The sequence below is a fragment of the Ponticoccus sp. (in: a-proteobacteria) genome, from assembly GCF_048381735.1.
The window spans coordinates 110,309-157,110 of record NZ_JBLXGL010000011.1; the positions used below are offsets into that span (position 1 = coordinate 110,309).

Genomic DNA, 46,802 nt, shown 5'->3' on the forward strand with positions numbered 1-46,802 from the left:
TTTCGAAACCGCCCCACGAGCTTCCGATGGAAAAGAGCGCAAGCCGGTCGACAAAGCCCTCGGCGTCGAAGCCCGCCTTGAATTCCACGGTCAAAAGCCCGTTCGAGCCGCTGGCATCACGCTGCCAGACCGCATGGCCCGGATGGCCGGGAAGCCCCGGGTGATGGACCTTCGCCACCTCCGGCTGATCCAGGAACCACTGCGCCAGCGCCAGCCCGTTCTCGCCGTGCCGTTCCAGACGCAGCCCCAGGGTGCGCAGCCCGCGCAGGCAGGCATAGGCCTCGTCGGGGCCCAGCGTCTGCCCGCTCATCGCGGTATGGGCGCGCAGCGGGCCGACGGCGCGGCCCTTGGCGATCACCGCGCCCATCATCGCATCCGCATGGCCGCCGATGTATTTCGTGCCCGCGACAACCGACAGGTCGCAGCCCAGCTCCAGCGGGCGATACAGCCAGCCCGAGCCATAGGTGTTGTCCGCCGCCACCAGAAGGTCGTGCGCATGGGCCGAGGCGCAAAGCGCGGGCAGGTCCATGACCTCATAGGTCTGCGAGGCGGGGCTTTCGACCATCACGAGCTTTGTCTCGGGTTTGACGTAGGGGGTCAGGTCGGTGGTGTCCCACGGGATGTAATCGACGGTGACGCCGTTGCGCTTCAGGCTCTTCTCGCAATAGCTGCGCGTCGCGGGAAAGATCGTATCGACGACCAGCAGGTGATCGCCCGCGCCCAGATAGGGCGTCAGCGCACCGGCCACCGCCGCCACCCCCGTGGGAAAGAGGAAACAGGCCTCTCCGCCTTCGAGATCGGCAAGCGCCGCGGCCAGCTGATGCGCGGTCGTCGTGCCGCGCCGCCCGTAGGACAGCACCGCGTCGTCGGTCTCCCGCGCGGCCTTGGTGGCTTTGTAGGATGCCACCGTGTCGTGCAGGATCGTCGAGGCCTTCACGATGGGCGGGTTGGCCGGACCCGGCGTCGCCATGCGGCCGTAATGGGCGAGTTTCGTTTCGCGCTTCATGTCTGTTGGTCCTCTTTCTTGGCGCGACCGCGCTCTCGCAGCCCGAGAAGGGCGGGCAGGATCCACAGGAGGGCGGAGGCGAACATCATTCCCGCGCTGATCGGGTGTTCCGCGACGTCGAAGAAAACGCCCCAGTTGCCCTGCGAGATCGTCAACGAATTGTGCAGCGAGGTTTCAAGCTGCGGCCCAAGCACCAGCCCAAGGATGGCCGGTCCCAGCGGGATGTTGGCAAGGCGCATGACATAGGCCACAAGCCCTGCCCCCACGGCGACCCACATGTTGAACAGGTTGCCGCCGTCCGAATAGGCCCCCATCAGGCACAGCAGCGCGATGACGCCGACCATGGCCTCCTTGCGGATCGAGAAGACATATTGCGACACCGTGCGCAGCACCACCCAGGCCACCGGCCAGAGCACGATATTGGCGGCCAGGAAGGCGACGATGATCATCCAGGCGATATTGCCGTGCTGGGTGAACAGAAGCGGCCCGGGCACCATGCCGTGCAGCGCCAGCGCACCGATGAACAGCGCCGAGGTCGAGTTGCCGGGAATGCCCAGCGACAGAAGCGGCACCATGGAACTGGCGGTGACGGCGTTGTTGGCGGCCTCCGGTGCGGCGATGCCTTCGGGCGCGCCCTCGCCCCATTCGGGTTCGCCGGGTTTGCCCGCAAAGAGCCTGCGGAAGCGCCCCGCCGCCTGGTTGTAGGCGAGGAAGATCGCCATCAGCATGCCCGCGCCGGGCAGCATCCCGATCATGTTGCCGATCGCCGCACTTGCCCCCCAGACCGGGGCCAGCCGCCGGACCAGCCCGCGCGGCAGCTTGAGCGAGCCGATCGTCGGCAGGGCGTCGGGCGCGGCATTCTCGGCGCGCGACTTCAGCAGTTCCGCCTTGAGATCCAGCATCGCCGCGATGCCGAAGAGCCCCACCAGCAGCGGCACGAAGGGAATGCCCTCGATCAGGTTGACGCTGTCAAAGGTGTACCGGGCCGCACCGGTCATCGGGCTGAAACCGATCGTGGCGACCAGCAGGCCGATCAGGGCGGCAATCGCGCCCTTGATGATATTGCCGCGCAACAGGCCGACCACGCTGGACAGACCCAGAATGGCGAGGGCGAAATTCTCGACGTAGCCGAACTTCAGCGCCACCTTGGCCAGCGAGGGCGCAAAGAGCAGCAGCACGATAGAGCTCAGCACACCGCCGACCACCGAAGAGGTGATGGCAATGGAAAGCGCCCGACCCGCCAGACCCTTGCGGGCCATGGCATTGCCGTCCTCGGCGGTCAGAAGCGAAGAGGCGGTTCCGGGCACCTTGATCACGATGGCGGGGATCGCGCCCCCCGTCGCCGCCGCGCAATAGACCCCGACCATCAGCGCCAGCGCCTGTTCGGGCGGCATCGAGAAGGAAAATGGGATGAAGACCGCGAAGGCGATGTTGTCGTTGATGCCGGGGATAGAGCCGACAACCATGCCCGCGAAGACGCCCAGCAGGAGCATCATCAGGACCATCGGGCTGGCCAGCGTCTGAAAGCCTAGAAGGATGAGATCCATGTTTCTGCTCTCACAATAGCCAGGGCGCGATGCTCTCGGGCAGGCGCACGCTGAGAAGGAAGACGAAAATGAGATATCCGGCGGCTGTGATCAGGACGGAAAACAACACCGCCTTGCCCGCCGGGCGCAGGCCGCAGATCCAGAGAAAGGCGAATTGCATCACCAGCGTCGGGCCGATGAACCCAAGCCCGAACCCCAGCGCGGCAATCCACAGCACAAGCACAAGGGCGCAGAGCGCGGCGACCCTTGTCGCCAGCCCGAAGTGCACCGAAGGCGTCTGCGTCAGCAGCGTCTTCAGGATCAGCAGCACCCCCATGGCCGCAAGCAGCAGGGACAGCGCCAGGGGGTAGCTTCGGGACATCGCATCGAAGGACCACGCCATGGCGGCAGCCGCGCCCCCGAAGACGGTCAGGGAAAGACCGATCCAGAAATCGCTATGGGTAAAAAGACCTCTGGGGTCCGCTTGGCTGGACATGGCATCACCTTTCCAGGTCGAAGGGTCGCACGAAGGGAGACACTGCCCCCAAAAAGGGCAGTGCTCCGTGAACTTCGGATACAGGCGATGGTGTTATTGGCCGAGCCCGGCTTCTTCGATGATCACCGAAGTCTGCTCGGCATAGCTGTCCACCACGAAAGAGAACCCTTCCGCGTCACGGTAGACCGCGCCATAGCCCGAGGCGTCCATCTTCTCGATGTATTCGGGCGTTTCGTAGACGGATTTCATCAGGTCCGAGAGGGTCTTCACCACCTCGTCCGGCGTGTCTTTCGGAACCGCCCAGCCCCGGAAGGTGGCCCAGATCGGGATGTCGATGCCAACTTCTTCGAAGGTGGGGACATCGGGGAAATCCGCGCTGCGCTCTTCGCTTGCGATGGCAAGGATGCGCACGCCGCCGCCGTTGCCGGCCTGGCCAGCGGCTTCACCCAGCGGCCAGAGGGCGGCATCGGCGTGACCACCGGCGATGGCCTGCACCTGGGCACCGAAGCCCTTGGTCGGGATGTAGTTGAACTTGATGTCCGTCACGCGCTCGATGGCGAGGCCCGACATGTGGTGCGAGGTCGCGATACCCGCCACGACGACGTTCATCGTCTCGCCCTTGGCCGCCGCGAGGAAGTCCTCTGCCGTCTCGAAGGGCGAGTCGGCGGGCACGGCGATCACTTCGGGGTCGAGGTTGTACAGCGCCACGGGGCGGAAGTCCGTCACCTCGTAGGGCGCGCCCTTCATCTGCGGATTGGTCACGACCGAGCTGGTCATAGCAAGGATCGTGTAGCCGTCGGGTTTGGCCTTGGACACGAAGGTCTGGCCGACAACGCCACCGCCACCGGCGCGGTTGACGACGTTGATCTCGACACCGTCGAGCAGCGTGTTCGCCGTTTCCGCAATGATCCGCGAGGTCACATCGCCCGAGCCGCCGGCATCGAAGGGGACCACGAGGTCGATGTCTTTTTCAGGATAGGTCTGCGCGAAAAGCGGAGCGGTCATCACCGCTGCAAGGGTTGCGGCAAGCGTAAGTGTCTTCATGGATCATCTCCTAGCCGGTGTGCATGTCCCCAGTTCTTGAGGATCTTTGGTTCTCGGGGGAGGGATAGCCATGCCCGTCTGTTGTTAAAAATTAATAATTTTTGCAAATCCATCGAAAATGCTGAATTATCGGGAGCGCACGGGGAAACACTGAAAGCGACAGGATGCGTCCGGATCTCCAGCTTGCCCATCTCAAGACCCTCATAGCCATCGACACTCATGGCAGTTTTTCCGCTGCGGCGGATATCCTTGGGCGGTCGCAATCCGCCGTCACGCAACAGATGCAGGGCCTTGAACTGTCGGTCGGGCGGCCGATCTTCGAGAATGTCGGGCGCGGTCGCCAACTGACCGTCGCCGGGCAAGAGCTTTTGCGCCACGCCCATGAAATCGTGCGCATGTGCAGCACGGCGGTGATCTCGGCGGAGAAGCGATACGATTCCCGCACGATCCGGGTCGGCGCGCCGCTCGAGCTTGCGAATGCGATCCTGCCGGATGTGATGCGGGATTTCGCAAAGCTCTACCCCCACAGCCGCATCCAGCTCAATATCGACCGCAGCCGCGCCCTTATGGAGGCGCTGGAGGCCGGGGGTCTCGACATCGCGATCAGCACCTGGCGCCGGGGTGTCCGGGACGGACGGCTGCTCAAGCTGTTGCGGGTGCAATGGGTCGCGGCTCAGCGCTGGACCATGCCCGAAGACGGCCCGCTGCCCCTTGTCCTCACCGACGAACCCAGCATGTTTCGCCGGATCTGCCTGAATGCGCTCGAACTGGTGGGCATGCCCTACTACGAGCGGCTGACCACCCACAGCCCCGCCGGGGTGCGTTTCGCGGTGGAAGCCGGTCTTGGCGTCACCGCCCGCACGCTGAGCGCCTTCCGGTCCGACATCCAGGTGCTCGGACCCGAGTTCGGCCTGCCGCCGCTGCCGCGCGTGTCCTACTATCTTCACCAATCGAACTACCAGACGAGCGAAGAGACCGAAGCGCTCCGCAAGCTTCTGGAAAGCCACGAGATGGACGGCAGCGCGGTTGAATGAACGCCGCCCCTGCCCCGCCCTCCCCAGCCCTGCGGTTCGCGGCGGCTTTTCCGCACCACGTTTGACCATGTGTCAGGGCGCGGCGCCTCTCAGAAACCGAAGCCGGAAGCGCCTGGGATCGGGGCGACGATCCACGGAGCGCCACGCGATACGGGTCACGCCCCCCATGCGGCGTCAGCCCCCGACGTGAACGTCCGCTTTGCCTGACGATCCCGGGGCCACAAAAGAAAACCGCGCCGGCAGAGCCGACGCGGTTTTCAGGAAATCCTGGCGGACCGAGGAGGATTCGAACCCCCGACCCCTTGATTCGTAGTCAAGTACTCTATCCAGCTGAGCTATCGGTCCGTGAGGGCTGCATCTACAGACCGCACCGGGGCAATGCAAGGGGGCCAAGCCGACTTTTTTCGGATCGACCGATTTTTTCCGACACGACGCCCCCTGACTCTTCCGGCAGGGCCTCACCTGCCCCCTGTGCCAGTGCCGATCTCCGGGTGCCATCCAATGCCGCGCCCGGCGCCCGGCAAATGCCCTGCATCCGGCGACAGGCCCTCATCCGCCGCGCGACGCCACCGGGCCTCTGCTGTATCCGGCCCCTGCCCGGCGTCGCGCGCCACGGGCCCGCGCCGCCACCGAAAGGCAGGGGCCCCCTATCCCGCCGGGGCCATCGGCAGGCGAATCTCGAAACAGGTGCCCGAGGCGTCGGTCCGTACCAGCCGCACCGTGCCGCCATGGCCGCGCATCAGCTCGGCCACGATGGCCAGCCCAAGACCCGAACCGCCCTTGCGCGCCCCGCCGGTGAAGGCCTGGAACAGGTGGTCGCGCGCCTTGGGGGGCAGCCCGGGGCCGGTATCCTCGACCGTGATCACCCAGTCGTGATCCTCGGACCGCGCCGCCACCCTGATCTCGCCGGGCTGGCCCGTCGCCACGATGGCCTGCCGCGCATTGCGGACAAGGTTGGACACCGCCCGGTAGATCTGTTCCGGGTCGCCGCGCACCATCAGCCCCGCCGGAATATCCTCGGAGAGGCTGACATCGTGCTCGCCGATCGCCAGCCGCTCGGCTTCCAGCACCTCGCTGGTCAGCGCGGCGAGGTTGAACAGCGTCAGCGTCGGAGAGGGCTCCTCGGCCCGCCCGAAGGCCAGCGTGCTTTCGCAAAGCGACACGGCCCGGGTGATCGAGTTCACCAGCTTGGGCGCCAGACGCCGCACCGCCGGATCCTCGGACAACTCGATCCGGTCGGTAAACAGCTGCGCCGAGGTCAGGATATTGCGCAGGTCGTGGCTGACGCGGGCCACCGCCCCGCCAAGCTGCGCCAGCCGCTCTTTCTGCTTCAGCGCCTGCGTCAGCTGGGTCTGAAGCGAATACAGGGCATCCTCGGCCTCGCGCAGCTCGCGCACCTTGGCCTGTGGCGCGATGATGCGGTGGGCGTCCTCGGGCGCCTCGGCATAGCGCCGCATATGGCCCACGACGCCCTTGATGGGCTTCACCAGCAGCACCCGCACGGCCATGAACAACAAGAGCGCCGTGATGATCGAGATCACCGCCGAGAGGATCAGGATGCGCAGCCCGTATTCGATCATCGCCGCCCGCAACGGCCCCGAATCCATCGTCACCTCGATCAGCTGCCCCGCCTCGCGCGAGGGGCTGCCGATCACCCGGATCACCTCTGGCTCGCGTTTGACCAGCCGCATCATGGCGTCGCGCATCAACGTCCAGCCGGTCGTCTCGCGCAGGTCGAAATCGGCGGTGACCATGCTGGGCAGTTCCGACGACAGCACCAGTTCGCGCACGTCGTCGCGCCGCAGCACCACGTTGTAGACGTCGGCATTGTCCAGCAGCTCTGCCTCCAGCTCGGCGCTGAGCATGTCGTCCGCCAGAAGCGCCAGCGAGGCGATCTGCGCCCGCTCCAGACGCGCCAGCAGGTAATCCTCGCGGAAGCGCGCGACCGAGGGCACGAAGATCAGCACCTCGGCCAGCATCACGAAGAGCACCGTCAGGATCAGCAATCGACCGGAAAGCGAGTTCATCATAGGGGTTTGATCTATTCCGTCCGGTCAGGGAAGCCAGTTCTGCACAAGGCGCACCACCCGCTTCACAAGGTCGCTTTCGAAGAGTTTCGGTGAGAAATAGGCACCGGCGGCGCGCTTGTTAACCTCTGCGATGGTGGGATAGGGCGCGACCATGGCGGAAATCGCGCTCATCTTCAGGCCGTTGGCGATGGCCAGCGACCACAGCGCGATCAGCTCTCCGGCCTGCGTGCCGACGATGGTGGCGCCGACGGGCCTGCCGCGCACAACCATGACCTTGATGAAACCCGCCCTTCGGCGCTCGGCGATGGCACGGTCGTTTTCCCCGATGTCGAATCGGGCGACGGTCAGGCGGCTGCCGTGCTCTGCGCGCGCCTCGGCCTCTGTCAGGCCGACCTGCGCCAGTTCCGGCGCGGTGTAGGTGGTGCGCGGGATATGGGCGGTCTTTGCCCTGGCCGGCAGGCCCAGCACCGCAGAGCGCACGACGATGCCCGCGTGATAGCCCGCGAGATGGGTGAACTGCATGCCCCCCGCCGCATCGCCGATGGCATAGACCCGGCGATTCGTGGTCTTCAGGCTGTCATCGACCCTGATGCCCGTCGGAGTGGTTTCGATCCCCGCCTTGTCCAGGTCGAGGCCATCCATGTTTACGCGCCGCCCCACCGCGACCAGCAGGTGGGACCCGGTGCAGGACCGGCCATCCCCGAGGCTGACCGTGACGCCGCCCTCGGCAGAGACGGCTTCGACCTTTGCGCCCTCGACGATCTCGACCCCTTCGGCGCGCAGCTGCGCCAGCACCACGGCGGCGGCCTCCGGGTCTTCCCTGCCCAGGGCGCGCGCGCCTTCCAGCACCGTCACGCGGGACCCCAGCCGCCGGTGCGCCTGCGCCATCTCGATCCCGATGGGACCGCCGCCGATGATCAGCAGGTGATCGGGCCGCGCGCGCAGGTCCCAGAGCGATTCGTTGGTCAGGTAGGGCACCCTCTCCAGCCCCGGGACCGGCGGCACCGCCGGGGAAGAGCCGGTCGCGATGACGATCCGCCGCGCGGTGATTCGGTAGGGCCCGGCCTCCACCGCGCGGTCCGAGACAAAGCGCCCGTAGTGGCGGATCACCCGCACGCCCAGCCCTTCGAAGCGGTCCTGACTGTCGACCGGCGCGATGGTCTCGATCACGCCCCGCACGTGGCCCATGGCGGCGGCGTAATCCACCTGCGGCTCGGCATGCGCGATACCGAACGCCGCCGCATGTCTCATGCCATGCGCCGCCTTGCCCGCCGCGATCAGCGCCTTGGAGGGAACGCAACCGTGGTTCAGGCAGTCGCCGCCCATCTCTGCGCCCTCCAGCAGGACGACCCGCGCGCCCATCTGCACGGCCCCCGCCGCAACCGACAACCCGCCGGACCCGGCGCCGAGGACCAGAACATCCGTGTCGATCCGTTCCATCAGAGACCCTCCCTGCCGCGCATTGCCTTCACCACGATCGGCAGCGCCGCCAGCGCCGCCAGCCCGAGAATCGGGCCGATCACATGCGGCGCCCAGAGCAGCGACAGATCCGGGCTTTCGCCCCGGTCGAAGACCTCGCCCAGCCCGACACCGATAGAGGTAAAGACCAGCGCGCCGGGAATGATTCCCACCGCCGTCGTCCACAGGAAGTTGCGGAAGGACACGCCGACCAGCGCGGGCAGCAGGTTGGCGACGAAGAAGGGCACCACCGGCACCAGCCGCAGGACCAGCAGCACATTGACCTCATTGTCGCGCAACCCGTCCTTGACGCGCTTCAGCGTGCCCTCCGAGGTCTCCAGCCGCTGCGCCACCGTCCGGCCCAGCCCGGCGCGGGCGGCGAGGAAGATCAGGACGGCGCCGATGGTGGCGGCGGCAACGTTCAGCGCCGTGCCCGCCCAGAGCCCGAAGAGAAAGCCGCCGGTGACCGAGGCGACGGCGGCGCCGGGCAGCGAAAAGGCCACGATGGCCACGTAGGCCAGTGCAAAACCCAGCGCCATCAGCAGGAAATGCGCGTCGCGGAAGGCCGTCAGCGCCTCGCGGTTGGCGCGCAGCGTCTCGAAGGTCAGGGTATCGCGCAGAAGGAGGAACCCCAGGCCCGCCACCAGCAGGATCGCCGCCAGCGGCAGGTGCCGCGTCCATCGGCGGGTCGGTGTATCGGGCGCGCTCATGCTGCTCATCTCTGCCTCTTGTCCATGGGGTTGTGCCATGAAACATGACCCGCGCCCCATGGCGGAAACAGGCTCTTCACGGGTGCTTGAACGCATCGCCGCAATCGGTGAGGATTCGCGGCGTCGCCGTCGGCTTCCTGTAACATTCCGGCTGTGTGACACCGGCGCCTGAAACACGCCCGCAGGGCGAAACAGGTATTTGACAAGCGCATGACGCTTCCCTATAGGCAGGGCTTCGAATGACCCTGGCAGGCGAGTCACCCTGGTGATCCTTGCCGCCAATGTATCGGAGTAGCCGCGATGAAACGCACTTTTCAGCCGTCGAACCTCGTTCGCAAGCGCCGCCACGGGTTCCGTGCGCGCATGGCAACCAAGGCTGGCCGCAAGATCCTGAACGCACGCCGCGCGCGTGGCCGCAAGGTTCTCAGCGCCTGAACCGATTCCCCTTGGGGACGGAGCCTGACATGACGAAAGAAGCCGCCCGGATTGATGTCGTGGCGGCTCTTTTGCCGTTGGAGCGGTTGCGCAAGCGCCCGGATTTCCTGCGCGCCGCCCGCGCGCGGCGGGTGCCCTGCCCGGCCTTCCTGCTGCAAGCCCGTGAACGCGCGCCCGACGAGGCCGCGCAGGCGATTCGCGTGGGCTTTACCTGTTCCAAGAAGGTCGGAAATGCCGTCGCCCGCAACCGGGCCAAGCGGCGCCTGCGCGAAATCGCGCGGCTGACCCTGCCCGACCATGGCCGCGCGGGATGGGACTACGTTCTGATCGGCCGCCCCGGCGAAACCGGCCAGCGCGACTTCGCCGCCATGCTGGACGATCTGCAGCGCGCGCTGCACAAGCTGCACGGCGCATGAGCCCGCTGGCGCATATCGTCGCCCTGCCCGTCCGGGCCTACCGCCTTCTCCTCAGCCCATGGGTCGGCCACGGCTGCCGGTTCCACCCCACCTGCTCGGCCTATGCGCTTGAGGCGCTGGAAAAGCACGGCGCCTTTCGCGGCGGCTGGCTGACCCTTCGGCGGCTGGCGCGCTGCCACCCATGGGGCGGTTCGGGCATCGACAACGTGCCCGATTGAACACGCCGGCGGGTCGATTTCCGCCAGCCACGCTATTGTCGCAACAAAAATATCGCTTTTTCGCGCATGTGCGGCTAAGCAATCCCCGGACCCACGCAGCACACAAGGGAGGTCTTACCATGATGATTCGACAACTCCCCGCAGCAGCGGCGTCCTTCGAAGCGACCTGGGGCAACGGCTTCCGCCGAACCGTCCAGGGCTAAACCGCTTCGCGCCCGGTCCGTGAGCCTCACGGACCTTTCTCCAAACCGAACCATCGATCCGTCCGCCCGGGGAAGCCCTGCGTCCGGTCGATTCCCATCCGATCCACAACAGGAGTCCGGCTGCCGTCGCGCGCCGGGACATATATGTTCAACGATAACCTTCTGCCCCGTCCCCTGCCGGACACCAGCATCGAATCCACCATCGCGCAGCACGGCGCGCTGCGAGTGCTGACCGCTTCCCTCATCGCGCTGTTCCATACGCCGACGCTGCGGCCCCCGCCCACCGATGTCGACGCGCTGGACGACCATATCCGGCGTGACGTCGGGCTGCCGCCGCGGCGGGCCGCCGACCCGCGCCTGCCGCTTTCGCCCTTCCGTTACTGAAGGCGCGTTAGCACTTGCCCAGACTGTGGCGGGGCCGTATCCCCGCCACATGCTGGACGATGCCGACGAGATACACCCGCTCTTTCACGGGGCGCCCAAGACCACCGAGTTCAAGAAGCTCCGCAAGCGGCTTGTGCAGAACGTGCGCGAGGCGGTGGACCAGTACGGCATGGTCGAACCGGGCGATACGCCGCCGAAGTGGCTGGTCTGCCTGTCGGGCGGCAAGGACAGCTATACGCTGCTTGCGATCCTGCACGAGCTGCAGTGGCGCGGCCTGCTGCCGGTAGAGATCCTTGCCTGCAACCTCGACCAGGGTCAGCCGGGCTTTCCGGCGACCGTCCTGCCCGAGTTCCTCGAACGCATGAAGGTGCCGCACCGGATCGAGTATCAGGACACCTATTCCATCGTCATGGACAAGGTCCCGCAGGGCCGCACCTTCTGCGCGCTGTGTTCGCGGCTGCGGCGCGGCAATCTTTACCGCATCGCCCGGGAAGAGGGCTGTTCGGCGGTCGTGTTGGGCCATCACCGCGACGACATCCTCGAAACCTTCTTCATGAATCTCTTCCACGGCGGGCGTCTGGCCACCATGCCGCCCAAACTGGTTAACGAAGAAGGCGATCTGTTCGTCTATCGCCCCCTCGCCCATGTGGCCGAGGCGGATTGCGAGAAATTCGCGACGGCGATGAATTACCCGATCATTCCCTGCGACCTCTGCGGCAGCCAGGACGGGCTGCAACGGCAGCAGGTCAAACAGATTCTCGACGGCTGGGAGAAGAACAGCCCCGGTCGGCGGCAGGTCATGTTCAAGGCCCTGATGAACATCCGCCCCTCGCATATGCTGGACCCCAAGCTGTTCGATTTCGTCGGGCTGATGCGCGACAGCGGTTAACCCTGGAACCGAGAATGCGGCGCCGCCGTTAATCAACGGGTTACCGCTTGGGCCTACTGTCCTGACCTGCAAGGGAAAGGACGCATCATGACGGTTCGGCAATGGTCCAGGTTCTCCGCGCTTCGGGCGCCGGTCCAGCGCGCGCTGCATGGCCCGCATGTCCTCGCCTTCATTCCCGCCCTTGCCCTCGCGGCCTTCTGGATCGGGGGCGAGGCACTGCTTGTCGCCGCCGCGCTGGGGGCGCCCCTACTCTACATGATCGCCGGGGGCGCCCCGCCCCCCGCGCAGGGCAGCATGGCCGCGGGACCGGGCGATATCGTCAACACGATCACCGCCACCAACCTTGCGCAGGCCGCGGTGGAAAGCGCCCGCGACGCGACCTTGACGACCGCCTGCCTGCTGGTCGAGGTCGACGGCCTCACCGAAATCGGACAGCGCGCCGGGGAAAACGCCGCCGACGCCTTTCGCGACCTGACCCTGTCGCGGCTGCGCAATGCCCTGCGCCGCGACGACACCGCCGTGCGCATGGGCGACGCGCGCTACTTGGTCCTGCTTGCGCCCTCGCTTCGGCTGGACCTCGAGGCGCTGCTGCACCTGTCGACCCGCATCCAGAACGCGCTGGAGGAACCGGCCCCGATAGACAACGCGATGCGCTACCTCGCCGCCTCCATCGGCTTTTGCGGCAGCGCCCGGCTGAAGGAGGCGGCGACCGGCAAGCAGATGCTGGAGGCCGCCCAGATCGCCCTGACCGAGGCCATCGCCAACGGCCCCTCTGCCATCCGGTCGTGGTCCGAGAACATGCGCAGCGCCCACAAGCAGCAGAAAAGCCTGCAGTCCGAGATCCAGCGCGCCCTGTCCAATGGCCAGATCCAGCCCTGGTACCAGCCGCAGATCTGCACCTCGACGGGCCGCATCAGCGGGGTCGAGGCGCTGGCCCGCTGGATACACCCGGAACGCGGCATCGTGCCGCCCGCGCAGTTCCTCCGCGTGCTGGCAGAGTCCGGCAAGATGCAACAGCTGAGCGAGGTGATCCTTCAACACGCCCTGACCGCCCTGCGCAGCTGGGACCAGGCGGGTCTGGACGTGCCCCGCGTCAGCGTCAATTTCGCCGATGCCGAGCTGCGCGACCCCAAGCTGGTGCAGCGCATCCAGTGGGAGCTTGACCGCTTCGGCCTGACGGCGCAGCGGCTTGGGATCGAGGTGCTGGAAACCGTCATCGCGGCCTCGCCAGAGGGCATCGTGGCCCGCAACATCGTCGAACTGGGCAAGATCGGCTGCCAGATCGATCTCGACGACTTCGGCACCGGCCATGCCTCGATCACCTCGCTGCGCCGCTTCACCGTGCACCGGCTGAAGATCGACCGCAGCTTTGTCACCCGCGTCGACCGCGACGAGGATCAGCAAAGGATGCTGGCCGCGGTGCTGGGCATGGCCGACCGGCTGGGGCTGGAAACGCTGGCCGAGGGCGTCGAAAGCGTGGGCGAACATGCCCTGCTGGCGCAACTGGGCTGCGACCACGTGCAGGGCTTCGGCATTGCCAGACCGATGCGCGCCGACCAGATGGTCGACTGGGCGCAGGAGCATGCCGCCCGCATCGCCGGGGCGCAGAAACTGGGCCGCAGCACCGGCTAGACACGGCCCATCGGCCCGTCCCCGCCTCGCAGCTGCGCTTCGCAGGCCCATCGCCCGGCCCGCCCCGGCTCGCCCTCCAGAGCTGCGCCCGGCCGGCTTGCCCCCGAACCACACCAGAAACGCATCGCGCCGGTCGCGAAAGCGCGCGATCCGGCCAGCCGGGCCCGCTGAAAACGCGGCTTCGCGGCATCACAATTGCCGGAAACCCTCCGCAACCAAGCGCCGCACCCCCACCGGCAGCGGGGATTCCCCTTGACCTTTCGGGCCGGGACCGTTTGAACCCAGCGGTGACTTTCGAACAGGTATGAACGGGAAAAGGCGACCGCCCACATGGACGAACAGAACAAGAATCTGCTGCTCGCAACAGGTCTGAGCGCCCTGGTGATCCTCGCCTGGTTCCTCCTCTTTCCGCCACCCGAGCCGGTAGAGGACCCCAACGCCCCCGTCGCCACGGAAACCGACGGCCCCGCCGCCATCGACGGCGTCGCCCAGGCCCCCACCGTGGCGCCCGGCGCCGAAGGCACGCAGGCCCCGGCCCAGCAATCCGTCGACACGGTCGAAGCGCCGCGCCTGCCGCTGGACACGCCGCGCGTCGAAGGCTCCATCTCGCTCACCGGCGGGCGCATCGACGACCTGCGCCTGAAGGACTACCGCGTCACCAACGACGACGACTCGCCGATCGTTCAGATGCTGGACCCGCTGGGCGACCCGAACCCCTATTACGCGCTTTACGGCTGGGCCCCCGGCGCGGGGCTGACGCCCGCCGACGTGCCCGGCGCCAACACCGAATGGACCGTGGAAAGCGGCGAGACGCTGACCGTGGACAGCCCGGTCACGCTGATCTGGGAAAGCCCCGCCGGCCTGACCTTCCGCCGTACCCTGGCCATCGACGAGAACTTCATGTTCACCATCACGCAGGCGGTCGAGAACACCGGCGGCGATGCCGTCTCTCTGGCGCCCTACGGCATCATCGCCCGCCATGGCGAACCCGACGACATGAAGAACTTCTTCATCCTGCACGAAGGCGCGATGCAGATGTCGGACGGCATTCTTGAGCTGACCAAGTACAAGAACATGCCCGACCTCGACGTGGTGCAGTCCGAGGGCGCGCAGGCCGTGGTCGAGCGGGTCGAAGAGACCGGCTGGGTCGGCTTCACCGATCACTACTGGATGACCACCCTGATCCCCGCCAGCGGCACCCCCTTCAAGTCGGTGGCCAAATACGACGCCCGCCGCGACATCTACCAGGCCGAGGCCGTGCTGCCCACGATGCAGCTGGCGGCAGGTGAACAGCAATCCGTCACCACCCAGCTTTTCGCGGGCGCGAAAGAATGGGAAACCATCCGAGAGTACCAGAAGGCCGGGATCGACCGCTTCCTCGATTCCATCGACTGGGGCTGGTTCTTCTTCCTGACCAAGCCGATCTTCGCGGTCCTGCACTGGCTGAACGCGGCCATCGGCAACATGGGCCTTGCGATCATCGCGCTGACCCTGCTGCTGAAGGCGATCCTCTTCCCGCTGGCCTACAAGTCCTACGCCTCCATGGCGAAGATGAAGGAACTCCAGCCGGAGATGGAGAAAATCAAGGAGCGCACCGGCGGCGATCGTGAGAAGCTGCAGCGCGAGATGATGGGCCTCTACAAGAAGGAAAAGGTGAACCCCGCCGCGGGCTGTCTGCCGATCCTTCTGCAGATCCCGATCTTCTTCAGCCTCTACAAGGTGATCTTCGTCACGCTGGAACTGCGGCACGCGCCCTTCTTCGGGCCGTTCCAGGACCTCAGCGCGCCGGATCCGACCTCTATCTTCAACCTCTTCGGCCTGCTGCCCTGGGCCTCGCCGGATCCGCAAAGCTTCATGGCGCTGATCTTCATCGGCATCCTGCCGCTGCTCTTGGGCATCTCGATGTGGCTGCAACAGAAACTGAACCCGGCGCCCACCGATCCGACGCAACAGATGATCTTTGCATGGATGCCCTGGGTCTTCATGTTCATGCTGGGCAGCTTCGCATCGGGTCTTGTGGTCTACTGGATCGCGAACAACCTGATCACCTTCACCCAGCAGTACCTGATCATGCGCCAGCACGGCTACAAGCCGGACCTCCTGGGCAACATCAAGTCCAGCTTCAAGAAGAAGGCGAAGGACGACGGCAAGGCTGCCAATTCGACCTCCAAGCCGGGAAGCAAATGACAGGCCGGCTTGACCAGATCTGGCGTTTCCCCATCAAGAGCCACGGACGCGAGTCCGTGGCTTCTGCCTTGCTGGAACCGGGCCAGACGCTGCCCTGGGACCGGCTGTGGGCAGTGGCCCACGACGCGACGGATGCCGATGGCTCGCACTGGGTCGGCTGCCGGAACTTCTCGATCGGCTCCAAGGCTCCGGCGCTTGCGGCGATCACCGCCCGCACCGACGAGGCGGCGGGCACCGTCACCCTGTCGCATCCCGACCGCGACGACCTGACCCTGAACCCCGATACAGAGGGCCAGAGGCTGATCGACTGGGCCGGCGGCTTCATCCCGGCCAGCCGCGCGCAATCCGTGCGGGTGGTGCGCGGTGCGCAGCGCGGTTTCACCGACAGCGATTTCGCCTCGATCACGCTGGGCAACCTGTCCTCGCACCGCGCCGTGGAGCAGCGCATCGGACATGCGCTGTCGATCCACCGCTGGCGCTGCAACCTGTGGGTCGAGAACCTTGCCCCCTGGGAAGAATTCGACTGGCTGGACCGCGAGATCCGCGTCGGCCCGACCGTCCTGAAAATCCGCGAGCGCACCGACCGCTGCCTTGCCACTCATAACAACCCCGAAACCGGGGCGCGCGATGCCAATGTGCTTTCCGCGCTCGACACCTGGGGGCACCGCGACTTCACCGTCCGGGCCGAGGTGATCGAGGGCGGGCGCATCGCCCCCGGCGACCCCGTGGAGCGCCTGTAACATGCAACTGCCCTTCCCCCTTGCCGAAGAACCCGAAGAGGCCGAGCGCGAAGCCGCCCGCAAGCTCTTTGCCGGAGAGGTCGATTTCCTCAAGGGCGTCGTCGCCATGGACGGCCTGCCCCCCGACGACCGCGCCGAGGTCTGCTTTGCCGGGCGCTCGAACGTCGGGAAATCCAGCCTGATCAATGCGCTGACCGGGCGAAAGGGGATTGCGCGCGCGTCCAACACGCCGGGCCGCACGCAGGAAATCAACTATTTCACACTGGGTGACGAACGCTTTCTGGTCGACCTGCCCGGCTATGGCTTTGCCAATGCGCCGGTCGCCGTGGTGGCCAAGTGGCAGGCGCTGCTGAAGGCCTATCTGGCGGGCCGGGTCGGCCTGCGCCGGGCCTTCGTGCTGATCGACATGCGCCACGGCATCAAGGCGGTTGACGAGGAAATCCTGACCCTGCTCGACAAGTCCGCCGTGACCTTCCAGGTGGTGTTGACCAAGGCCGACAAGGTCCACCCCAGGGACCGCGAGAAGGTTCTGGCGCAGGTCCGCGAGAAGCTGGCCAAACACCCGGCCGCCTACCCGGAGCTGGTGCTGACGAGTTCGGAGAAGGGCGAAGGGCTTGCGACCCTGCGGGCCATCATCGCCGGGCTGACCTGACCGGCCCCTCTAGAAATCCCGGACGGCGCGGGGCATTGTCCCCGCAACCGAACGGGGAACGACCGGATGAGACCGCGCAATATGAACAAAGACTGGAAAGCCACCGCGAGGACGCTGTCAGAGGCCCTGCCCTACCTGCAACGCTACTCGGGTGCCGTGGTGGTGGTGAAATTCGGCGGCAACGCCATGGGCGATGCCGATGCCATGGCCGAGTTCGCCCGCGACATCGTGCTGATGCGGCAGGTCGGCGTGAACCCGGTGGTGGTGCACGGCGGTGGGCCGATGATCAACGAGATGCTGGGCAAGCTGGGCATCGAATCGGAATTCGTGCGCGGCAAGCGCGTGACCGATCAGGCCACCGTCGAGGTGGTCGAGATGGTGCTGACCGGCCTCGTGAACAAACGCATCGTGCAGGCGATCATGGACGAGGGCGGGCGCGCCGTGGGCCTGTCCGGCAAGGACGACGACCTGATGGTCTGCGAGGCGGACGACCCGGAACTGGGCTTCGTCGGGCGCCCCATAGAGATGAACGTGCAGGTGCTGCGTGACCTCTTCGCCGCGGGAATCATCCCCGTGGTGGCCCCGGTGGCCACCGGCATGGACCCGCTGGAAACCTTCAACGTCAACGGCGACACCGCGGCGGGCGCCATCGCGGGCGCGCTGAAGGCGGACCGGCTGCTGCTGCTGACCGACGTGGCGGGCGTGAAGGACGGCAGCGGCGAGGTGGTGACCGAACTGGTGCCCGACGACATCCGCAAGCTGACCGCCGAGGGCGTGATCGCGGGCGGCATGATCCCCAAGACCGAAACCGCCCTGAAGGCGCTGGAGGAAGGCGTGCGGGCCGTGGTCATCGTCGATGGCCGCGTGTCGAACGCCTGCCTGCTGGAACTCTTCACGGAACATGGCTCTGGTTCGATGATTCGGCAGCCGGACCTGCCCTCGCTGACCGCGCGGCGTGACGCTGACTGATCTGTCCGGGGCCGCGCGCGGGCGCGGCCTTGCCCTGCGCGGCGCCTTCCATCCCGAGGCGGCGGACAGGGCGCCCGAGGGCACCGGCACCATCGTCATGATCGGCCCGGACGAGCCTCGCTTCTGGCCGCTCTTCACCGCCGCGCCGGAATACCGCGACGGCGCGCCGGACCCGCTGGACCGCTGGTCGCGGCGGGTGATCGACGCGCTGGCGCAAGAGGTCGGCGCCACCGCGCTCTACCCCTCTGACGGGCCGCCCTATGCGCCCTTCATCCGCTGGGCCGAGCGCACGGGCACGGCCTGGCCCTCGCCGGTCGGCCCCCTTGTGCAGGCCGAGGCCGGGCTGTTCATCAGCTACCGTGCGGCGCTGGCCCTGCCCGCCCGCCTGCCCCTGTCCGACGCCCCGGCACAGCCCTGCCCCCGCTGCGCGCGCCCCTGCGAAACCGCCTGCCCGGTCGGCGCCCTGTCGCCCGATCACCCCTACGACGTGCCGCGCTGCAAGGCCCATATCGCCAGCGACGCGGGCAAGGCCTGCCGCGCGGGCTGCCTTGTGCGGCGCGCCTGCCCGGTGGCCGTGGATTTCGCCCGGCTGCCCGAGCAGTCGGCTTTCCACCAATCCGCCTTCATGCGAAACTGGCGCCCATGAAACGCCTGATCCTGATGCGCCATGCCAAGTCCGACTGGAAGACCGGACAAGAGGACCACGACCGCCCGCTGAACGCGCGGGGCCGGCGCGCCGCCACCGTGCTTGGCGACTGGCTGCGCCAGAACGGCCAACTGCCCGACGCGGTGCTGTCGTCCTCGGCCATGCGCACGCGGGAAACGCTGGACCGGCTGCAGATCAAGGCGCAGGCCACCTTCGACCCGACGCTGTATCTGGCCGACTCCTCGGTTCTGGAATCCGTTCTGAAAGGCGCAACCGGCGAGCGCGTTCTGATGCTTGGCCACAACCCCGGCATCGGGGATTTCGCCGCGGAACTGATGGAACGCCCGGTCGATCACCCGCGCTTTCACGCCTATCCGACCGGCGCCACGCTGATCGCGGATTTCGACATCGACCACTGGCCAGAGCTGCATCTGGGCACCGGGCGGCTTGTCGATTTCATCGTGCCCCGGGACCTGACGGACTAAGCCACGCGCCGCCGCCCGCGCCCTGCGGCACTGGCCCCGTGCCTTGACCGGTCCGCGAACAGCCGCATAGCCCTATCTGTCGGAGCCCACGCCACGACCTGATGCGTCCGAAGGAAGTCTGCGCGGTAAGCCCAGGCCCTCAGCGGAACGGCGGGGAATACAGCAGCCCGCCTTCCGTCCATTGCAGGTTCAGCCCGCGCGACAGGCCGATCGGGGTCTTCTCGCCGATATGCTTGGCGAACAGCTCGCCGTAGTTGCCGCCCGCCTTGATCGCCCGCGCGGCCCAGTCGGCATCCAGCCCCAGCATGTCGCCCAGCCGCCCGGTGGTGCCCAGCAGGCGGTCGATCTCGGGGTTGTTGGTGCCCTGCATCAGCTCGTCGATATTGGCCGAGGTCACGCCCAGCTCTTCGGCAGAGATCAGCGCGTTCAGCACCCAGCGCACGATATCGGCCCAGCGGTCGTCACCGTGGCGGACCACCGGCCCCAGCGGCTCTTTCGAGATGATGTCCTGCAACAGCACGTGGTCGCCGGGTGTCTCGAAGGTGGCGCGAATCGCGGCCAGTTGCGAGGCGTCCGAGGTATAGACGTCGCATTCGCCGCTCAGGTACTTGGCCTGCGCCTCTGCGGTGGTCGCCACCGCAACCGGTTCCACGCTCATGCCGAGGCGGGTGAAATACTCGCGCATGTTCAGCGCCGAGGTGGTCTCGGAATGGACGCAGATCGACTTGCCCGCCAGTTCGGTGGCAGAGCTGACGCCCAGCGACTTCGGCACCATGAAGCCCTGGCCGTCATAGTAGACGATCCCGGCGAAATTCACCTGAAACTCGACGTCGGTGGCAAAGCTCCAGGTGGTGTTGCGCGACAAGACGTCGACGTCGCCGCCGTTCAGCAGCGTAAAGCGCGACCGCGGGGTGGTTTCCACGAAAGTCACCGCCTGCGGATCGCCCAGCACCGCCGCCGCGACGGCACGGCAGAAACCGACGTCGAAGCCGGTCCAGTTGCCCGCATCGTCCCGAGAGGCGAATCCGGCCAGGCCGGCGTTCACGCCACAGTTCAGCGTCTCGCGGGATTTGACCTCGTCTAGGGTCGTGGCTCCGGCCGCCTGGGCGGCCAGGAAGAGGGCGAGGAAAGCAGGGGTCTTCAGCATCAACCTTCTCTATTCCGGCGTTCTGGCGGCTTGGGCGGCCCCGGGGCCTGGGGCAACCGGACATTGAACGGGGCATCCTGCCCCGCCTGGTCGCCGCCTCCCGACGTGTCGGCAGTGTGGGCGGATTCCTGCTGAGGCGTCAAGCGCAGAGCCCGCCCGGGCAGTCATTTATCCGTATCGAATACGGCAGTTCAAGCCGTTGAGAGCGTGTGAAAATGCGCCGCATGCAGGAATTCGGCGCGCTTGAGAGCGGCAGCCTCGGCGGCCTCTTCATCCACCCCCCACTGCTCTTCCTGCCAGCTCTCGTCAAGGCGCGAGAGATCCCAGGCCTCGGCCGGGCTGCGGGCGCCGTGGATCACCGCCAGCGCCAACACCAAGGAACCCGAGATCGCCACGAGGTCGTGGAAGGCCGCAAGGGCAAAGGGCGGCTGGGCCTGCACCTCGCGCGCAAGCCGGTCCAGCGCGGCGGTGTCCTGCGCCGCGTGCATGACCCCGGCCCGGGGGGCAAGGCGGGCGCCGAACATCTCGTCGGCCCAGACAAGCAGCGGATCCCAGCGCTCGGCCTGGCGGGCCACCAGCTCGTCCGGCGCCTCTGCCCGGTAGCACAGCAGGTCGCTGTCGCCGTAGGCCGCCAGCATCTCGGCCACGGCAGCGCGCTGCGGCAGCACCTTGTCGAGCGCCGAATTGGCCATGCGCGTGAACGGCATGGTGCCCGGGTCAATCATTTCTTCCTGCGCCTGCCATTCCTCGGCAATGGCGCGGGCCAGCGCCTCTGTCGGGACCGCAAGCGCGGTCTTCGCCGGGGTCTTGATGCCGCGACCGTCCAGGGTGACGGTCCAGCCCTCCCCCTCGGGTTTCACGTCTGCCTCTTTCCAGAAGCGTTTCGGGGCCCATTCGCTCATGCCGTGGCTCCTGCAAAGGCGTCGATGGCGCGGCCCAGGGCCTCGGAGTCGGCAACGAGGGCGCTTGCCGCCGTCAGCGCCTCGGGCCGGTGATAGCCCCAGGTCACTCCGATGGCGCGGACCCCGGCGGCACGCGCCATGTCCATGTCGTAGCTGGTATCGCCGATCATGACGGCATCGGCGGCCTCGACCCCCGCCTCCATCAGCGCGGTGAAGATCATCGACGGGTGGGGCTTGGACGGATGATCGTCCGCCACCTGCGTCGTCACGAAACGTTTCGCCAGCCCGTGCCCGTCCAGCAGCGCCGTCAGCCCGCGCCGCGACTTGCCCGTCGCGATGCCCAGAAGCAGGTCGTCGCGCTGCGACAGCCGGTCCAGCAGCGCCGGGATGCCGGGAAACAGCGGAGAGGCCTCGGGCCCGCCGACCACCCGCCGGCCAAGGTAGGCGTCCTTGTAGGCCTCGACCATGCGAGCGGTTTCCGCCGGATCGGCATCGTCGGGCCGCAAGCGGGCGATGGCCACGGGCAAAGACAGCCCGACGATGCCAAGCACCGCCTCGCGCGAGGGCCGCGCCAGCCCTTCAGAGGCGAAGGCCGCCCCCATCGAGGCCAGGATATCCGCCTGGCTGTCGACCAGCGTGCCGTCGACGTCGAAGATCACCAGTTTCAGCGTCATCTCAGCTTCTCGAACGGGTCTTCGTCGGCATAATCCTCTTCCCATCCCAGCGTCTGCCAGCTGTCGGCCATGTGCTGCGGCAGCGGCGCGTGGATCGTCACCGGCTTGCGGGTCACCGGGTGCAGAAAGGCCATGGTGCGGGCGTGCAGGTGCAGCTTGCGCGAGATCACCCCGCCCAGCTGTGCGCCCCAGCCGTCGCCAAGGTTTTCCTGCCCCGAGCCGCCGTACTTGCCGTCACCGATGATCGGATGGCCGATCTCTGCCATATGCGCGCGCAGCTGGTGGGTGCGGCCGGTCACCGGCTCCATCGCCACCCATGCGGCGCGGCTGGCGACGCGGTAGAGCGTGGCATAAAGCGTATGGGCGCGCTTGGCGCCGGGGGTGGTTTCGATCTCGGCGGGATGGATGGCGCGCATCTTTTCGCCCTCGCCGCCCCTGCCGTGACCCGGCGCCTTGACCAGCCCGTACTTGATTTCGCCAAGGTAGGGGGTGGGCACACCGGCGACGAGCGCCCAGTAAATCTTGCGCGTCTCGCGGTGGCGGATCGCCTCGGTCAGGCCCTTGGCCACGGCGCGGCTGCGCGCCAGCAGCAACACGCCGGAGGTATCCTTGTCCAGCCGGTGCACGAGGCGCGGTTTCTCGTCCATGCCGAAGGTCAGCGCCTCGGACAGCCCGTCGACGTGACGGGTCTGGCCGCTGCCGCCCTGCGTGGCAAGGCCCGGGGGCTTGTTCAGCGCGATGACGTTGTCGTCCTTCCACAGGACGGCGGCGCGCATCATCTCGGCATCGGCGTCGGTCACCGCGACCGAGGACTTGGGCTTGGCCTGCGCGACCACCTGCCCCGGTTCAGGCAGCGGCGGGATGCGCACCTGCTGGCCGATCTCCAGCCGGGTCGAGGCCTTGGCCCGGGCACCGTCGACGCGGATCTCGCCCTTGCGGCACATCTTTTCGATGCGCCCCTGCGCCAGTTGCGGGAAGAGGCGCTTGAGCCAGCGGTCGAGGCGCTGGTCGCCGTCTCCCGGCCCCACGGTCACGGTCTGTACGCGGCTCATGTCAGTCCCCTTGCAAGGCTCATGCCTGCGAATAATGCGGCGATGGAGGCCAGGACCGAAACCGCGACGTAACCCGCCGCGGCGCCGGTCTGGCCGCGTTCGTAAAGCGTGACCACGTCCAGAGAGAAGGCCGAGAAGGTGGTGAAGCCCCCCAGCACGCCGGTCATCAGCAGGGGCGCCCAGCGGTTGCCGCCGAGATGCGCCAGCAGCACGACAAGCGCGCCCATGGCGAAGGATCCGACGACGTTCACCGTCAATGTGCCCCAGGGAAAACCCTTGCCCATCAGGCGCGCCATCGCGACCCCGGTCATATACCGGGCCGAGGCGCCAAGCGCGCCTCCGATTGCGACTTGCAGGACGGGTGTCATGGCGCGCGTGTCGCTTGTGGCGGGGAAGATGTCAAGATTGGGCGGGTCGTGCAGCGGGGGCCGGGCCTGCGGCGGGTCGTGGCGGCGGGCCGGGGCGGAGGACACGAGGGTCCGGGACACGAGGCACGGGGCGGCGGCGGAGGGCGGCGGCGGCGGCAGGGGGCGCTGCCCCCCGGCCTGCGGCCTCCCCCCGGGATATTTCCGGACAGAAGAAACCGGGGGGTCAGGTCTTTTGTCTCTGGGTGCGGAGTTTGGCGAAGTAGTCGACGCGTTTGCGCATGTCGCGTTCGAAGCCGCGATCGACCGGGTCGTAGAAGGTCTCGCGCCGCATCTCCTCGGGGAAGTAGTCCTGCCCGGAGAAGCCGTCTTCGGCGTCGTGGTCGTAGGCGTAGCCCGCGCCGTAGCCCTGATCCTTCATCAGCCGGGTCGGCGCGTTCAGGATGTGTTTCGGCGGGCGCAGGGAACCGGTCTTCTTCGCCGCCGCCCGCGCCGCCTTGTAGGCCACGTAGACGGCGTTCGATTTCGGCGCCAGCGCGATGTAGACCAGCGCCTGCGCCAGCGCCAGTTCGCCCTCGGGCGAGCCGAGGCGTTCATAGGTGTTCCAGGCATCCAGGCAATGGGTCTGGGCCTGCGGGTCGGCGAGGCCGATGTCCTCGACCGCCATGCGGGTGATGCGGCGGGCGAGGAAGCGCGGGTCCTCGCCCGCCTCCAGCATGCGGGCAAACCAGTAGAGCGCCGCGTCCGGGTCGGAACCGCGCACCGATTTGTGCAGCGCCGAGATCAGGTTGTAGTGCCCGTCGCCGGATTTGTCGTATTGCGCCGCGCGCTTCATCAGCCGGGTGCGCAGGGCGGCGGTGTCGAGCGGGTCGGCGACCCGCCACGACATCACCTGCTCCACGAGGTTCAGAAGCGCGCGCCCGTCGCCATCGGCCATTTCCAGCAGCGCCGCACGGGCGCCCTCGTCCAGCGGCAGCGGGCGCCCCAGCTCCTGCTCGGCGCGTTGGACCAGGCGTTCGAGGTCGGCCTCGGAGAGCCGTTCCAGAACCAGCACCTGCGCGCGCGACAGCACGGCGGCGTTCAGTTCGAACGAGGGGTTTTCCGTGGTGGCGCCCACCAGCAGGATCGTCCCGTCCTCCATATGCGGCAGGAAACTGTCCTGCTGCGCCTTGTTGAAGCGGTGGATCTCGTCGACGAAGAGCAGCGTCCCCTGCCCGTTCGCGCGGCGCATCCTGGCCGCCTCGAAGACCTTGCGCAGTTCCGGCACGCCCGAGAAGATCGCGCTGATCTGGACGAAATGCAGGTCGGTGGCATCCGCCAGCAGGCGTGCGATGGTGGTCTTGCCGACGCCCGGCGGGCCCCAGAAGACGATGGAGCCCAGCGAGCCCGAGGCCAGCATCACCCCCAGCGGCGCATCGGGGCCCAGCACCTGCTGCTGGCCGATGACCTCGGCCAGCGCCTGCGGGCGCAGACGGTCCGCCAGCGGACGGGGGGCGGATTTCGCGGGCGGCGGGGCGGGCGTGCCGGTGTCGAAGAGATCGGCCAAGGCTCAGACCCGGAAGCGCAGCAGCAGGCGCCGGCGGCCGCGCTCTGCCTCTATGGCGACACGGGGGCCGGCCCGGCGCAGGGCGCGGTCGACATCGGCGGGTGCCTCGATCGCGGTGCCGTTGATGCTGCGCAGGATGTCCCCTTCGCGCAGGCCCGCCCGGGTGCCCCAGGGGCCGGGATCGGTGACCAGCACGCCCTCGGCATCCATCGGAAGGCCGTAGTCCGCCGCCACCGCCGGGTTCACCCGGGACAGCGCCAGCCCCGGCAGCACCGCATCCTCGCCAAGGCTGACGGCGGCGCGGGGGGGCACCTCTGGCGGGGCGATCATGGCGACCTCGGCCTCGTGTTCCTCGCCGCCCGAGGCATAGGTCACGCGCGCCATGTGGCCCACTCCGCGGATCGACATGCGAAACAGCATCTCTGGCGGCGTGTTCACCGGCTGGCCGTCCACCGCCAGCACCACGTCGCCCACCCGCAGACCGGCCTTGGCGAAGGGGCTTTCCGGGTGCAGATCGGCGATGACCACGCCGCCTGGCAGGCGCAGGCCAAGGCTGCCCGACAGATCCGCGTCCACCGGCTGGCCGGTCAGCCCGGCCCAGGGGCGCTGAAAGCGGGTCTCTCCGGCCTTGGCCTGATCGACGAACTGCGCGACCAGCGCCGAGGGGATGGCGAAGCCGATGCCGTTGGAGCCGCCCGAGCGGGTCAGGATCGAGGTATTCACCCCCACGAGGTGCCCCGTCACGTCCAGCAGCGCGCCGCCCGAGTTGCCGGGGTTGATCGCCGCGTCGGTCTGGATGAAGTAACCGCGCGCATTGCCCGTCGCCGTGCCCGAGCGTGCCAGCCCCGACACAATCCCCGAGGTCACGGTCTGCCCGACGCCGAAAGGGTTGCCGATGGCAAGCACCAGTTCGCCGACCTCGACGGTATCGCTGTCGCGCAGCGGCAGGAAGGGCATGTCAGCGGCGTCCTCGAGCTTCAGGATCGCAAGGTCCGATTCCTCGTCGCCCAGCAGCACCTCTGCCGCATATTCGCGCCGGTCGTTCAGCACCACGCGGATCTCGGTCGCCTGACCCACCACGTGGTAATTCGACACCACGATCCCGTCGGCGGACAGGATCACCCCGGACCCCAGAGAGTTCGGCACCCGGGGCCGGGACTGGAACTCGTTGAAGAAGTTATTGAAAAAGGGATCGTCCGCGAAGGGGCTGCGGGTCTGCACCACCCGGCTGGCGTAGATATTGACGACGGCGGGCGCCGCCTCTTTCACCAGCGGTACGAAGCTCAGCTGCACCTCGGCCTGCGATTGCGGCACGCGGGTCTCTGCCGCGGCGGGCAGAGCAAGCAGGACAAGCAGGCAGGCCGTCAGAATGCGCATGGGGTCCCCCTTGGTGACATGCGTTCTGATATGCCCGCCGGGGCCGCGCCTTTCAAGCCGCAGGCGGAACGACAGGCGGAACGGCCAGCGGCCTCGCGCGTTGATCCTGACAGAAACGAACGCACAGCGTCAGGAGGCATCAGATGGCAGAGCGCCACAGATCGCAGGACGGTCGCCAAGAGACAAAGGCCTATACCGACCCTGAAAAGACACCCGCGCAGCAGGGCCGCGCCGATGGCGGCGTGGAACGGCAGGTCGGAACGCGCGACCTGAAGAAACGCGCGGAACAGGACCGGCCCGGCGTGACCCGGGTTCGAAAATCCGAAGAAAAATCAGGATCGTAAGGAGGATCAGGCCATGGTGGAACTGAAGCAGGGAACCTGGGTGGTGGTGACGGACAGCGAAAAGGCGCTGTTCCTGCGCAACCTGACCGACCACGACGACCCCAACCTCGACGTTTTCGACGAAGAGGAGCAGGAGAACCCCTCGGACCGCGCGCAATCGGCCAACCGGCCCGGGCGCATGAACGACACCGGCGTGCGGCAGCGGTCTGCCCTCGACGACACCGACTGGCATGAGCTGGCGAAAGAGCGCTTTGCGGCGGATCTTGCCGACCACCTCTATGCCGAGGCGCACAAGGGGGCCTTCGACCGGCTGGTGCTGGTGGCCTCGCCCAGGGTTCTGGGCGACCTGCGCGAGGCGCTGCACAAGGAGGTCTCTGACAAGATCATCGCCGAGGTGCCGAAGACGCTGACCAACCACCCGGTCGCCAAGATCGAGAGCCTTGTGAAAAAGGAGCTGGATGCGGCGTGACGGCCCTTCGACGGGCATCACGGGCGGTGGTGGGCCGGGCTCGACCGAGGGCGTGCCTGCTGCCCGCCCTCGCCTGCGCCACCGCGCTGGCCACCGGCCCGGCCATGTCTGACGATGGCCTGCTTCGGCAACTGGATGCGGAAGGCGGCGCCTTGGACGCTCTGAAATGGCGGGCGCGCCCGGTGCTGGTCTTTGCAGACGACCCGGCGAATGCCGCCTACCGTGCACAGCTGGCCCTGCTTCGGAAGGCCCGCGCCGGGCTGGAAGAACGCGACATCACCGTGTTCAGCGATGCGGACCCCGGATCTAGTGAGGCACCGCGCGCGCAGCTGAAGGTCGAGGGTTTCACCCTTGTCCTGATCGGCAAGGACGGCGGTGTCAAGCTGCGCGCCGACAGCCCGGTCGCGCCCGAGGATCTTTTCCGCACCATCGACCGGATGCCGATGCGGCAGCGAGAAATGTCCGGCGAATAGACTGGCAGCCGCGAAACGAAAAAGGCCCCCGACCGGATGGCGGGGGCCTTTCTGCTGGGGCGATGGCCCCGAAGTCTTATTCGTCGGCGTCTTCGTAGGCGGCCAGGCGGGCCTTGTCGGCAGCGCCCTTGGCGTCGGTGTCGCGGTCGACCAGTTCGATGATCGCCATGGGCGCCATGTCACCGTAGCGGAAGCCGGCCTTCAGGACGCGGCAGTAGCCGCCCTGACGCTCGGCGTAGCGCGGGCCGAGGATTTCGAACAGCTTGGCAACGTGCATGTCCTGCTTCAGCTGCGATGCGGCCTGACGGCGTGCGTGCAGGTCGCCGCGCTTGCCCAGCGTGATCAGCTTGTCGATGACGCGCTTGAGTTCCTTGGCCTTCGGCAGCGTGGTCTTGATCTGCTCGTGCTCGATCAGCGAGCCCGCCATGTTCGCCCACAGGGCCTTGCGGTGCTCGTGGGTGCGGTTCAGGCGGCGATAGCCTTTTGCGTGACGCATGTGTCTTTCTCCAATGGGTGCCCTCTACGGGCGGTTTTGCTTTGTCAGTCCGGCGATGCGTGTCACCGGCTCTCCTTGGGGCGGATGCCCGGGACGAGGCGTTGCCGCCTCGCCGTGGGGTGGGTTTTCAACCCACCTGTCTCAGAACGAGTCTTCCAGCTTCTTGGCCAGGTCCTCGATGTTGTCCGGCGGCCAGTCCTCGACGTCCATGCCAAGGTGCAGACCCATGCCCGACAGCACTTCCTTGATCTCGTTCAAGGACTTGCGGCCGAAGTTCGGGGTGCGCAGCATCTCTGCTTCGGTCTTCTGGATCAGGTCGCCGATGTAGACGATGTTGTCGTTCTTCAGGCAGTTTGCCGAACGGACCGAGAGCTCCAGCTCGTCGACCTTCTTCAGCAGCAGCGGGTTGAACTCCAGACCGTCGTCGTCGTCGTGACGCTGGGCCGATTCCGGCTCGTCGAAGTTGACGAAGATCGACAGCTGATCCTGCAGGATGCGCGCGGCGAAGGCCACGGCGTCCTCGGGGGTGATCGAGCCGTCGGTGTCGATCTTCATGGTCAGCTTGTCGTAGTCCAGCACCTGGCCCTCGCGGGTGGGCTGCACATCGTAGGCGACCTTCTTCACCGGCGAGTAGATCGCGTCGATCGGGATCAGGCCGATCGGGGCGTCTTCGGGCTTGTTCTTGTCAGCCGAGACATAGCCCTTGCCGAGGTTCACGGTGAATTCCATGTAGACCTCTGCGCCCTCGTCCACATGACAGATCACGTGATCGCGGTTCAGGACCTCGATGCCATTGGTTTCCGAGATGTCACCGGCGGTGACGACGCCCGGGCCCTTGGCGGACACGGACAGGCGCTTCGGCCCTTCGACTTCCATCCGCAGCGAGACCTGCTTGAGGTTCAGGATGATGTCGGTCACGTCCTCGCGGACACCGTCCACCGAGGAGAACTCGTGCAGGACGTTGTCGATCTGCACAGAGGTGATGGCCGCGCCCTGAAGCGAGGACAGCAGCACGCGGCGCAGCGCGTTGCCGAGTGTCAGACCGAAGCCGCGCTCCAGCGGTTCGGCGATGACAGTGGCCTGCCGGGACGGGTCGGCGCCGGGCTTGATCTCCAGCTGTGTCGGCTTGATCAATTCGGCCCAGTTCTTGTGGATCATGCAATTCCCTCCATACCAGCCCGTCCCCCATGTCCGATAGGGACAGACGCCCGAGGTTTCGAAACGACGGAACGAGGCAGGGCAACAGGGCCCCGCCTCGTCCGGTAATCAGGTGCGATCAGACGCGGCGGCGCTTCGGCGGGCGGCAGCCGTTGTGTGCGATCGGCGTCACGTCGCGGATGGACGTGATGTTGAAGCCGACGGCAGCCAGCGCGCGCAGCGCCGATTCGCGGCCCGAACCGGGGCCCTGCACTTCGACTTCCAGCGTCTTCACGCCGTGATCCTGGGCTTTCTTGCCCGCGTCTTCCGCAGCCAGCTGGGCGGCGTAGGGCGTCGACTTGCGCGAGCCCTTGAAGCCCATGGTGCCGGCGGACGACCACGAGATCGCGTTGCCCTGCACGTCCGAGATCAGGATCTTGGTGTTGTTGAAGGTCGAGTTCACGTGAGCAACGCCAGCGGCGATGTTCTTGGAGACCTTTTTCTTGCCGCCAGCGCGGCGAGTATCGCGTGCCATAGGTCGAACCCTCCCTTACTTCTTCTTGCCGGCAATGGCCTTCGCGGGGCCTTTGCGCGTGCGAGCATTGGTGTGCGTGCGCTGACCGCGCACGGGCAGGTTGCGACGATGACGCAGGCCGCGGTAGCAGCCAAGGTCCATCAGGCGCTTGATGTTCATCTGGGTGTCGCGGCGCAGGTCGCCTTCGACGGTCAGGTTGGCGTCGATGTATTCACGCACCTGCAGGACTTCGCTGTCCGACAGTTCGTTGACGCGACGCGCGGCGTCGATCTTGGTGGCTTCGCAGATTTCCTTTGCGACCGCCGGACCGATGCCGTGGATGTAGGTAAGCGCAATCACGACGCGCTTGTTGGTCGGGATGTTGACGCCGGCAATACGTGCCAAGTCTCTGTTCCTTTCGTTGCGAGCCCGTCACTCCAGGCCCTTTTTTCACAACCGAAGGCCCGAGGCGTCTGCCTGCGGGCCCAAGCTTGTCAGGTGATCTGCGCGGCGGGGGCGACCCGCCACACGGAATGATTCTCCGACGGAGATGCGGGTGCGTACGGGTTTTGCGACGAGGCGTCAACCCCTGCCGCCCCCGGCCCCGGCCCGGCGCGCTCAGGCGTCCAGTGTTGCCGCGATCTGCGCCTTGACCTCGTCCATGGCGGCCATGCCGTCGACGCGGCTGTAAAGGCCCTTGGCGTAGTAGTAGCCGACCAGCGGCGAGGTCATCTTGTAGTAGGCCGCAAGACGCGTGCGCAGCGATTCTTCGTTGTCGTCGGCGCGCACCGGCTGACCCGCGGCGCGGGCCTCTTCGGCGCGATTGACGATCCGGTGCACCAGCGCCTCGTCCTCGACCCGCAGCTCGATGACGTGATCCAGCGTCTGCCCGACCTCTGCCAGAAGCTCACCCAGCGCATCCGCCTGCTTCAGCGTGCGGGGGAAACCGTCGAAGATGAAGCCGGACGCCCCGCCCGCTTCCAGCTTTTCGCGGATCAGGCCGATGACGATCTCATCGGTGACAAGCTCGCCGCGGTCCATGACCTCGGCCACGCGCTTGCCCATTTCCGTCCCGCTGGTCTTGGCGGCGCGCAGCATGTCCCCGGTGGACAGTTGCACCATGCCGCGTTCTTCGACCAGTTTCGCGGCCTGCGTGCCCTTGCCCGCCCCCGGCGGTCCCAAAAGAATGATATTCATCGACGCGCCGGTGCCCCTCTTTTCTTCCGTGCCTTGCCACCCTTACCACGCAGCTGCGATTTCTGGATGAGACCTTCGTATTGATGCGCCAGCAGATGGCTTTGAACCTGCTGGATCGTGTCCATGGTCACGCTCACCACGATCAGCACCGAGGTGCCGCCGAAGTAGAACGGAATGGCGAACTGGTTCCGCACGATCTCTGGCAGCAGGCAGACCGCCGTCAGGTAGAGCGAGCCAAGGACCAGCACGCGGTTCACCACGTATTCAAGGTATTCCGCCGTCCGCTTGCCGGGCCGGATGCCGGGCACGAAGCCGTTCTGGTTCTTCAGGTTGTCCGCCACGTCGTCCGGTTTGAACGAGACGTTGAAGGTGTAGAAATAGGCGAAGAAGACGATCATCACCGCGAAGAACAGCAGGTAGAGCGGCTGGCCCGGTCCGAAGTAGGCGAGGATCGTCGACATGATCGGACCCGCGTCGGAACCCGAGAAGGTCGAGATCGTGATCGGCAGCAGCAGCAGCGACGAGGCGAAGATCGCCGGGATGACGCCCGCCGGGTTGACCTTGACCGGCAGGTGCGAGGATTGCGCCTCGGTCATCTTCATGCCGACCTGGCGGCGCGGGTACTGGATGGTGATCTTTCGCAGCGCCCTCTCCATGAAGACGACGAAGGCGATGGTGGCCACCACCATCACGATCACGCCGACGATCACGGCGGGGCTGATGGCGCCCGAGCGACCCGAGGCGAAGAACTGCGCCAGAGCGGCGGGAACCTCGGCGATGATGCCGACGAAGATGATCAGCGAGATGCCGTTGCCGACTCCGCGGGCGGTGATCTGCTCGCCCAGCCACATCAGGAACATGGTGCCGCCGACCAGCGTGATCATGCAGGACGCGCGGAAGTACCAGCCCGGATCGGTCACAAGGTCGCCCGCTTCCAGGGAGGCGGCCAGGCCGTAGGACTGGATCAGCGCCAGCACCACGGTGCCGTAACGCGTGTACTGGTTGATCTTCTTGCGCCCCTGCTCACCCTCTTTCTTGAGCTGCTCGAGCTGCGGCACCATGGCCGTCAGAAGCTGCACCATGATCGAGGCCGAGATGTAGGGCATGATGCCCAGAGCAAAGATCCCCATGCGTCCCAGCGCACCGCCGGTGAACATCGAGGCAATGCCCGCGATGCCGCTGGAGGCCTGGTCGACGAATTCCTTCAGCGCGGCGCCGTCGATGCCGGGAACGGGGATGAAGGTCCCCAGCCGGTAGACGATCAGCAGGCCAAGCGTAAACAGGATTCGGTTGCGCAGGTCGGTTGCCTTGCCAAGCGCCGCCCAGCTTGTGTTGGCGGCCATTTGCTCTGCTGCGGATACCATGCGGATCTCTCTGTTATGACAAACGCCGCCTCGACGCGTTTTCCAGCATCGGGCGGCGTTCGGGGAAAACTAGGGGCACATGTAAGCGGCGCGGACGCCGCTCACAACCCGGTATTGCGCCGTGGTCAGGGCGCAAGCGGGGCTCACTCCGCCGCCGCAGCCACCTTGAGCGAGCCGCCGGCCTTCTCGACCGCCTCGACAGCGGACTTCGATGCGCCGGTGACGTCGATGGTCAGCGCGCCGGTGATCTCACCCTTGGCGAGGACACGGATGCCGTCCAGCTTGCGGCGCACGAGGCCCGAAGCCACCAGCGAATCCTCGGTGATGGAACCGGCTTCCAGCTTGCCCGCGTCGACGAACTTCTGGATCAGGCCCAGGTTGACGACAGCGTATTCCTTGCGGTTCGGCTTGTTGAAGCCGCGCTTGGGCAGACGCTGGTACAGCGGCATCTGGCCGCCTTCGTAGCCATTGATGGCCACACCCGAACGGGACTTCTGACCCTTGATACCACGGCCACCCATCTTACCACGACCCGAACCCGGGCCACGGCCGATGCGCTGCTTGCGCTTGGTTGCGCCGGGATTGTCGCGCAGTTCATGCAGTTTCATATCGCTTCTCCATTGCCGGATGTGACCCTCGAAGCGAGATGGGCCAACCACGGCTTTTCTTGATTGTGAACGTGACCCCGCCCCGTTGTCCGAGTCGGGCCACCGGGCGCGTATACAGAAGGCCCGGCCCGCGATCAAGCCCACCGCCCCGCGCAGCCTTGACATTCTGCGCCGCGGCGCGCATATGCTCCCCTGTGCCGCACCCGCCGCGTGAGCGGGGCAGCAGGGCCGCCGGTCCGCACGGCACGACATCTCCGAACATGGCTCCCACATCACGCATGGGTTCCGACCCGCGACAGGCTTTCCGGCATCCGGCCGTGGCAGCCCGCGCTCGCGGTCACCCTATCGTGTGCCTCACGCCCCGCTGACGGGGCGCGGGCCCTCGTTCGTTTTGCGGGGCAGCTGCCCCGCCGCAAAGGAAAAGACTTGGATTTCGACATGCTGGGGCTGCCGCCCCGCCTTCAGGCCAACCTGGCCGCCCTTAACATCACCGCCCCCACCCCGATCCAGACGCAGGCGATCCCGCATGCGATGAACGGGCGTGACGTGCTGGGCCTTGCCCAGACCGGCACCGGCAAGACCGCCGCCTTCGGCCTGCCGCTGCTCTCTGCCCTGATGCGGATGGAGGGCCGGGCCGCGCCCAAGACCGCCCGCGCGCTGATCCTTGCGCCGACCCGCGAACTGGCCAAGCAGATCCTCGAGAACCTGCGCGCCTATGCCGAGGGCACCCACATCAAGACCGCGCTCGTGGTCGGCGGCCAGTCCATCAACGCGCAGGCCCAGAAGCTGACGAAGGGCACCGATGTGCTCGTCGCCACGCCGGGTCGCCTGATCGACCTCTTGGACCGCAAGGCCGTGCGTCTGGACGAGGCGAAGTTCCTCGTGCTGGACGAGGCCGACCAGATGCTGGACCTCGGTTTCATCCACGCGCTGCGCCAGATCGCCAAGGTCCTGCCCGCCGAGCGTCAGACCATGCTGTTCTCGGCCACCATGCCCAAGCAGATGGCCGAGATCGCCAGCGCCTACCTGACCGACGCCGTCCGGATCGAGGTCACGCCTCCGGGCAAGCCGGTCGAGCGCATCGAGCAAAGCGTCCACTTCGTCGAGCAGGCGCACAAGACCGGGCTGCTGATCACGCATCTGGACCGGCACCGCACCGATGCGGCGCTGGTCTTTGCCCGCACCAAGCACGGCGCCGAAAAGCTCAAGCGCCACCTTGAGGACAAGGGCTTTGCCGCCGCCTCGATCCACGGCAACAAGAGCCAGGGCCAGCGCGACCGCGCGCTGAAGTCCTTCAAGGAAGGCGAGCTGACCGTGCTCGTCGCCACCGACGTGGCGGCGCGCGGCATAGACATCCCCTCGGTGCGCTATGTCTACAACTACGACCTGCCGAACGTGCCAGACAACTACGTCCACCGCATCGGGCGCACCGCGCGCGCGGGCCGGGACGGCACCGCCATCGCCTATTGCGCGCCGACCGAGATGGACGAATTCCGCGCCATCCAGAAGGTCATGGGCCGCAAGATCGAGGTTGCCAGCGGTGAAGAGTGGGAAGGCGAGAAGAAGCCCGCCCGTGGTGGCGGTGGCCGTCGTCGCGGTGGCGGCGGCGGTGGCAATGGCGGCGGGCAAAAGCCCGGCACCACCCAGCCGCGCCGGTCGCGCGCGCGTCGCGGTGGCGGCGGCGGACGCCGGTCGCAGGCCGCATAAGCCTCTTCGCAGGAAACACAAAGGGCGCCCCGCAACGGGCGCCCTTTTCTTTTGGCCGCTTGGCCGGGGGTGCGGCGGGGTGGCCCCTGCGTCCCCGCGCGCACCCCCGCCCGTCTGCGCCAAGAACCCCAAGCACCGCGCTGCGCCCTGCCCCCTATCGCACCGAAATCGGCAGGCTGGCATAGCCCCGGAACCGCGCCAGCGGCACCCGGCTGCGCTGTCCGGTCTGCGCAAGCTTCGGAAACCGCTGCACGAAGCGCCCCAGCGCGATCCGCCCCTCGACCCGCGCCGGCGTCGCGCCAAGGCAGACGTGAATGCCGGTGATGAAGGCGATATGCCGGTTCGGCTTGCGGGTAATGTCCATGCGGTCGGGATCGGGGAAGACCTCGGGGTCGCGGTTCGCCGCCGCAATCGAGGTGTGGATATAGGTGCCCTTGGGGATCACCCCCGAGGCCAGCGCGATATCCTCTCCCGCCAGCCGGTTGCCGATCTGAAGCGGGCTTTCCAGCCGCAGGAATTCCTCGACCGCCGTGTCGATATGGCCGGGCTCCGCCAGCAGCAGCCGGTGCTGATCGGGCCAGTCCAGCAGCAGCCCGATGGCATTGCCCACGAGGCTGGTTGTCGTCTCGTGCCCGGCGTTCAGTAGGAAGATGCAGTTCTGCACCAGTTCCTCCTGCGTCAGGCGCCGCCCCTCATGCTCGCCGAAGATCAGGCTTTCCAGCACCTCGCCCTGATGCGCGCCCTCGGGATTGCGGCGGCGAAAGTCGATCAGGTCGGACAGGATCGCGCCGAACTCCTCCACCGCGCGATTGCCCTCGGTCAGCCGCTCGGGCGGGACGACGGGGTCCAGCGCGCCGAGGATCGCCAACGAATAGCCCCGCAGCTGTGCGCGATGCTCCTCGGGGATGCCCAGCATGAAGGAAATGATCTCGGTCGGCAGCACCTTGGCGAAATCCTCGATCAGGTCCAGCGTCCCCAGATCCTCGACCCGGTCGAGCAGCCGGTCGACGATGCCCGCGATCAGCGGCTCGAACTCGGCCAGCTTGCGCGGCGTGAAGGCGCCCGAGATCAGCCGCCGCACCACCGTGTGATAGGGCGGATCGTTGAAGATCAGCGAGGTCGTGTGATGGGTGTGCAGCGGGCAGCGCCCGAACTTCTCGCCGAAGGCCTCGGTCTTGTCCGACAGCATGTCGCGGCTCTGGTAGACCTTCAGGCAATCGGCGTGGCGCGTCAGGTAAACCGACCCGTCCGCATTGTGAAAGATCGGCTTCTCGGCCCGCAAGCGATGCAACAGCGGATGCGGGTCTTCGATGAATTCCGCGTCGATCCTGTTCAGGTCGAAGCGCGACAGATCCAGCGGCATGGTGATCGTCCTCCCGCCGCCAGAGTGACCCGCGCGCCGGGCGCGGGCAAGAGGCAGGACCACCCTGCCCGCCGGATCAGCGCCGTCAGCCCAGCTCGCCGGGCTTGTACCAGTCGCCCATCTGAACCTGCGCGGCCTCGCCCACCATTTCGGCGAAGGCCGCCGGATCCTGCGTGCCACCGTCGCGGCCCCGATAGTGATAAGGATAGACATAGGCCGGCGCGAAGGCCTTGACCGCATCCGCCGCCGCCTCTGCCGTCATGGTGAAGGGCAGGTTCATGCAGACGAAGGCCAGATCGATATCCTGCAGCGCCCGCATCTCCGGGATGTCCTCGGTGTCGCCCGAGACGTAGATCCGGAAACGGTCCATCGTCAGCACATAGCCGTTGTCGCGCCCTTCGGGGTGGAAGGTCTTGCGCTCCTCGGTCGTGTTATAGGCCGGGATCGCATCGATCTGCAGGTCGGTCAGGCTGGCGCTGGCGCCGTTCTCCATCGCCTGCGCATTGGCCTTCAGATCCTCCGACAGCATATCGAAGACCGCCGGGTTGGTGATCAGCTGCGTGTTTTCGCCCTTCACCGCGGCCAGCACCTCGGCATTGTAGTGGTCGCCGTGCTCATGCGTGATCAGGATCAGGTCGGCGGCAGGCATGCCCTCGTATTCGGACGGATCGCCGACCGGGTCGACGTAGATCACGCCCACCGGCGTTTCCAGCACGATCGAGGCATGGTGCACCGGATGCACCGTCACCGGACCGGCCCCGGTTTCGAACATGTCGCCGCCATGGGCTGCGGCGCGGGCGCGGAAGGGCAGCACGGTGATCGCTCCGGCAGCGGTGGCAGTGGCCAGAAAGGCCCGTCTGGTCTGTGTCATGACTTCTCTCCCTGTGATGTGATCTGGGCGAGAGCTAGGACAATGCGCCGCCCCGTCCATGCAGGGTGACGGGAATGTCAGGGCCTGAAACGACAAAGGCGCCCGCAAAGGGGCGCCCGCATCGACTGTCGTCAGGGGTTGGCGGCTCAGCCGCGGAACCCGCCCTGGCTGCGCAGGTAGTCCGTCCAGCAAGGGACCGGCTCTGCCTTGAGACGCGCGGCAATGGCAAGAAAGATCGCTTTCATGGCTCTGCTCCGTTGGCGATAAACACTGCGCACCGGATACGCTGCACCGCAGCAAAGCACAAAGCCCGTTTCCGCAGCCCCGCCATGCGCGCGCCGCATGGATTTGCAACCGATTCGGGACCAGCCCGCCGGAACGCCCCGGCGCCCGCGCGCCCCCCTCTTCTCTGGTCTTCCAAATGCCCTCGGGGGGAGGCCGCAGGCCGGGGGGCAGAGCCCCCGCACCGCCCGCCCGAAACGGCACAGGGCCGGTCCGGCAGTGGGCGCCCCCGAACGCAAAAAGGCCCCGGAGCATCGCGCCCGGGGCCTTTTCCAAAGCTCTTAGAGGATCCGGCCTCAGCCGCGCTCTTCGACGATCTCGACGAGGTGCGGAATCTTGCGGATCATGCCGCGCACGGAGGGCGTGTCTTCCAGCTCGCGCACGCGGTGCATCTTGTTCAGGCCAAGCCCGATCAGCGTCTTGCGCTGGATTTCCGGGCGGCGGATCGGAGAACCGATCTGTTTGACGACGATGGTTGCCATGTGGATCAAGCCTCCTCAGCGACCTGGGTGGATTCCGCCGGGGCGTCTTCACGCTTGGGCAGGATATCCGCGACCTTCTTGCCACGACGCTGGGCGACGTTGCGCGGGGACTGCTCTTTCGAGAGACCTTCCAGCGTGGCACGGATCATGTTGTAGGGGTTCTGCGAGCCGGTCGACTTGGCGACGACGTCGTGCACACCCAGCATCTCGAAGACGGCACGCATCGGACCACCGGCGATGATACCGGTACCCTGAGGCGCGGTCCGCATCACGACGCGGCCGGCACCGTGACGGCCGGTGATGTCGTGGTGCAGGGTGCGGCCTTCTTTCAGCGGCACGCGCATCATCTTGCGCTTGGCCTGCTCGGTCGCCTTGCGGATGGCCTCGGGGACCTCCTTGGCCTTGCCCTTGCCGAAGCCGACGCGGCCCTTCTGGTCGCCGACCACGACGAGCGCGGCGAAACCGAAGCGCTTACCGCCCTTGACGGTCTTGGACACACGGTTGATCGCGACAAGACGATCTGCGAATTCCGGCGTTTCGTCGCGGTCGCGACGGTTGCCCCGGCGGTTATCACGTTCTGCCATTCAGGCTTTCCTTTTCCTTGGGTCCAAGAACCCGTTGTTCCCAATCCTAGTGATGCGCCAGGCGCGTCCCGGATCATCGAGGCCCGAGGGCCTGCAGGGGGTGGTGGGCCGAAACCCACCCTGCCCCGGAATCGCGACCCCGGGACAAAGCGGCAGGGTGGGTCTTGCGACCCACCCCGACCGTCAGATCTTCAGGCCTGCTTCGCGGGCCGCGTCGGCCAGGGCCTTGACGCGACCGTGGAAGAGGAAACCGCCGCGGTCGAAGTAAGCTTCTTCCACACCGGCTGCCTTGGCACGCTCGGCAATCGCCGCGCCGACCTTTGCAGCCGCCTCGACGTTGTTCTTGCCGACCACGCCCAGCGACGGCTCGAGCGACGAAGCCGAAGCCAGCGTCTTGCCCGCGATGTCGTCGATGAGCTGCACCGAGATGTTCTTGTTCGAACGGTGAACGGAAAGGCGCACGCGACCCGCGTTGACTTCCCGCAGCTTGTTCCGGACGCGCAGGCGGCGCTTCTGGAACAGTTGGAGTTTACTGTTAGCCATATCCCTGCGTCCTTACTTCTTCTTGCCTTCCTTCTGGAAGATGTACTCGCCCTTGTAGCGGATACCCTTCCCCTTGTACGGCTCGGGACGGCGCCAGTCGCGGATGTTCGCCGCAACCTGACCGACCTGCTGGGCATCGTGACCCTCGACGACGATTTCCGTCGGCTTCGGGCACACAACGGTGATGCCCTGCGGGATCTCGAAGTCCACGTCGTGCGAGTAGCCGAGGTTCAGCTTCAGGGTGTTGCCCTGAACCTGAGCGCGGTAACCCACACCCTGGATTTCCAGCTCTTTCTTGAAGGTGTTCTGCACACCGTGCACCAGGTTGGACACGACGGTGCGGGACATACCCCACTGCTGACGGGCGCGCTTGGAATTGCCGCGCGGCGTCACGGTGATCACGTTGTCGTTGACCGCAAGGGTCACGTCATCGGTCGCCGTGAAGGTCTGGGTGCCTTTCGGCCCCTTCACTTCGATGGTCTGGCCCTTCACCTCTGCCGAGACGCCCGAGGGCAGTTCGACGGGCTTCTTACCAATACGAGACATTGTCAGGCCTCCTTAGAATACGGTGCAAAGCACTTCGCCGCCGACGTTGGCTGCGCGTGCGTTTGCGTCCGACATCACACCCTTGGGGGTGGAGACAATCGACACGCCCAGGCCGTTGCGGACCGAGGGGATGTCACTGACGCCCATGTAGACGCGGCGGCCGGGCTTGGAGACCCGCTTGAGCTCGCGAATGACGGGGGCGCCGTCGAAGTACTTCAGGCTGATCTCGAAGGCCGGGTGGCCGTTCTCGTCCGTGGTGGACTCGTAGCCGCGGATGTAGCCTTCGTCCGCCAGCACGTCGAGAACCCAGCCACGCAGCTTGGAGGCCGGCGTGTTGGTGACCGACTTGCCGCGCATGCCTGCGTTGCGGATACGGGTGAGCATATCGCCGATAGGATCGTTCATATCTTACCCTCCCTTACCAGCTGGATTTCACGACGCCGGGGAGCTTGCCGTTCGAGCCAAGCTCGCGCAGCATGATCCGGCTGATCTTCAGCTTGCGGTAGTACGCATGCGGACGACCCGTCAGCTGGCAGCGGTTGTGCAGCCGCGACGGAGCGGAGTTACGGGGCAGTTTCGCAAGCTTCAGACGCGCCTTGAAGCGCTCTTCCATCGGCTTGGATTCGTCGTTTGCGATTTCTTTCAGCTCGGCCCGCTTGGCGGCGTATTTCTCCACCAGGCGCTCCCGCTTCTTCTCGCGTTCGATCATGGATTTCTTGGCCATGTCTTGTCCTCTTACGCCTTGATGAACGGCATGTTGAAGTGCTTCAACAGCGCCTTGGCCTGGTCGTCGGCGGAATGCTCGCCGAACTGCTGGGCCGTGGTGGTCACGATGATGTCCATGCCCCAGACCTCGTCGACCTTGTCGAACTCGATCTCGGGGAACACGATGTGCTCTTTCAGGCCCATGGCAAAGTTGCCACGACCGTCGAAAGAGGGCTTCACACCGCGGAAGTCACGGATGCGGGGCATCGCGATGGTCACCAGACGGTCGAGGAATTCGTACATGCGCACGTCACGAAGGGTGACCTTCGCGCCGATGATCATGCCCTCACGCAGACGGAAGGGCGCGTGCGATTTCTTCGCCTTGGTGCCCACCGCCAGCTGGCCGGCGATCTTGGTCAGGTCCTCGACGGCCGACTTGGCCTTCTTGGAGTCGCGCACCGCCTCTGCACCGCAGCCGATGTTCAGGACGATCTTGTCCAGACGCGGGATCTGCATGTCGTTGGTGTAGCCGAACTCTTCCTTCATCGCGGCCTTGATGGTCTCGCGATAGGTGGTCTTCAGGCGGGGGGTGTAATTTGCAGCGTCAAGCATCAGATCACGTCTCCCGTGGTCTTGGCGAAGCGGACCTTCTTGCCGTCTTCCTCGCGGAAGCCAACGCGGGTCGCCTTGCCGTTGCCATCGACGATGGCGAGGTTCGACAGGTCGATCGGCAGGGCCTTGGGCACACGACCGCCCTGGGCGGTCTGGCTTTGGCGGGTGTGGCGGATGGCAACGTTCACGCCGTCGACGACGGCCTTGCCGGCCTTGGGGTCGACAGAGGTGATCTCACCGGTCTTGCCCTTGTCCTTGCCGGTCAGAACGACGACCTTGTCACCCTTGCGGAGCTTGGCAGCCATTACAGCACCTCCGGAGCAAGCGAAATGATCTTCATGAAGTTCTTCGCGCGCAGTTCACGCACCACCGGCCCGAAGATACGGGTGCCGACAGGCTCGCCCGAGTTGTTCAGGATGACGGCAGCATTGCGGTCAAAGCGGATGGACGTGCCGTCTTCGCGGCGGACTTCCTTGGCGGTGCGCACGACGACGGCCTTGCGGACGTCACCCTTCTTCACGCGACCACGCGGAATTGCCTCCTTCACCGACACCACGATGATGTCGCCGACAGAGGCATAACGGCGGTGCGAACCGCCCAGAACCTTGATGCACTGAACCTTCCGGGCTCCGGAATTGTCAGCAACATCCAGATTTGTCTGCATCTGGATCATGGATTTTCTCCCGACGTCCCGGACCGCTCTGCAGAGAACATTGGTCCGGGGGTTTCGAATAGGTTCGGGGCCGCGTGAACGGCCCCGACACTGCCCTTAGTGGGCGGCTTCTGCTTCGTGTGCGGCTTCTTCGATCTTCTGGGCTTCGGCGGCAGCCTCGGCGCGCAGCTTCTCGTGTTCTGCCTTCATCTCTTCGGTCATGACTTCCCAGCGCTTGGTCTTCGACTTCGGCGCGCACTCACGGATGAGGACGTTGTCACCGACGTTGAAGATCTCGCCTTCGTCATGGGCGCGGTACTTCTTGGACTTCTTGATCGTCTTCTGAAGAACCGGGTGCTTGAAGCGGCGGACAACCTGGACCGTCACGGTCTGGGCGTTGGCGGTGGAGGTCACGGTGCCTGCAAGGATACGCTTGGGCATTGCTTATGCCTCCGTCTTGGCCGCGTCGGCGGCTTTCTGGTTCAGGACGGTCTTCACCCGCGCGACGTCGCGGCGGACCTGGCGCATGCGCGCGGTGTTTTCCAGCTGGCTCGTGGCCGCCTGGAAGCGGAGGTTGAAAGCCTCCTTCTTGAGCTCGACAAGCTGATCCCGGAGCTGGTCCGGGGTCTTGTCACGGAGTTCCTGGGCGTTCATGCGCCTCTCCTTTGTTGCAACATCACCGGAAGGCCCCCGTCTGCCTAGGCGTGCAGGGTCACCCTGATTCCGGTGGAGTCCGTGGATGAGCGGCCCCTATAGGCGCTTATCGCCAACAGGGCAAGGGAAACTTGACGTGTCGCCGGGCGCCTAGGCGTCGAAACGCGAGCGCCGCAGCCGGGCAAGATGGCCGTCGCGGATGGCAAGCGGATGCACGACACCCAATTGCGCCGGGATCTCAGGCAGTTCGAGGATCCGCGCGATGGCGAAGCGGTGATTGCCGCCGCCGCTGCGCAGGCAGGTGCCGTCGCGGGCCAGGTGCACGAAGGTCGCGCCGTGTTCGCGCCGGTAATAGGCGTCGGGCAACTCGTGCATCCGCAAGAGGCGCCCGCGCTGCCGGGTTTCGGAGAAGATGCGGTCAAGACGGCTGTAGCGCTCCTTGATCTCCTCGACGCTGCGGCAGCCGTCCGGCGCCTCGCCGCGCTCCAGTTTCGCCATGAGGTCGCGGAAAACCGGGGTTTCCTCCCAGTCGGCACCCTCGACCCAATGCATGTGGCAGCTGGTGAACTTGAAGCCTTCCTGCACCGGGCTTCTGTTGAGATCCCAGTCACCGTCCAGAACCAGACCGCTGGAATGGCGTCGCAGCTTGGGCCCGCCCGGCCAGAAGAACCCCTCGGTGCCCCGCACCGGATCGGGAAAGACCGCCATGTCCGACAACGGCCCCTCGGCCCCGAACCGCAGGCGGTTCAGCAGGTCGCGCAGGAACTTGCGTGGCCGCTGCGCCTCGATGGCGCGGACCAGATCCTGCAAGATGCCTCCCGGCAAGGCGCCATGGGTTATCGCGGCCACTGTCACACATCCCTCACTGAAGTGACATGAAACAGTTACATCGGACCGCGCGCCGGGCAAATCAAGAGAAGAATAGGCAACCTCCCGGAAAAGTGCCCTGCCGGGCGGGGCCTACTCCCACTTGTAGTTGAAGCTGACCGAGATACGCTCTTGCTCGGACATGTTCATCGGCACCTCGTGGCGCAGCCACGACTCCCACAGCAGCACCTCGCCCACTGCCGGTTTCTCGTAGATGAAGCTCCGCAGCTCTTCCCGCGCGCCCTTGCGCCGGGTCGGCGCCCCCATCATGAAGCCCAGCCGCGGGTCCTCCAGCTTCAGCGCCGAAGCGCCCTCGGGCATGGCGACATAGGTCGTCCCCGAGATCACCGAATGCGGATGCAGGTGCAGACCGTGGCTACCGCCCTCGGGCAGGATGTTGATCCACAGGTCTTCCAGTTGCAGCGCCTTGTCGCCCAGGTCGAATTCCAGATCCTCGGCAAAGGCGGCGACATGGGCATCCAGCGCCGTCTTCAGATCGGCGAAGATCGGAAAGCGCCAGGGCAGGTCCGCCAGCGAGGCATAGGAGGTGTAGCCCGGAAAGCCCTCTGCCTCGCACCAGTCCTGCCCGGCCTCGTCGTCCTCGGCGATGGACAGGCAGGCGGCCTCCAGCTCGGCGGCATCGACGGCAGGCGCGTGTTCGGACAGGGCAGCACGGTAAAGACGGGTGGCAAAGAGCGAGCGGATCGCGGGCATGACGGAACTCCGTGGATCAATCTGGTTCGAGGCAATGGAATCCTAACCTCTCGCCGTCAAGGTCGCCGCACAGAATGAGAGGCCAGAGCAGAATGTTCTCCAGACCGTTTCCCGGCGCCGCCGCCGGACCCTCCGCCATGGCCATGGCGATCCCTGCCCTCCTGTGCGCCCTGCTCGCGGCCCCGCCCGCCTCGGCGCAGTCGCTCTTTCCCGGCAGTGCCGACAGCCGGCGCACGGCCCTCCTGCCCACGCCCGCCGGGGAGGGTGGCCAGCCCCGCAGCGCCAGCCTCTTTACCGGCACCGGGGCAGGCAGCCTCTTTGCCCCCCTGCCCGCCCCCGCCATCACTGCCCGCCCCACCGATCCGGCGATCCTGCCGGGCACAGGCGCGGAGGACCGCCTGCGCCACCTGATTGCCGAGGCAGAGGCCGGGCGCGCGGGCTACGACGCGGTCAACCACGGCGCGCGGATCAAGCCGCCGCGCCGCCCCTCGACCATGACCATCGGCGAGATCTACGACTGGATCGCCGCCACCCCGGGCCAGCCCCATGCCATCGGGCGCTACCAGTTCATCCCCGCGACGCTGCGCCGCCTGATCCGGGCGCAGGGCCTCGACCCGGGCGCGGTCTTCTCGCCCGCCCTGCAGGACCGCCTTGCCGACCAGTTGCTCGCCGAGGCCGGCCTCGGGTCATTCCAACGCGGAGAAATGACGCGCCGCACCTTCATGAAGCGGCTCGCCCGGATCTGGGCCGGCCTGCCCCTGCCCTCGGGCAAATCCTACTACCAGGGTGTCGCGGGCAACAAGGCCACCATGAGCTGGGCGCGGTTCGAAGCGGCCATGGCGCAAATCTTCCCGGGCTGACCCACGCGCCAGGGGCCCCCGAAACCACCCCCTGCTTCTTCTTGGTCCAAATACCTGAAGCCCGGGCGCCCCCGGCGTCCCGGTTGGCCCGGATCCCCCCGCCGAGCGTCGTCCCGGTGGCAGGCCGCAAGGGCGCCGCCGGCCCGGCTCGCCCGGTCCCGGATCACGGCAGCGGACAAAGCAAAACCCCCGGGCCATTGCTGACCCGGGGGTTTCCTGTTCCGTCGAGTGGGTCATCGACCCACCGTCCGCTTACCAGTCCTCGCGGAGGACGACGCGGGTCTTGATCGGCAGCTTCATGGCGGCCAGACGCAGCGCCTCGCGGGCCACCTCTTCACCGACGCCGTCGATCTCGAACATCACGCGACCCGGCTTGACCTTGCAGGCCCAGCGATCGACCGAGCCCTTGCCCTTACCCATACGAACCTCGATGGGCTTGGCGCTGACCGGGGTGTCCGGGAAGATGCGGATCCAGACGCGACCCTGACGCTTCATGTGACGCGTCATGGCACGGCGGGCTGCCTCGATCTGGCGGGCGGTGACCCGCTCGGGCTCGAGCGCCTTCAGACCGTAGGTACCGAAGTTCAGGTCAGAGCCGCCCTTGGCCTCACCCTTGATCCGGCCCTTGAACATCTTGCGGAATTTTGTGCGCTTAGGTTGAAGCACGACGCTTACCTCCGATCATCGCGACGGCCACCGGCGCCACGCGGGGCCGGGCCGTCCTGGATTTCCTGCGACTTGCGGTCACGCGCCTGCGGGTCGTGGTCCATGATCTCGCCTTTGAAGATCCAGACCTTGATCCCGATGATGCCGTAGGGCGTGGTCGCCTCGACATTCGCGTAATCGATGTCGGCACGCAGGGTGTGCAGCGGCACGCGGCCTTCGCGGTACCATTCGGTCCGTGCGATCTCGGCACCGCCGAGACGGCCCGCGACGTTCACCCGGATACCCAGGGCGCCCATGCGCATGGCGTTCTGCACGGCCCGCTTCATCGCGCGACGGAAGGACACACGGCGCTCCAGCTGCTGAGCGATGGACTCGCCAACGAGCTGTGCGTCGAGTTCCGGCTTGCGAACCTCAACAATGTTCAGGTGCAGCTCGGAATCGGTCATGGAAGCGATCTTCTTGCGAAGAACTTCGATGTCCGCGCCTTTTTTGCCGATGATCACGCCCGGACGCGCGGTGTGAATGGTCACACGGCACTTCTTGTGGGGGCGTTCGATGATCACGCGGGCGATGCCGGCCTGCTTGCACTCTTCATGGATGAAGTCGCGGATCTTGAGATCCTCGAGAAGCAGGTTGCCGTAGTCCTTGGTGTCTGCGTACCAGCGCGAGTCCCAGGTGCGGTTCACCTGAAGACGCATGCCGATCGGATTGGTCTTGTTACCCATCAGGCCTGCTCCTCGACTTGACGCACTTTGATCGTGATTTCCGAGAACGGCTTGTTGATGCGGCCAAAGCGGCCACGAGCCCGGGGACGCCCGCGCTTCATCACAAGGTTCTTGCCCACGTAGGCCTCGGCGACGACCAGTTCATCGACGTCCAGACCGTGGTTGTTCTCGGCGTTCGCGATGGCGGACTGCAGGCACTTCTTGACGTCGATGGCGATCCGCTTCTTCGAGAAGGTCAGGTCCGTGAGGGCCTTTTCCACCTTCTTGCCACGGATCAGCGCAGCGACGAGGTTCAGTTTCTGCGGGCTGGTGCGCAGCATGCGCAGCTTTGCCATCGCCTCGTTGTCCGCCACGCGGCGGGGATTCTTATCCTTGCCCATGGCTTACTTCCTCTTGGCTTTCTTGTCGGCCGCGTGACCGTAATAGGTACGGGTCGGTGCGTATTCGCCGAACTTCTGGCCGATCATGTCTTCGGAGACGTTGACCGGCACGTGCTTCTGACCGTTGTAGACCGCAAACGTCAGGCCCACGAACTGGGGCAGGATCGTCGAACGGCGCGACCAGATCTTGATGACTTCGTTCTTGCCCGACTCGCGAACCTTCTCGGCCTTCTTCAGGACGTAGGCGTCGACGAACGGACCCTTCCAAACAGAGCGCGTCATGGATTACCGCCCTTTCTTCTTGGCGTGACGCGAGCGGATGATCAGCTTCTGCGACGCTTTGTTGGGATTGCGGGTCTTCTTGCCCTTGGTCGGCTTGCCCCACGGGGTCACCGGGTGACGGCCACCGGAGGTCCGGCCTTCACCACCACCGTGCGGGTGGTCGATCGGGTTCATGACGACGCCGCGGACGGAGGGACGCTTGCCGTAGTGGCGGTTGCGCCCGGCCTTGCCGAGGTTCTGGTTGGAGTTGTCGGGGTTCGACACGGCACCGACGGTGGCCATGCATTCCTGACGCACCATGCGCAGTTCGCCCGAGGACAGGCGGATCTGGGCGTAACCGCCGTCACGACCGACGAACTGGGCGTAGGTACCCGCCGCGCGGGCGATCTGGCCGCCCTTGCCGGGCTTCAGTTCGATGTTGTGGACGATCGTGCCGATCGGCAGGCCCGAGAAGGGCATCGCGTTGCCGGGCTTGATGTCGG

The 46,802-nt window shown here is 66.5% G+C and carries 59 protein-coding genes and 1 tRNA gene (1 of these 60 cut by a window edge); 18 read left to right on the plus strand and 42 right to left on the minus strand.

Annotated elements, in window-relative coordinates; genetic code table 11:
* The 4 genes from metC to ACN5KJ_RS17010 all read right to left on the minus strand — a co-directional run.
* Window positions 1–1,006, minus strand: the 5' portion of a protein-coding gene (gene metC / locus ACN5KJ_RS16995; protein ID WP_418595146.1) for a cystathionine beta-lyase. The gene continues 149 nt to the left of window position 1, outside the view; 1,006 of the gene's 1,155 nt are visible here — the first part of the coding sequence; it begins with the start codon at window positions 1,004–1,006; its stop codon lies off the left edge, out of view.
* Window positions 1,003–2,553, minus strand: a complete 1,551-nt coding sequence (locus ACN5KJ_RS17000; RefSeq protein ID WP_347166699.1) for a tripartite tricarboxylate transporter permease — start codon at window positions 2,551–2,553, stop codon at window positions 1,003–1,005. The genes metC and ACN5KJ_RS17000 overlap by 4 nt, the downstream gene beginning before the upstream one ends.
* Window positions 2,554–2,563: 10 nt before the next feature.
* Window positions 2,564–3,028, minus strand: a complete 465-nt coding sequence (locus ACN5KJ_RS17005; RefSeq protein ID WP_418595147.1) for a tripartite tricarboxylate transporter TctB family protein — start codon at window positions 3,026–3,028, stop codon at window positions 2,564–2,566.
* A gap of 93 nt (window positions 3,029–3,121) precedes the next feature.
* Entirely contained in the window at window positions 3,122–4,072 is a 951-nt protein-coding gene (locus ACN5KJ_RS17010; RefSeq protein WP_418595148.1) for a Bug family tripartite tricarboxylate transporter substrate binding protein, read from the minus strand.
* Between the two features lie 164 nt (window positions 4,073–4,236).
* Here ACN5KJ_RS17010 and ACN5KJ_RS17015 point away from each other — a divergent pair, with 164 nt between their 5' ends.
* Complete coding sequence (locus ACN5KJ_RS17015; protein WP_347166695.1) at window positions 4,237–5,106, plus strand: LysR substrate-binding domain-containing protein; 870 nt, start codon at window positions 4,237–4,239, stop codon at window positions 5,104–5,106.
* A gap of 268 nt (window positions 5,107–5,374) precedes the next feature.
* Here ACN5KJ_RS17015 and ACN5KJ_RS17020 read toward each other — a convergent pair.
* From ACN5KJ_RS17020 to ACN5KJ_RS17035, 4 genes are all read right to left on the minus strand, one after another.
* Window positions 5,375–5,451: transfer RNA gene (locus ACN5KJ_RS17020), tRNA-Arg, on the minus strand.
* A gap of 302 nt (window positions 5,452–5,753) precedes the next feature.
* Window positions 5,754–7,136 (minus strand): sensor histidine kinase, encoded by a 1,383-nt coding sequence (locus ACN5KJ_RS17025; protein WP_418595149.1) that lies wholly within the window; start codon window positions 7,134–7,136, stop codon window positions 5,754–5,756.
* Window positions 7,137–7,160: 24 nt separating this feature from the next.
* Entirely contained in the window at window positions 7,161–8,576 is a 1,416-nt protein-coding gene (locus tag ACN5KJ_RS17030) for a dihydrolipoyl dehydrogenase family protein (RefSeq protein ID WP_418595150.1), read from the minus strand.
* Window positions 8,576–9,313 (minus strand): TVP38/TMEM64 family protein, encoded by a 738-nt coding sequence (locus tag ACN5KJ_RS17035; RefSeq protein ID WP_418595151.1) that lies wholly within the window; start codon window positions 9,311–9,313, stop codon window positions 8,576–8,578. The genes ACN5KJ_RS17030 and ACN5KJ_RS17035 overlap by 1 nt, the downstream gene beginning before the upstream one ends.
* 291 nt (window positions 9,314–9,604) lie before the next feature.
* On the opposite strand from ACN5KJ_RS17035, the gene rpmH reads away from it, so the two are divergent.
* From rpmH to ACN5KJ_RS17095, 12 genes are all read left to right on the plus strand, one after another.
* A complete protein-coding gene (rpmH, locus tag ACN5KJ_RS17040; protein WP_050929300.1) occupies window positions 9,605–9,739 on the plus strand; it encodes a 50S ribosomal protein L34 in 135 nt (44 codons plus the stop codon).
* Between the two features lie 29 nt (window positions 9,740–9,768).
* Complete coding sequence (rnpA, locus tag ACN5KJ_RS17045; protein WP_418595152.1) at window positions 9,769–10,155, plus strand: ribonuclease P protein component; 387 nt, start codon at window positions 9,769–9,771, stop codon at window positions 10,153–10,155.
* Window positions 10,152–10,373 (plus strand): membrane protein insertion efficiency factor YidD, encoded by a 222-nt coding sequence (gene yidD, locus ACN5KJ_RS17050; RefSeq protein WP_347166694.1) that lies wholly within the window; start codon window positions 10,152–10,154, stop codon window positions 10,371–10,373. Before rnpA ends, yidD begins: the two co-directional genes overlap by 4 nt.
* Before the next feature lie 347 nt (window positions 10,374–10,720).
* Complete coding sequence (locus tag ACN5KJ_RS17055) at window positions 10,721–10,960, plus strand: hypothetical protein (protein ID WP_347166692.1); 240 nt, start codon at window positions 10,721–10,723, stop codon at window positions 10,958–10,960.
* 49 nt (window positions 10,961–11,009) lie between these two features.
* Entirely contained in the window at window positions 11,010–11,849 is an 840-nt protein-coding gene (ttcA, locus tag ACN5KJ_RS17060) for a tRNA 2-thiocytidine(32) synthetase TtcA (protein WP_418595153.1), read from the plus strand.
* Window positions 11,850–11,936: 87 nt separating this feature from the next.
* Window positions 11,937–13,481: a putative bifunctional diguanylate cyclase/phosphodiesterase gene (locus ACN5KJ_RS17065; protein ID WP_418595154.1), complete on the plus strand. Its 1,545-nt coding sequence runs from the start codon at window positions 11,937–11,939 to the stop codon at window positions 13,479–13,481.
* 330 nt (window positions 13,482–13,811) lie between these two features.
* On the plus strand, window positions 13,812–15,668 hold the full coding sequence (gene yidC, locus ACN5KJ_RS17070; protein WP_418595155.1) for a membrane protein insertase YidC: 1,857 nt from the start codon (window positions 13,812–13,814) through the stop codon (window positions 15,666–15,668).
* On the plus strand, window positions 15,665–16,408 hold the full coding sequence (locus ACN5KJ_RS17075; RefSeq protein ID WP_418595156.1) for an MOSC domain-containing protein: 744 nt from the start codon (window positions 15,665–15,667) through the stop codon (window positions 16,406–16,408). Before yidC ends, ACN5KJ_RS17075 begins: the two co-directional genes overlap by 4 nt.
* Window position 16,409: 1 nt before the next feature.
* Entirely contained in the window at window positions 16,410–17,060 is a 651-nt protein-coding gene (gene yihA / locus ACN5KJ_RS17080; RefSeq protein WP_418595157.1) for a ribosome biogenesis GTP-binding protein YihA/YsxC, read from the plus strand.
* Window positions 17,061–17,141: 81 nt separating this feature from the next.
* Window positions 17,142–18,029 (plus strand): acetylglutamate kinase, encoded by an 888-nt coding sequence (argB, locus tag ACN5KJ_RS17085; RefSeq protein ID WP_418595158.1) that lies wholly within the window; start codon window positions 17,142–17,144, stop codon window positions 18,027–18,029.
* Complete coding sequence (locus ACN5KJ_RS17090; RefSeq protein WP_418595159.1) at window positions 18,016–18,675, plus strand: ferredoxin; 660 nt, start codon at window positions 18,016–18,018, stop codon at window positions 18,673–18,675. Before argB ends, ACN5KJ_RS17090 begins: the two co-directional genes overlap by 14 nt.
* A complete protein-coding gene (locus ACN5KJ_RS17095; protein WP_418595160.1) occupies window positions 18,672–19,160 on the plus strand; it encodes a SixA phosphatase family protein in 489 nt (162 codons plus the stop codon). Before ACN5KJ_RS17090 ends, ACN5KJ_RS17095 begins: the two co-directional genes overlap by 4 nt.
* Before the next feature lie 139 nt (window positions 19,161–19,299).
* Here ACN5KJ_RS17095 and ACN5KJ_RS17100 read toward each other — a convergent pair whose 3' ends face one another.
* From ACN5KJ_RS17100 to ACN5KJ_RS17130, 7 genes are all read right to left on the minus strand, one after another.
* Window positions 19,300–20,307 carry an amino acid ABC transporter substrate-binding protein gene (locus ACN5KJ_RS17100; RefSeq protein WP_347166683.1) on the minus strand — a complete coding sequence of 336 codons (1,008 nt, stop codon included), beginning with the start codon at window positions 20,305–20,307 and terminating at the stop codon, window positions 19,300–19,302.
* A 191-nt stretch (window positions 20,308–20,498) separates the two neighbouring features.
* Window positions 20,499–21,209, minus strand: coding sequence for an ATP12 family chaperone protein (locus tag ACN5KJ_RS17105; RefSeq protein ID WP_418595161.1), 711 nt, complete (start codon window positions 21,207–21,209; stop codon window positions 20,499–20,501).
* Window positions 21,206–21,883: an HAD-IA family hydrolase gene (locus ACN5KJ_RS17110; protein WP_418595162.1), complete on the minus strand. Its 678-nt coding sequence runs from the start codon at window positions 21,881–21,883 to the stop codon at window positions 21,206–21,208. Before ACN5KJ_RS17110 ends, ACN5KJ_RS17105 begins: the two co-directional genes overlap by 4 nt.
* A complete protein-coding gene (locus tag ACN5KJ_RS17115; protein WP_418595163.1) occupies window positions 21,880–22,935 on the minus strand; it encodes an RluA family pseudouridine synthase in 1,056 nt (351 codons plus the stop codon). Before ACN5KJ_RS17115 ends, ACN5KJ_RS17110 begins: the two co-directional genes overlap by 4 nt.
* The gene (gene crcB, locus ACN5KJ_RS17120) at window positions 22,932–23,303 is read right to left on the minus strand and encodes a fluoride efflux transporter CrcB (protein WP_418595164.1); all 372 of its coding nucleotides are present in this window, start codon (window positions 23,301–23,303) and stop codon (window positions 22,932–22,934) included. The genes ACN5KJ_RS17115 and crcB overlap by 4 nt, the downstream gene beginning before the upstream one ends.
* A gap of 223 nt (window positions 23,304–23,526) precedes the next feature.
* Window positions 23,527–24,846: a replication-associated recombination protein A gene (locus tag ACN5KJ_RS17125; RefSeq protein WP_418595165.1), complete on the minus strand. Its 1,320-nt coding sequence runs from the start codon at window positions 24,844–24,846 to the stop codon at window positions 23,527–23,529.
* 3 nt (window positions 24,847–24,849) lie between these two features.
* A complete protein-coding gene (locus ACN5KJ_RS17130) occupies window positions 24,850–26,223 on the minus strand; it encodes a trypsin-like peptidase domain-containing protein (protein ID WP_418595166.1) in 1,374 nt (457 codons plus the stop codon).
* A 143-nt stretch (window positions 26,224–26,366) separates the two neighbouring features.
* Between ACN5KJ_RS17130 and ACN5KJ_RS17135 the strand changes: the two genes are divergently transcribed.
* The 3 genes from ACN5KJ_RS17135 to ACN5KJ_RS17145 all read left to right on the plus strand — a co-directional run bounded on the left by ACN5KJ_RS17135 (window position 26,367) and on the right by ACN5KJ_RS17145 (window position 27,509).
* The gene (locus ACN5KJ_RS17135) at window positions 26,367–26,567 is read left to right on the plus strand and encodes a hypothetical protein (protein WP_023851028.1); all 201 of its coding nucleotides are present in this window, start codon (window positions 26,367–26,369) and stop codon (window positions 26,565–26,567) included.
* Between the two features lie 13 nt (window positions 26,568–26,580).
* Window positions 26,581–27,036, plus strand: a complete 456-nt coding sequence (locus ACN5KJ_RS17140; RefSeq protein WP_418595167.1) for a host attachment family protein — start codon at window positions 26,581–26,583, stop codon at window positions 27,034–27,036.
* Window positions 27,037–27,188: 152 nt separating this feature from the next.
* Window positions 27,189–27,509 carry a DUF4174 domain-containing protein gene (locus tag ACN5KJ_RS17145; RefSeq protein WP_418595168.1) on the plus strand — a complete coding sequence of 107 codons (321 nt, stop codon included), beginning with the start codon at window positions 27,189–27,191 and terminating at the stop codon, window positions 27,507–27,509.
* Window positions 27,510–27,585: 76 nt separating this feature from the next.
* Here ACN5KJ_RS17145 and rplQ read toward each other — a convergent pair whose 3' ends face one another.
* From rplQ to rplO, 7 genes are all read right to left on the minus strand, one after another.
* Entirely contained in the window at window positions 27,586–28,005 is a 420-nt protein-coding gene (rplQ, locus tag ACN5KJ_RS17150; protein WP_023851025.1) for a 50S ribosomal protein L17, read from the minus strand.
* A gap of 141 nt (window positions 28,006–28,146) precedes the next feature.
* The gene (locus ACN5KJ_RS17155) at window positions 28,147–29,163 is read right to left on the minus strand and encodes a DNA-directed RNA polymerase subunit alpha (protein ID WP_418595169.1); all 1,017 of its coding nucleotides are present in this window, start codon (window positions 29,161–29,163) and stop codon (window positions 28,147–28,149) included.
* A gap of 118 nt (window positions 29,164–29,281) precedes the next feature.
* Window positions 29,282–29,677, minus strand: coding sequence for a 30S ribosomal protein S11 (gene rpsK, locus ACN5KJ_RS17160; RefSeq protein ID WP_023851023.1), 396 nt, complete (start codon window positions 29,675–29,677; stop codon window positions 29,282–29,284).
* A gap of 15 nt (window positions 29,678–29,692) precedes the next feature.
* Window positions 29,693–30,061 (minus strand): 30S ribosomal protein S13, encoded by a 369-nt coding sequence (gene rpsM / locus ACN5KJ_RS17165; protein WP_347166673.1) that lies wholly within the window; start codon window positions 30,059–30,061, stop codon window positions 29,693–29,695.
* 213 nt (window positions 30,062–30,274) lie between these two features.
* Window positions 30,275–30,853: an adenylate kinase gene (locus ACN5KJ_RS17170; RefSeq protein ID WP_347166672.1), complete on the minus strand. Its 579-nt coding sequence runs from the start codon at window positions 30,851–30,853 to the stop codon at window positions 30,275–30,277.
* A complete protein-coding gene (gene secY / locus ACN5KJ_RS17175; RefSeq protein WP_347166671.1) occupies window positions 30,850–32,217 on the minus strand; it encodes a preprotein translocase subunit SecY in 1,368 nt (455 codons plus the stop codon). The genes ACN5KJ_RS17170 and secY overlap by 4 nt, the downstream gene beginning before the upstream one ends.
* 143 nt (window positions 32,218–32,360) lie before the next feature.
* Window positions 32,361–32,825 carry a 50S ribosomal protein L15 gene (gene rplO / locus ACN5KJ_RS17180; protein WP_206565188.1) on the minus strand — a complete coding sequence of 155 codons (465 nt, stop codon included), beginning with the start codon at window positions 32,823–32,825 and terminating at the stop codon, window positions 32,361–32,363.
* Between the two features lie 426 nt (window positions 32,826–33,251).
* Here rplO and ACN5KJ_RS17185 point away from each other — a divergent pair, with 426 nt between their 5' ends.
* Window positions 33,252–34,532, plus strand: coding sequence for a DEAD/DEAH box helicase (locus ACN5KJ_RS17185; RefSeq protein ID WP_418595170.1), 1,281 nt, complete (start codon window positions 33,252–33,254; stop codon window positions 34,530–34,532).
* Window positions 34,533–34,686: 154 nt separating this feature from the next.
* Here ACN5KJ_RS17185 and ACN5KJ_RS17190 read toward each other — a convergent pair whose 3' ends face one another.
* The 15 genes from ACN5KJ_RS17190 to ACN5KJ_RS17260 form a co-directional block, all read right to left on the minus strand.
* Window positions 34,687–35,895: a cytochrome P450 gene (locus tag ACN5KJ_RS17190; RefSeq protein ID WP_418595171.1), complete on the minus strand. Its 1,209-nt coding sequence runs from the start codon at window positions 35,893–35,895 to the stop codon at window positions 34,687–34,689.
* 85 nt (window positions 35,896–35,980) lie between these two features.
* Window positions 35,981–36,766 carry an MBL fold metallo-hydrolase gene (locus tag ACN5KJ_RS17195; protein ID WP_418595172.1) on the minus strand — a complete coding sequence of 262 codons (786 nt, stop codon included), beginning with the start codon at window positions 36,764–36,766 and terminating at the stop codon, window positions 35,981–35,983.
* 578 nt (window positions 36,767–37,344) lie between these two features.
* Entirely contained in the window at window positions 37,345–37,530 is a 186-nt protein-coding gene (gene rpmD / locus ACN5KJ_RS17200; RefSeq protein ID WP_023851013.1) for a 50S ribosomal protein L30, read from the minus strand.
* Between the two features lie 5 nt (window positions 37,531–37,535).
* Window positions 37,536–38,114, minus strand: a complete 579-nt coding sequence (gene rpsE, locus ACN5KJ_RS17205; RefSeq protein WP_023851012.1) for a 30S ribosomal protein S5 — start codon at window positions 38,112–38,114, stop codon at window positions 37,536–37,538.
* Between the two features lie 183 nt (window positions 38,115–38,297).
* Entirely contained in the window at window positions 38,298–38,657 is a 360-nt protein-coding gene (gene rplR, locus ACN5KJ_RS17210; protein ID WP_418595173.1) for a 50S ribosomal protein L18, read from the minus strand.
* A gap of 12 nt (window positions 38,658–38,669) precedes the next feature.
* Window positions 38,670–39,203, minus strand: coding sequence for a 50S ribosomal protein L6 (gene rplF / locus ACN5KJ_RS17215; RefSeq protein ID WP_347166663.1), 534 nt, complete (start codon window positions 39,201–39,203; stop codon window positions 38,670–38,672).
* A 12-nt stretch (window positions 39,204–39,215) separates the two neighbouring features.
* Window positions 39,216–39,608, minus strand: coding sequence for a 30S ribosomal protein S8 (gene rpsH, locus ACN5KJ_RS17220; protein WP_206565182.1), 393 nt, complete (start codon window positions 39,606–39,608; stop codon window positions 39,216–39,218).
* Window positions 39,609–39,621: 13 nt separating this feature from the next.
* Complete coding sequence (gene rpsN, locus ACN5KJ_RS17225; RefSeq protein ID WP_023851008.1) at window positions 39,622–39,927, minus strand: 30S ribosomal protein S14; 306 nt, start codon at window positions 39,925–39,927, stop codon at window positions 39,622–39,624.
* An 11-nt stretch (window positions 39,928–39,938) separates the two neighbouring features.
* Window positions 39,939–40,520, minus strand: coding sequence for a 50S ribosomal protein L5 (gene rplE / locus ACN5KJ_RS17230; protein WP_418595174.1), 582 nt, complete (start codon window positions 40,518–40,520; stop codon window positions 39,939–39,941).
* Window positions 40,520–40,825, minus strand: a complete 306-nt coding sequence (gene rplX, locus ACN5KJ_RS17235) for a 50S ribosomal protein L24 (protein ID WP_023851006.1) — start codon at window positions 40,823–40,825, stop codon at window positions 40,520–40,522. The genes rplE and rplX overlap by 1 nt, the downstream gene beginning before the upstream one ends.
* Window positions 40,825–41,193 carry a 50S ribosomal protein L14 gene (rplN, locus tag ACN5KJ_RS17240; protein ID WP_005854833.1) on the minus strand — a complete coding sequence of 123 codons (369 nt, stop codon included), beginning with the start codon at window positions 41,191–41,193 and terminating at the stop codon, window positions 40,825–40,827. Before rplN ends, rplX begins: the two co-directional genes overlap by 1 nt.
* A 96-nt stretch (window positions 41,194–41,289) precedes the next feature.
* Entirely contained in the window at window positions 41,290–41,613 is a 324-nt protein-coding gene (gene rpsQ, locus ACN5KJ_RS17245; RefSeq protein ID WP_347166662.1) for a 30S ribosomal protein S17, read from the minus strand.
* A 3-nt stretch (window positions 41,614–41,616) separates the two neighbouring features.
* Window positions 41,617–41,826, minus strand: coding sequence for a 50S ribosomal protein L29 (gene rpmC, locus ACN5KJ_RS17250; RefSeq protein WP_023851003.1), 210 nt, complete (start codon window positions 41,824–41,826; stop codon window positions 41,617–41,619).
* Window positions 41,827–41,976: 150 nt separating this feature from the next.
* On the minus strand, window positions 41,977–42,636 hold the full coding sequence (locus ACN5KJ_RS17255; protein WP_418595175.1) for a hypothetical protein: 660 nt from the start codon (window positions 42,634–42,636) through the stop codon (window positions 41,977–41,979).
* A 150-nt stretch (window positions 42,637–42,786) separates the two neighbouring features.
* A complete protein-coding gene (locus ACN5KJ_RS17260) occupies window positions 42,787–43,407 on the minus strand; it encodes a TIGR02466 family protein (protein ID WP_418595176.1) in 621 nt (206 codons plus the stop codon).
* A gap of 92 nt (window positions 43,408–43,499) precedes the next feature.
* Here ACN5KJ_RS17260 and ACN5KJ_RS17265 point away from each other — a divergent pair, with 92 nt between their 5' ends.
* Window positions 43,500–44,267 carry a hypothetical protein gene (locus tag ACN5KJ_RS17265; RefSeq protein WP_418595177.1) on the plus strand — a complete coding sequence of 256 codons (768 nt, stop codon included), beginning with the start codon at window positions 43,500–43,502 and terminating at the stop codon, window positions 44,265–44,267.
* Window positions 44,268–44,519: 252 nt separating this feature from the next.
* Here ACN5KJ_RS17265 and rplP read toward each other — a convergent pair whose 3' ends face one another.
* From rplP to rplB, 5 genes are all read right to left on the minus strand, one after another.
* A complete protein-coding gene (rplP, locus tag ACN5KJ_RS17270) occupies window positions 44,520–44,933 on the minus strand; it encodes a 50S ribosomal protein L16 (protein WP_347166658.1) in 414 nt (137 codons plus the stop codon).
* Between the two features lie 5 nt (window positions 44,934–44,938).
* Window positions 44,939–45,658 (minus strand): 30S ribosomal protein S3, encoded by a 720-nt coding sequence (gene rpsC / locus ACN5KJ_RS17275; protein ID WP_418595178.1) that lies wholly within the window; start codon window positions 45,656–45,658, stop codon window positions 44,939–44,941.
* Window positions 45,658–46,038, minus strand: a complete 381-nt coding sequence (rplV, locus tag ACN5KJ_RS17280; protein ID WP_347166656.1) for a 50S ribosomal protein L22 — start codon at window positions 46,036–46,038, stop codon at window positions 45,658–45,660. The genes rpsC and rplV overlap by 1 nt, the downstream gene beginning before the upstream one ends.
* 3 nt (window positions 46,039–46,041) lie before the next feature.
* Window positions 46,042–46,320 (minus strand): 30S ribosomal protein S19, encoded by a 279-nt coding sequence (gene rpsS / locus ACN5KJ_RS17285; protein WP_417722161.1) that lies wholly within the window; start codon window positions 46,318–46,320, stop codon window positions 46,042–46,044.
* 3 nt (window positions 46,321–46,323) lie between these two features.
* Window positions 46,324–46,802 (minus strand): 50S ribosomal protein L2 (gene rplB / locus ACN5KJ_RS17290; protein ID WP_418595179.1); only part of this gene is annotated, 479 nt, incomplete at its 5' end.

Coding starts and splice junctions, on each gene's coding strand:
- ACN5KJ_RS17000 (WP_347166699.1), bottom strand. CDS start 2,553: ATGGATCTCATCCTTCTAGGCTTTCAGACGCTGGCCAGCCCGATGGTC.
- ACN5KJ_RS17005 (WP_418595147.1), bottom strand. CDS start 3,028: ATGTCCAGCCAAGCGGACCCCAGAGGTCTTTTTACCCATAGCGATTTC.
- ACN5KJ_RS17010 (WP_418595148.1), bottom strand. CDS start 4,072: ATGAAGACACTTACGCTTGCCGCAACCCTTGCAGCGGTGATGACCGCT.
- ACN5KJ_RS17015 (WP_347166695.1), top strand. CDS start 4,237: ATGCGTCCGGATCTCCAGCTTGCCCATCTCAAGACCCTCATAGCCATC.
- ACN5KJ_RS17025 (WP_418595149.1), bottom strand. CDS start 7,136: ATGATGAACTCGCTTTCCGGTCGATTGCTGATCCTGACGGTGCTCTTC.
- ACN5KJ_RS17030 (WP_418595150.1), bottom strand. CDS start 8,576: ATGGAACGGATCGACACGGATGTTCTGGTCCTCGGCGCCGGGTCCGGC.
- ACN5KJ_RS17035 (WP_418595151.1), bottom strand. CDS start 9,313: ATGAGCAGCATGAGCGCGCCCGATACACCGACCCGCCGATGGACGCGG.
- rpmH (WP_050929300.1), top strand. CDS start 9,605: ATGAAACGCACTTTTCAGCCGTCGAACCTCGTTCGCAAGCGCCGCCAC.
- rnpA (WP_418595152.1), top strand. CDS start 9,769: ATGACGAAAGAAGCCGCCCGGATTGATGTCGTGGCGGCTCTTTTGCCG.
- yidD (WP_347166694.1), top strand. CDS start 10,152: ATGAGCCCGCTGGCGCATATCGTCGCCCTGCCCGTCCGGGCCTACCGC.
- ACN5KJ_RS17055 (WP_347166692.1), top strand. CDS start 10,721: ATGTTCAACGATAACCTTCTGCCCCGTCCCCTGCCGGACACCAGCATC.
- ttcA (WP_418595153.1), top strand. CDS start 11,010: ATGCTGGACGATGCCGACGAGATACACCCGCTCTTTCACGGGGCGCCC.
- ACN5KJ_RS17065 (WP_418595154.1), top strand. CDS start 11,937: ATGACGGTTCGGCAATGGTCCAGGTTCTCCGCGCTTCGGGCGCCGGTC.
- yidC (WP_418595155.1), top strand. CDS start 13,812: ATGGACGAACAGAACAAGAATCTGCTGCTCGCAACAGGTCTGAGCGCC.
- ACN5KJ_RS17075 (WP_418595156.1), top strand. CDS start 15,665: ATGACAGGCCGGCTTGACCAGATCTGGCGTTTCCCCATCAAGAGCCAC.
- yihA (WP_418595157.1), top strand. CDS start 16,410: ATGCAACTGCCCTTCCCCCTTGCCGAAGAACCCGAAGAGGCCGAGCGC.
- argB (WP_418595158.1), top strand. CDS start 17,142: ATGAACAAAGACTGGAAAGCCACCGCGAGGACGCTGTCAGAGGCCCTG.
- ACN5KJ_RS17095 (WP_418595160.1), top strand. CDS start 18,672: ATGAAACGCCTGATCCTGATGCGCCATGCCAAGTCCGACTGGAAGACC.
- ACN5KJ_RS17100 (WP_347166683.1), bottom strand. CDS start 20,307: ATGCTGAAGACCCCTGCTTTCCTCGCCCTCTTCCTGGCCGCCCAGGCG.
- ACN5KJ_RS17105 (WP_418595161.1), bottom strand. CDS start 21,209: ATGAGCGAATGGGCCCCGAAACGCTTCTGGAAAGAGGCAGACGTGAAA.
- ACN5KJ_RS17110 (WP_418595162.1), bottom strand. CDS start 21,883: ATGACGCTGAAACTGGTGATCTTCGACGTCGACGGCACGCTGGTCGAC.
- ACN5KJ_RS17115 (WP_418595163.1), bottom strand. CDS start 22,935: ATGAGCCGCGTACAGACCGTGACCGTGGGGCCGGGAGACGGCGACCAG.
- crcB (WP_418595164.1), bottom strand. CDS start 23,303: ATGACACCCGTCCTGCAAGTCGCAATCGGAGGCGCGCTTGGCGCCTCG.
- ACN5KJ_RS17130 (WP_418595166.1), bottom strand. CDS start 26,223: ATGCGCATTCTGACGGCCTGCCTGCTTGTCCTGCTTGCTCTGCCCGCC.
- ACN5KJ_RS17135 (WP_023851028.1), top strand. CDS start 26,367: ATGGCAGAGCGCCACAGATCGCAGGACGGTCGCCAAGAGACAAAGGCC.
- ACN5KJ_RS17140 (WP_418595167.1), top strand. CDS start 26,581: ATGGTGGAACTGAAGCAGGGAACCTGGGTGGTGGTGACGGACAGCGAA.
- rplQ (WP_023851025.1), bottom strand. CDS start 28,005: ATGCGTCACGCAAAAGGCTATCGCCGCCTGAACCGCACCCACGAGCAC.
- ACN5KJ_RS17155 (WP_418595169.1), bottom strand. CDS start 29,163: ATGATCCACAAGAACTGGGCCGAATTGATCAAGCCGACACAGCTGGAG.
- rpsK (WP_023851023.1), bottom strand. CDS start 29,677: ATGGCACGCGATACTCGCCGCGCTGGCGGCAAGAAAAAGGTCTCCAAG.
- ACN5KJ_RS17170 (WP_347166672.1), bottom strand. CDS start 30,853: ATGAATATCATTCTTTTGGGACCGCCGGGGGCGGGCAAGGGCACGCAG.
- secY (WP_347166671.1), bottom strand. CDS start 32,217: ATGGTATCCGCAGCAGAGCAAATGGCCGCCAACACAAGCTGGGCGGCG.
- rplO (WP_206565188.1), bottom strand. CDS start 32,825: ATGAAACTGCATGAACTGCGCGACAATCCCGGCGCAACCAAGCGCAAG.
- ACN5KJ_RS17190 (WP_418595171.1), bottom strand. CDS start 35,895: ATGCCGCTGGATCTGTCGCGCTTCGACCTGAACAGGATCGACGCGGAA.
- ACN5KJ_RS17195 (WP_418595172.1), bottom strand. CDS start 36,766: ATGACACAGACCAGACGGGCCTTTCTGGCCACTGCCACCGCTGCCGGA.
- rpmD (WP_023851013.1), bottom strand. CDS start 37,530: ATGGCAACCATCGTCGTCAAACAGATCGGTTCTCCGATCCGCCGCCCG.
- rpsE (WP_023851012.1), bottom strand. CDS start 38,114: ATGGCAGAACGTGATAACCGCCGGGGCAACCGTCGCGACCGCGACGAA.
- rplR (WP_418595173.1), bottom strand. CDS start 38,657: ATGGCTAACAGTAAACTCCAACTGTTCCAGAAGCGCCGCCTGCGCGTC.
- rplF (WP_347166663.1), bottom strand. CDS start 39,203: ATGTCTCGTATTGGTAAGAAGCCCGTCGAACTGCCCTCGGGCGTCTCG.
- rpsH (WP_206565182.1), bottom strand. CDS start 39,608: ATGAACGATCCTATCGGCGATATGCTCACCCGTATCCGCAACGCAGGC.
- rpsN (WP_023851008.1), bottom strand. CDS start 39,927: ATGGCCAAGAAATCCATGATCGAACGCGAGAAGAAGCGGGAGCGCCTG.
- rplE (WP_418595174.1), bottom strand. CDS start 40,520: ATGCTTGACGCTGCAAATTACACCCCCCGCCTGAAGACCACCTATCGC.
- rplX (WP_023851006.1), bottom strand. CDS start 40,825: ATGGCTGCCAAGCTCCGCAAGGGTGACAAGGTCGTCGTTCTGACCGGC.
- rplN (WP_005854833.1), bottom strand. CDS start 41,193: ATGATCCAGATGCAGACAAATCTGGATGTTGCTGACAATTCCGGAGCC.
- rpsQ (WP_347166662.1), bottom strand. CDS start 41,613: ATGCCCAAGCGTATCCTTGCAGGCACCGTGACCTCCACCGCCAACGCC.
- rpmC (WP_023851003.1), bottom strand. CDS start 41,826: ATGAACGCCCAGGAACTCCGTGACAAGACCCCGGACCAGCTCCGGGAT.
- ACN5KJ_RS17260 (WP_418595176.1), bottom strand. CDS start 43,407: ATGCCCGCGATCCGCTCGCTCTTTGCCACCCGTCTTTACCGTGCTGCC.
- ACN5KJ_RS17265 (WP_418595177.1), top strand. CDS start 43,500: ATGTTCTCCAGACCGTTTCCCGGCGCCGCCGCCGGACCCTCCGCCATG.
- rpsC (WP_418595178.1), bottom strand. CDS start 45,658: ATGGGTAACAAGACCAATCCGATCGGCATGCGTCTTCAGGTGAACCGC.
- rplV (WP_347166656.1), bottom strand. CDS start 46,038: ATGGGCAAGGATAAGAATCCCCGCCGCGTGGCGGACAACGAGGCGATG.
- rpsS (WP_417722161.1), bottom strand. CDS start 46,320: ATGACGCGCTCTGTTTGGAAGGGTCCGTTCGTCGACGCCTACGTCCTG.